The sequence below is a fragment of the Pseudoalteromonas sp. S558 genome (genome assembly GCF_005886635.1).
In the GTDB taxonomy this organism is placed as follows: Bacteria; Pseudomonadota; Gammaproteobacteria; order Enterobacterales; family Alteromonadaceae; genus Pseudoalteromonas; species Pseudoalteromonas aliena.
In genome coordinates this window covers 1-55,919 of the sequence record NZ_PNDU01000012.1, presented here as the reverse complement: position 1 = coordinate 55,919, position 55,919 = coordinate 1, and the positions used below count along the sequence as shown (strand labels likewise).

Annotated in this window: 46 protein-coding genes; 30 read left to right on the top strand and 16 right to left on the bottom strand. The window is 37.6% G+C overall.

Annotated elements, in window-relative coordinates:
• Positions 1 to 457 precede the first annotated feature (457 nt).
• From CWB66_RS01055 to CWB66_RS01020, 8 genes are all read left to right on the top strand, one after another.
• On the top strand, positions 458 to 1,210 hold the full coding sequence (locus tag CWB66_RS01055) for a DUF3450 domain-containing protein (RefSeq protein ID WP_138584005.1): 753 nt from the start codon (positions 458 to 460) through the stop codon (positions 1,208 to 1,210).
• A 10-nt stretch (positions 1,211 to 1,220) separates the two neighbouring features.
• Positions 1,221 to 2,588 (top strand): MotA/TolQ/ExbB proton channel family protein, encoded by a 1,368-nt coding sequence (locus tag CWB66_RS01050; RefSeq protein WP_138584004.1) that lies wholly within the window; start codon positions 1,221 to 1,223, stop codon positions 2,586 to 2,588.
• A 3-nt stretch (positions 2,589 to 2,591) separates the two neighbouring features.
• On the top strand, positions 2,592 to 3,119 hold the full coding sequence (locus tag CWB66_RS01045; protein ID WP_077535308.1) for a MotA/TolQ/ExbB proton channel family protein: 528 nt from the start codon (positions 2,592 to 2,594) through the stop codon (positions 3,117 to 3,119).
• 50 nt (positions 3,120 to 3,169) lie between these two features.
• Positions 3,170 to 3,580, top strand: coding sequence for an ExbD/TolR family protein (locus CWB66_RS01040; RefSeq protein WP_077535309.1), 411 nt, complete (start codon positions 3,170 to 3,172; stop codon positions 3,578 to 3,580).
• Between the two features lie 9 nt (positions 3,581 to 3,589).
• Positions 3,590 to 4,195: an energy transducer TonB gene (locus tag CWB66_RS01035; protein WP_138584003.1), complete on the top strand. Its 606-nt coding sequence runs from the start codon at positions 3,590 to 3,592 to the stop codon at positions 4,193 to 4,195.
• A 51-nt stretch (positions 4,196 to 4,246) separates the two neighbouring features.
• Complete coding sequence (locus CWB66_RS01030) at positions 4,247 to 5,587, top strand: tetratricopeptide repeat protein (RefSeq protein ID WP_138584002.1); 1,341 nt, start codon at positions 4,247 to 4,249, stop codon at positions 5,585 to 5,587.
• Between the two features lie 296 nt (positions 5,588 to 5,883).
• A complete protein-coding gene (locus CWB66_RS01025; RefSeq protein ID WP_077535312.1) occupies positions 5,884 to 7,497 on the top strand; it encodes a beta-helix domain-containing protein in 1,614 nt (537 codons plus the stop codon).
• A gap of 72 nt (positions 7,498 to 7,569) precedes the next feature.
• Positions 7,570 to 10,293 (top strand): TonB-dependent receptor plug domain-containing protein, encoded by a 2,724-nt coding sequence (locus tag CWB66_RS01020; RefSeq protein WP_077535313.1) that lies wholly within the window; start codon positions 7,570 to 7,572, stop codon positions 10,291 to 10,293.
• 615 nt (positions 10,294 to 10,908) lie between these two features.
• Here CWB66_RS01020 and CWB66_RS01015 read toward each other — a convergent pair.
• The 4 genes from CWB66_RS01015 to CWB66_RS01000 all read right to left on the bottom strand — a co-directional run bounded on the left by CWB66_RS01015 (position 10,909) and on the right by CWB66_RS01000 (position 15,774).
• Positions 10,909 to 12,621, bottom strand: a complete 1,713-nt coding sequence (locus CWB66_RS01015; protein ID WP_252371697.1) for a GGDEF domain-containing response regulator — start codon at positions 12,619 to 12,621, stop codon at positions 10,909 to 10,911.
• Positions 12,622 to 12,666: 45 nt separating this feature from the next.
• Positions 12,667 to 13,089 carry a response regulator gene (locus CWB66_RS01010; protein WP_138584001.1) on the bottom strand — a complete coding sequence of 141 codons (423 nt, stop codon included), beginning with the start codon at positions 13,087 to 13,089 and terminating at the stop codon, positions 12,667 to 12,669.
• Positions 13,082 to 14,569 carry a PAS domain-containing sensor histidine kinase gene (locus CWB66_RS01005; protein ID WP_138584000.1) on the bottom strand — a complete coding sequence of 496 codons (1,488 nt, stop codon included), beginning with the start codon at positions 14,567 to 14,569 and terminating at the stop codon, positions 13,082 to 13,084. Before CWB66_RS01005 ends, CWB66_RS01010 begins: the two co-directional genes overlap by 8 nt.
• 785 nt (positions 14,570 to 15,354) lie before the next feature.
• Positions 15,355 to 15,774 carry a hypothetical protein gene (locus CWB66_RS01000; RefSeq protein ID WP_138583999.1) on the bottom strand — a complete coding sequence of 140 codons (420 nt, stop codon included), beginning with the start codon at positions 15,772 to 15,774 and terminating at the stop codon, positions 15,355 to 15,357.
• 268 nt (positions 15,775 to 16,042) lie between these two features.
• Between CWB66_RS01000 and asd the strand changes: the two genes are divergently transcribed.
• On the top strand, positions 16,043 to 17,176 hold the full coding sequence (asd, locus tag CWB66_RS00995) for an aspartate-semialdehyde dehydrogenase (protein WP_138583998.1): 1,134 nt from the start codon (positions 16,043 to 16,045) through the stop codon (positions 17,174 to 17,176).
• A 93-nt stretch (positions 17,177 to 17,269) separates the two neighbouring features.
• Here asd and CWB66_RS00990 read toward each other — a convergent pair whose 3' ends face one another.
• Positions 17,270 to 18,358 (bottom strand): GGDEF domain-containing protein, encoded by a 1,089-nt coding sequence (locus CWB66_RS00990; RefSeq protein ID WP_252371696.1) that lies wholly within the window; start codon positions 18,356 to 18,358, stop codon positions 17,270 to 17,272.
• Positions 18,359 to 18,711: 353 nt separating this feature from the next.
• Between CWB66_RS00990 and CWB66_RS00985 the strand changes: the two genes are divergently transcribed.
• Positions 18,712 to 19,830 carry an AsmA family protein gene (locus CWB66_RS00985; RefSeq protein WP_138583996.1) on the top strand — a complete coding sequence of 373 codons (1,119 nt, stop codon included), beginning with the start codon at positions 18,712 to 18,714 and terminating at the stop codon, positions 19,828 to 19,830.
• A gap of 76 nt (positions 19,831 to 19,906) precedes the next feature.
• Here CWB66_RS00985 and CWB66_RS00980 read toward each other — a convergent pair whose 3' ends face one another.
• Positions 19,907 to 20,713 (bottom strand): ion transporter, encoded by an 807-nt coding sequence (locus CWB66_RS00980; protein ID WP_077535319.1) that lies wholly within the window; start codon positions 20,711 to 20,713, stop codon positions 19,907 to 19,909.
• 100 nt (positions 20,714 to 20,813) lie between these two features.
• Here CWB66_RS00980 and CWB66_RS00975 point away from each other — a divergent pair, with 100 nt between their 5' ends.
• From CWB66_RS00975 to CWB66_RS00955, 5 genes are all read left to right on the top strand, one after another.
• On the top strand, positions 20,814 to 21,026 hold the full coding sequence (locus CWB66_RS00975; RefSeq protein WP_077535320.1) for a hypothetical protein: 213 nt from the start codon (positions 20,814 to 20,816) through the stop codon (positions 21,024 to 21,026).
• Between the two features lie 15 nt (positions 21,027 to 21,041).
• Complete coding sequence (locus CWB66_RS00970; RefSeq protein ID WP_138583995.1) at positions 21,042 to 21,323, top strand: hypothetical protein; 282 nt, start codon at positions 21,042 to 21,044, stop codon at positions 21,321 to 21,323.
• A 69-nt stretch (positions 21,324 to 21,392) separates the two neighbouring features.
• Positions 21,393 to 21,584, top strand: coding sequence for a YwbE family protein (locus CWB66_RS00965; protein ID WP_138583994.1), 192 nt, complete (start codon positions 21,393 to 21,395; stop codon positions 21,582 to 21,584).
• Complete coding sequence (locus CWB66_RS00960) at positions 21,584 to 22,102, top strand: DUF4240 domain-containing protein (RefSeq protein ID WP_077535322.1); 519 nt, start codon at positions 21,584 to 21,586, stop codon at positions 22,100 to 22,102. Before CWB66_RS00965 ends, CWB66_RS00960 begins: the two co-directional genes overlap by 1 nt.
• A gap of 209 nt (positions 22,103 to 22,311) precedes the next feature.
• Complete coding sequence (locus tag CWB66_RS00955) at positions 22,312 to 22,773, top strand: hypothetical protein (protein WP_138583993.1); 462 nt, start codon at positions 22,312 to 22,314, stop codon at positions 22,771 to 22,773.
• A 20-nt stretch (positions 22,774 to 22,793) separates the two neighbouring features.
• Here CWB66_RS00955 and CWB66_RS00950 read toward each other — a convergent pair whose 3' ends face one another.
• The 3 genes from CWB66_RS00950 to CWB66_RS00940 all read right to left on the bottom strand — a co-directional run bounded on the left by CWB66_RS00950 (position 22,794) and on the right by CWB66_RS00940 (position 24,955).
• Positions 22,794 to 24,053: a Y-family DNA polymerase gene (locus CWB66_RS00950; RefSeq protein WP_138583992.1), complete on the bottom strand. Its 1,260-nt coding sequence runs from the start codon at positions 24,051 to 24,053 to the stop codon at positions 22,794 to 22,796.
• Entirely contained in the window at positions 24,041 to 24,454 is a 414-nt protein-coding gene (locus tag CWB66_RS00945; protein ID WP_138583991.1) for a S24 family peptidase, read from the bottom strand. Before CWB66_RS00945 ends, CWB66_RS00950 begins: the two co-directional genes overlap by 13 nt.
• 81 nt (positions 24,455 to 24,535) lie before the next feature.
• Positions 24,536 to 24,955, bottom strand: coding sequence for a MarR family winged helix-turn-helix transcriptional regulator (locus tag CWB66_RS00940; RefSeq protein ID WP_024591031.1), 420 nt, complete (start codon positions 24,953 to 24,955; stop codon positions 24,536 to 24,538).
• A 135-nt stretch (positions 24,956 to 25,090) separates the two neighbouring features.
• On the opposite strand from CWB66_RS00940, the gene CWB66_RS00935 reads away from it, so the two are divergent.
• From CWB66_RS00935 to CWB66_RS00925, 3 genes are all read left to right on the top strand, one after another.
• The gene (locus tag CWB66_RS00935) at positions 25,091 to 25,834 is read left to right on the top strand and encodes a siderophore-interacting protein (protein ID WP_138583990.1); all 744 of its coding nucleotides are present in this window, start codon (positions 25,091 to 25,093) and stop codon (positions 25,832 to 25,834) included.
• Positions 25,835 to 25,975: 141 nt separating this feature from the next.
• Positions 25,976 to 26,965, top strand: a complete 990-nt coding sequence (locus CWB66_RS00930) for an LLM class flavin-dependent oxidoreductase (protein WP_138583989.1) — start codon at positions 25,976 to 25,978, stop codon at positions 26,963 to 26,965.
• 283 nt (positions 26,966 to 27,248) lie between these two features.
• The gene (locus CWB66_RS00925) at positions 27,249 to 28,262 is read left to right on the top strand and encodes a patatin-like phospholipase family protein (RefSeq protein ID WP_138583988.1); all 1,014 of its coding nucleotides are present in this window, start codon (positions 27,249 to 27,251) and stop codon (positions 28,260 to 28,262) included.
• Between the two features lie 93 nt (positions 28,263 to 28,355).
• On the opposite strand, the gene CWB66_RS00920 is transcribed toward CWB66_RS00925, so the two are convergent.
• Positions 28,356 to 28,787 carry an Lrp/AsnC family transcriptional regulator gene (locus tag CWB66_RS00920; protein ID WP_007377579.1) on the bottom strand — a complete coding sequence of 144 codons (432 nt, stop codon included), beginning with the start codon at positions 28,785 to 28,787 and terminating at the stop codon, positions 28,356 to 28,358.
• Between the two features lie 171 nt (positions 28,788 to 28,958).
• On the opposite strand from CWB66_RS00920, the gene ocd reads away from it, so the two are divergent.
• From ocd to CWB66_RS00900, 4 genes are all read left to right on the top strand, one after another.
• Entirely contained in the window at positions 28,959 to 30,029 is a 1,071-nt protein-coding gene (gene ocd, locus CWB66_RS00915; RefSeq protein WP_138583987.1) for an ornithine cyclodeaminase, read from the top strand.
• Positions 30,026 to 30,937, top strand: coding sequence for a citrulline utilization hydrolase CtlX (gene ctlX, locus CWB66_RS00910; protein WP_138583986.1), 912 nt, complete (start codon positions 30,026 to 30,028; stop codon positions 30,935 to 30,937). Before ocd ends, ctlX begins: the two co-directional genes overlap by 4 nt.
• A 127-nt stretch (positions 30,938 to 31,064) precedes the next feature.
• A complete protein-coding gene (locus CWB66_RS00905; RefSeq protein WP_138583985.1) occupies positions 31,065 to 32,471 on the top strand; it encodes an alanine/glycine:cation symporter family protein in 1,407 nt (468 codons plus the stop codon).
• Positions 32,472 to 32,600: 129 nt separating this feature from the next.
• A complete protein-coding gene (locus CWB66_RS00900; RefSeq protein ID WP_138583984.1) occupies positions 32,601 to 33,623 on the top strand; it encodes a patatin-like phospholipase family protein in 1,023 nt (340 codons plus the stop codon).
• A gap of 68 nt (positions 33,624 to 33,691) precedes the next feature.
• Here the strand turns inward: CWB66_RS00900 and CWB66_RS00895 are convergent, their stop codons facing one another.
• Positions 33,692 to 34,171, bottom strand: a complete 480-nt coding sequence (locus tag CWB66_RS00895) for a hypothetical protein (protein ID WP_138583983.1) — start codon at positions 34,169 to 34,171, stop codon at positions 33,692 to 33,694.
• 184 nt (positions 34,172 to 34,355) lie between these two features.
• A complete protein-coding gene (locus CWB66_RS00890; RefSeq protein WP_024597891.1) occupies positions 34,356 to 34,919 on the bottom strand; it encodes a lipid-binding SYLF domain-containing protein in 564 nt (187 codons plus the stop codon).
• 149 nt (positions 34,920 to 35,068) lie between these two features.
• Between CWB66_RS00890 and CWB66_RS00885 the strand changes: the two genes are divergently transcribed.
• Positions 35,069 to 36,280: a tyrosine-type recombinase/integrase gene (locus tag CWB66_RS00885; protein WP_138583982.1), complete on the top strand. Its 1,212-nt coding sequence runs from the start codon at positions 35,069 to 35,071 to the stop codon at positions 36,278 to 36,280.
• On the top strand, positions 36,280 to 37,473 hold the full coding sequence (locus tag CWB66_RS00880) for a cation:proton antiporter (RefSeq protein ID WP_138583981.1): 1,194 nt from the start codon (positions 36,280 to 36,282) through the stop codon (positions 37,471 to 37,473). The genes CWB66_RS00885 and CWB66_RS00880 overlap by 1 nt, the downstream gene beginning before the upstream one ends.
• A gap of 196 nt (positions 37,474 to 37,669) precedes the next feature.
• Here the strand turns inward: CWB66_RS00880 and ydiJ are convergent, their stop codons facing one another.
• The gene (gene ydiJ / locus CWB66_RS00875) at positions 37,670 to 40,717 is read right to left on the bottom strand and encodes a D-2-hydroxyglutarate dehydrogenase YdiJ (protein WP_138583980.1); all 3,048 of its coding nucleotides are present in this window, start codon (positions 40,715 to 40,717) and stop codon (positions 37,670 to 37,672) included.
• 145 nt (positions 40,718 to 40,862) lie between these two features.
• Between ydiJ and CWB66_RS00870 the strand changes: the two genes are divergently transcribed.
• Positions 40,863 to 41,072 carry a PGPGW domain-containing protein gene (locus tag CWB66_RS00870; protein ID WP_138583979.1) on the top strand — a complete coding sequence of 70 codons (210 nt, stop codon included), beginning with the start codon at positions 40,863 to 40,865 and terminating at the stop codon, positions 41,070 to 41,072.
• 70 nt (positions 41,073 to 41,142) lie between these two features.
• On the opposite strand, the gene ppsA is transcribed toward CWB66_RS00870, so the two are convergent.
• Positions 41,143 to 43,518: a phosphoenolpyruvate synthase gene (ppsA, locus tag CWB66_RS00865; RefSeq protein ID WP_138583978.1), complete on the bottom strand. Its 2,376-nt coding sequence runs from the start codon at positions 43,516 to 43,518 to the stop codon at positions 41,143 to 41,145.
• Between the two features lie 155 nt (positions 43,519 to 43,673).
• On the opposite strand from ppsA, the gene ppsR reads away from it, so the two are divergent.
• Entirely contained in the window at positions 43,674 to 44,483 is an 810-nt protein-coding gene (ppsR, locus tag CWB66_RS00860; RefSeq protein WP_077535338.1) for a posphoenolpyruvate synthetase regulatory kinase/phosphorylase PpsR, read from the top strand.
• Positions 44,484 to 44,546: 63 nt separating this feature from the next.
• On the opposite strand, the gene CWB66_RS00855 is transcribed toward ppsR, so the two are convergent.
• The gene (locus tag CWB66_RS00855) at positions 44,547 to 45,896 is read right to left on the bottom strand and encodes a class II 3-deoxy-7-phosphoheptulonate synthase (RefSeq protein WP_138583977.1); all 1,350 of its coding nucleotides are present in this window, start codon (positions 45,894 to 45,896) and stop codon (positions 44,547 to 44,549) included.
• A gap of 994 nt (positions 45,897 to 46,890) precedes the next feature.
• Between CWB66_RS00855 and CWB66_RS00850 the strand changes: the two genes are divergently transcribed.
• Positions 46,891 to 47,766: a DNA replication terminus site-binding protein gene (locus tag CWB66_RS00850; RefSeq protein WP_138583976.1), complete on the top strand. Its 876-nt coding sequence runs from the start codon at positions 46,891 to 46,893 to the stop codon at positions 47,764 to 47,766.
• Positions 47,767 to 47,835: 69 nt separating this feature from the next.
• Here CWB66_RS00850 and CWB66_RS00845 read toward each other — a convergent pair whose 3' ends face one another.
• On the bottom strand, positions 47,836 to 49,050 hold the full coding sequence (locus CWB66_RS00845; RefSeq protein WP_138583975.1) for a replication protein A: 1,215 nt from the start codon (positions 49,048 to 49,050) through the stop codon (positions 47,836 to 47,838).
• 775 nt (positions 49,051 to 49,825) lie between these two features.
• Between CWB66_RS00845 and CWB66_RS00840 the strand changes: the two genes are divergently transcribed.
• The 3 genes from CWB66_RS00840 (at position 49,826) to CWB66_RS00830 (ending at position 55,617) form a co-directional block, all read left to right on the top strand.
• On the top strand, positions 49,826 to 51,064 hold the full coding sequence (locus CWB66_RS00840; protein ID WP_138583974.1) for an AAA family ATPase: 1,239 nt from the start codon (positions 49,826 to 49,828) through the stop codon (positions 51,062 to 51,064).
• A 15-nt stretch (positions 51,065 to 51,079) separates the two neighbouring features.
• Complete coding sequence (locus CWB66_RS00835; protein ID WP_138583973.1) at positions 51,080 to 52,042, top strand: transcriptional regulator; 963 nt, start codon at positions 51,080 to 51,082, stop codon at positions 52,040 to 52,042.
• A gap of 428 nt (positions 52,043 to 52,470) precedes the next feature.
• Positions 52,471 to 55,617, top strand: coding sequence for a DEAD/DEAH box helicase (locus CWB66_RS00830; protein WP_138583972.1), 3,147 nt, complete (start codon positions 52,471 to 52,473; stop codon positions 55,615 to 55,617).
• Positions 55,618 to 55,919: the final 302 nt, after the last annotated feature.

Below are 55,919 nucleotides of genomic sequence, written 5' to 3'. Positions count from 1 at the left end.
GCAGGCGGTTTGGTATTTAGGCAAGGCAGCGCCTATGTAGTGTGGTTATTCCCCATAAATAGGCGATAACGCAGCATAAATGCCAAACATGCGCTGCCCTTTGGGTTCTACCTAGGGACGATTTACTCTTTGTTGCTCGGTTTTTACTTAGTTCACTCGATTACAAACCTCACGCCGCGATTAAATCGCCCCTAGATTGAACAAATTTAAATTAAAACACATAAATTGAAGGGTGTTTGATTAATTAATATCCCTTCTTTTTGTCAAATCCCCTTTGTAAGTCTTTATTGTTACCACTGTCATAAAATCGACTTTTTTACGCAACATCCTTGTCATGTTTTATCTATAAACTCCTGCTCATTGAAATTCTAAAGTCATAAATTATTTATATTACAAAGTTTATGACCTTAAAAAACAAACTAGCAAATCCGCTAATTAACGAGTAAAGGTGTATGCGATGAAAGGCGTTAAACCATTAATCTTAGCTAGTATTGTGGCCGCAAGTGCAGCAGTACACGCAAACGATTTAGATAAGGTTATTGATAAAAGCAGTGAAATTAATAAATCAGCTGCGCAATCACAAACAAAAATAGACAAGATTGCAGATTCAATGCAAGGTCGTTTACAGCAATTTAAAACCCTCAATAAAGAGATTGATGGCTTAGCTGTTTACAACGCCCAGCTAACTAAGCAGTTAAATAATCAAATAGAAGAAATGGAATCCTTAAATCTGTCAATGGATCAGGTTTCTATTATTGAACGTCAAATTACACCATTAATGATGCGTATGATCACAGGCCTTGAGCAATTTGTATCGCTTGATGTGCCATTTTTACAAGATGAGCGTGCAAAACGGTTAGCCTCTTTAAAAACCATGATGGATCGCGCTGATATTACGTCAAGCGAAAAATTTCGTCGCGTACTTGAAGCTTACCAGGTCGAAGTTGATTACGGCCGTACAATTGAAGCGTATACCGCGTTGTTAGAGGTAAGTGGAAAAGAGCGTGAAGTGGACTTTTTACGTATCGGCCGTTTAGAGCTTATTTATTTAACACGTGATGGTAAAAAAGCCGGTAGCTGGGATGCACAAACAAAATCGTTTACAGCATTAGCTGATTCAACAATAAGCCAAATCAACAAAGGTTTACGCATAGCGCGCAAGCAACTTGCCCCAGATATGTTAACTCTGCCAGTACATGCAGCAAAATAAGAGGTTAAAAATGAAATTGTTTACACAAATGACAAAAATGGCTTTATTTGCTGCAAGTATTAGCTTTGCCGGTGCCAGTGTAGCTGCTGAGGCAATGAACCTTGATTCACTCCTTAAAACGCTAGAAGAAGGAAAATCTGTTCAAACTGCAGAAAATAAACAGCGTGAACAAATGTTTGCCACACGTCAAAACGAACAAGTACAAATGTTAAAAGACACACAAGCAAAGCGTAATCAAATGCTTGTTGAATCTGAGCGATTAGAAACACAGTTTGAAGAAAATGAAGTTAAGCTTGCAAATTTAACTGACACTTTATCTAAGCGCATGGGCTCACTCAAAGAGCTATTTGGTGTATTGCAGCAAGTTGCAGGTGATTCGAGCAATAAGTTCGCAACGTCTGTGGTATCTGCACAATTACCAGGTCGTAGTGCATTTATGGACGACCTTGCTCAAAAGATGGGATCGACTTCAAAGCTTGCATCAATCGAAGATATAGAAAAAGTATGGTACGAATTACAACGCGAAATGACAGAGCAGGGCAAAGTAAGTCGCTTTACTACCACGGTTATAGTTGAAGGCGGTAATAAAGCAGAGCAAGAAGTAATGCGAGTAGGTGCTTTTAACTTAATCTCGAACGGTAAATACGTAGAGTATAACCCAGTTACAAATACGCTAAGTGAGCTTACTCGCCAACCTGTATCTCGTTATACAGCGACAGCGGGTGATTTACAAAATGCCAAAAGTGGTGTTGTGCAGTTTGCGCTAGACCCAACGGGTGGTTCAATCTTAGGTTTATTAGTGCAAGCCCCAGACACCGTTGAGCAAGTACATCAAGGTGGAGCCGTTGGTTACGTTATTTTAGGTGTGGGTCTATTGGCACTTTTAATTGCGATTGAGCGCTTTGTATCTTTACTACTGGTAGGTGGCAAAATCCGTCGTCAGTTAAAGGATAATATAGCGCGAGATGACAATCCATTGGGTCGAGTTATGAAAGTAAAAGACGATTACCCAAATGTAGCCTACGACACGCTTGAGCTTAAATTAAGTGAAGCTATTTTACGTGAAATGCCAAAAATCACTCGTAATTTAACACTTATCAAAATTATTTCAGTGGTTGCTCCGCTATTGGGCTTACTCGGCACAGTAACCGGTATGATCAACACATTCCAAGCAATCACATTATTTGGTACTGGGGATCCTAAGTTAATGGCGGGTGGTATTTCTCAAGCACTAGTCACTACGGTACTGGGTTTGGTTGTGGCGATCCCTACTGTATTTATATACACACTACTTAATACTCGCTCAAAAGGTTTATTGCTTATTTTACAAGAGCAGAGCGCGGGAATTATAGCCCAACGAAGTGAGAAAGGAGAATAAACCATGGTGCTATTGATTGACTCAATCAATGCTATCCGTGATTTTCTCGACACTGGTGGCCAAGTTCTCTTGGTCATCGGGGTGTTAATCTTCGCGATGTGGTTATTGATACTTGAGCGATTTATTTATTTTTTTAATGGCTTTCGTGGTTATAAAAAAGATGTCAAAAACACATGGACTACTCGCCAAGAACGTAACAGTTGGAATGCTGAGCAAATACGCCAAGCAATGATCTCGCGAGCGAGCATGCGACTTAACACTAATTTACCCTTAATTAATGTAATGGTTGCGTTATGCCCGCTACTTGGGTTGTTAGGAACCGTAACCGGAATGATCGAAGTATTTGATGTTATGGCAATTACAGGTACGGGCAGTGCCCGTTCAATGGCATCGGGTGTATCTAAAGCAACTATTCCAACAATGGCGGGCATGGTGGGTGCGTTATCAGGTGTATTTGCCTCAACGTATTTACAACGTAAAGCAAAACGCGAAGTAGAACTTCTTGAAGACAGCATGGTATTAGACCATTAAGTATATTTTGATAAGCGGCTATATACAGTCGCTTATTCTAGGAGAATAAAATGAGAGCACCTTTAGGTAATTTAATGCAAGAAGATGAGGCTGAAGAAATAAACATGACACCTATGCTAGATGTTGTTTTTATTATGCTTATTTTCTTTATTGTAACAGCGTCGTTCGTAAAAGAGGCCGGTATAGATGTGAACCGCCCTGAAGCTGCAACAGCAGTAAAAAAAGAACGTGCAAACATATTAGTGGCTATTTCAGATCAAGGTGAAATTTGGATCAACAAGCGTCAAATTGATATACGTGCAGTTCAAGCAAATATTGAACGCTTAAAAGCTGAAAACCCACAAGGTAGTGTTGTCATTCAGGCAGACAAAAAGTCTACAACCGATACTTTAATTAAAGTAATGGATGCAGCACGCGCCGCTGGTGTGTTTGATGTGTCGATTGCAGCTCAAGAAGCATAAGGGTTAGTAATGCGTTATTTAGTAGCATTAATTGTAGCCGGTGTAGTGACTTTTATGCTGTTTTTAGGCATGCAAGCACTGATCACCGGTGGCGAAGGGGCAATGAGTGAGCCTGCTAAGGGCAATGTACTTGATTTTGTAAGGCTTAAAAAAGAAGAGAGCCTACAAAAGAAAGAACGAAAACCACAAAAACCACCGACACCAAAGGAGCCACCGCCGCCGATGGAATCACCACAGATGCAAAGTAGCGATGCGACTGCAAATGCTAATAACTTTGACTTTGGAGCAAATGTGGATGCGGATGTAAACCTATCGGGTGGCTTATCACTGGACTCAAGTGACGGTGAATATTTACCCATTGTAAAAGTAGCCCCTGTATACCCACGCCGTGCTTTATCACGGGGTATAGAAGGTTACGTTATTGTTGAATTTACAGTAACTAAGCAAGGCACTGTGCGTGAACCTCATGTTTTAAAAGCAGAGCCTGAGTCACTGTTTGACAGAGCGGCTATGGATGCAGCGCTTAAATTTAAATATAAACCACGCGTAGTGAATGGCGAAGCCGTTGAAGTTGCGGGTGTTCAGAACAAAATTTCTTTCCAGATCAGTGGTTAATTTAGCGATTAATTAAACCTACGAATAAATGGTTCGAAAAGTGAGATGATTATGAAATCAATGACAACATTACGACCTGTAGCAAAACTTTTGAAATTAACACTTTTTTGCACCGCAGCAATAAGTACAAGTATTATTGCTCCTAGTGCGTTGAGCATTTTACCCAGCGTAGATGTCGCCACAGCCAATGCAGCGCAAGAGCAAAAAACTAAACGAGTGCCTGCATTGCGTGAAAAGGTGTACAGCCAATTGGCGCGAGCGCAAAAACTAGCTGACGATGGCGACGTTAAAGCAGGGCTTGAGGCACTAGATACCATCAATGAGCGCTCATCAAGTATGAATTCATACGAAATTGCGATGATGCATAACTTTTATGGGTTTATTTATTACAACGAAAACGACTTACCAAAAGCAATAGCTTCGTTTGAAAAAGTAGTTGCAGAGGAAGGAATTCCCGAGTCATTGCGTGTAAGCACTACATTTAGCTTAGCGCAATTGGCAATGGCTAACAGTGATTACAAAAAAGTGATTTCATTTTTAGATAAATGGGATGACATTAATACTAAACCCATCACCGAAAGTTATTACTTATTACGAGCACAAACCTACTATCAGCTAAAAGATTACAATAAAGGGCTGGAGTATATTTCTAAAGTAATAAAATTAAGTGATGATGAAGGTAAAACACCTAAAGAAAACTGGTTGGTATTACAACGTGCAATGCATTACTCGCTTAATCAAACTGATAAAGTAGTCGCAGTATTGGAGCGTATGGTAAAGCTGTATAACAAGCCAGAATATTGGATTCAGTTATCGGGTATGTATGGTGAAACAGGGCAAGAGAAACAGCAACTTGCTGTTATTGAGGCTGCTTATCAACAAGGGTTTTTAACCTCAAAATCTGATTTACGTCAACTTGCTCAAGTGTACTTATACAATGGTTTAGCTTACAAAGCAGGCGTAGTTATGAGTAAAGCAATTGAGGCGGGTATTGCTGAGAGAACGGCAAAAAATTACGCGTTTGTAGCCGAAGCCATGATCCAAGCTAAAGAAGACGATAAGTCAATTGCATACTTTGTTAAGGCAGCCGATTTATCGGTTAATGGCAAGTACGATCAACGCTTAGCGGAAGTGTATGTCAATACTGAGCAATATGAAGAGGCGGCCGACGCTGCGCGTAAAGCACTAGATAAAGGCTCACTTGATTTTGAATCAAATGCCTTTGTTGCTCTTGGTATGGCGCAGTATAATTTACAAAATTTCGATGCCTCAATTTTAGCGTTTGAACAAGCTGAGAAACACAAAAAATCTCAGCGTTTAGCGCAGCAATGGATCAAGTATGTAAAGCGTGAAAAAGTACATGCCGAAACACTTAGAACGGCATTACTTTGATCCCTATTTAACACGTTATTTGTATAGCAAAAAACCAATTTCATAATCGCACTATGCAAACCGCCTTAAATTTATTTTAGGCGGTTTTTTCGTTTTATTTTAAGTAACCATTTGAATTTAATAAATTAACGTTGTCATCTTATGTTTATTAAAGTGTAACGGCGCTGTCATACAGCTCCCGTAAGGTAGTCGCAGCTAAGAACTCAAGTGACCTAAATACATCAACTTATGTACTTAGGTGACTTGAGTTTAATAAAACGCTAACAAAATAATTAAATACTTTAACGGAGTGAACAATGAAATTATCTGGTTTATTTAAAGTCAGCCTAGTAGCTGCTGCAATCTCACTTACTGGTTGTGGTGGTGATATTAACGTTACACCTACAACTGCTGATAACAGTGTAGACAATAGTGTAGACAATTCGGTGACTAACCCAGGTGGTAACAGTGGTGAAACTGTTACGTGTGCTACATACACATTAGATGGCGCGACATTTACAGGTGAGGCCAAAGGCGTTAACTGTCTTTATAGCCAAGCATTTGCAAGCAATGCTAAAGAAATCACCAGCTCTTTTGTCATTTCTGCATTAGATAACGATGGTGCGCATGTGTTTGAAGGTGCGTTATTTATTGGTGATGATGTAGACACATCAACAGGCGCTACAATTGACGGCAATGGCCCTACATTATCTATTGAAGCCGGTGCGACAATTGCTTTTACTAAGCCTGAGAGTTTTATTCGTGTTGCACGTGGCGCAAATATTGAAGCAATTGGTGAAGTAGATAAGCCAATTATTTTCACAAGTATCAAAGAAGTTGATGGCGATGATTCAACAACAGCACAAATTGGTGACTGGGGTGGCGTACAGGTAAATGGTCGTGGCCATTCTATTCGTTGTACAACAGCAGCTGCTGCACAAGACATGTGTAATCACTCTGCTGAAGGTATTGTATCTTACTACGGTGGTAATGATCCGCAAGATAACAGCGGTATCCTTAAGCATATCGTTATTAAATATGCGGGCTTTGGTGTTGAAGGTGATGAACTCAATGGTTTAACTCTAAATGCTGTCGGTTCAGGTACAACCATTGATTACGTGCATGTACATAATGGTTTCGATGATGGTATTGAGCTATTTGGTGGCAGCGTTAACCTTAAGCATATTGTTGTTACTGATACAGGCGATGACGGCATTGACTGGGATGAAGGCTGGAAAGGTTTTGGACAATTTATTCTTGTTCGTTCAAATGAATATGGTAACCATGGCTTTGAAACAGATGGCGCAAAGGTAGATCCATTATCAGCAGACGCTCAAGATTTAGTAACAACCGTTTCTAACCCAACGATTGCTAATGCAACGGTTGTAACTACGGGTGACCAAGGCGCAGATGGACGCCGTACTGGTGCCGGTATGGAAATGAAAGAATGGGGTAAGGCGCAATTAGCTAACATGCTGTTTGTAAACTCGTCATCTGTAGATGGTGCCGGTTGTTTTGATTTATACAATGAAAAAGACAAATCAGGCGATGCAGGTGTGCATGCCAATGCAAATAAAGGCGATATTGCATTTATGAGCTCAATTTTTGCCTGTGGTAAAAACTTTGAAAACGTAAATACAGCTTTAACGGGTTCATTAGCTAGTTTTGATGTAAGCACTTGGTTTACAGGTGGCGATAATAACCAGTTAATTGGTTTTGCTGATTTTGCAAATGTGCTTGGTGCCGATGGTGTTTCAACTGCTGCAACTATTACTGATTCACAAGGTACTGCTGTTGCAACAACGGCTAAAGACATGAGCGAAGTTAACGCTTTCTTTACTAACGCAGGCTACATTGGTGCGCTTAAAGAAGGTGAGTCAAGCGAGTGGGCTAGTTTTGTAGCTGCATCTTTACAACGCGCTAGTAATTAATCTAGACCGGCTCTAATTATAAGGCGCTACGGCGCCTTTTTTAAGGGAACTTTAGGTTTAGAGGATATAAATATGAAACATCAAAAGCAGTTTAAAACTAATCTAATAACTTTATCGCTGCTCTCCCTTTTTTCTTCATTTCATTCTTTCGCTGAACAGGCACAAGAAATAATAAATGATGAGGCTATAGAAGAAGTTGTTGCAACAGGCACGCGTCTTAAAGGGAGTGCGAGCGCAGTTATTGATGAGCGTAAAAATCAGGCATTCGTCGCTGATATAATGGGCGCTGAGCAAATCTCTCGAACGGGTGACAGTGACGCCGCTTCGGCACTTCGTCGTGTTACAGGCTTGTCGTTAGTTAATGATAAGTTTATTTATGTACGTGGATTAGGTGAGCGTTATTCAAGTGTGCGTTTAAATGGCGCTGTAGTGCCAAGCCCTGATTTAACAAGAAACGTTATTCCACTTGATATTTTTCCATCAAGTATTATTGAATCTTTGGCTGTTCAAAAAGCCTACTCACCTAATATGCCGGCAGCATTTGGTGGTGGTGACGTTAACATTAGAACAAAAAGCATTCCAAGTGATACGTTATTTAAAGTCGAAATTGGCGCAAGCTATAAAGATACAAATGACGAAGGCTATACATATAATGGCGGCAGTGATGATTGGCTTGGCCAAGATGATGGCACGCGAGCATTACCTAATAGCGTTAAAACAGCGTTAAATACGTATATTAATGGCTTATCTGATATTTCATACCGAAATATCAGAGACGTAGAATCAAAGCGCACGGGAGCTGATATAGGTCAAGCTGCAGCGATTGATTTAAATAAAAGTTTAGCTAAAGCGTTGCCAAGAGACTTTGGCTTGGAAAAAGAAAGCTTGAACCCTGATGCCGGTATTAAAGCGGTCTACGGCGATCGTTTTGATAACTTATTTGGCTTAGATGGATCTTTTGGTTTTTTAGCGTCAGTTGCTTATGAAAATGAATGGTCAAATGCTGAAAAGTTTAGCGCAGTCCTTTCTTCAGTTGACGCATCGGAGTCTGCTTGTTCACAAGATGACTTTACCTGCTACTCTGCAACAGAAAAAGAAGTGTCGACAAAGCATAATATAAAGTTAAATAGCTCTTTAAATTTAGGGTATAAAATACAGGGCCATGATTTAACTGCAACCTACATGATGTTGCGAGACACTGAAGATGAAGCCTCTGTTGCATTGTACCAAGAGCCATCAAAGTCATTAAGCATCGATGCTGGTCAATTACAGCGCAGCCACTTAACCTCTTTTGAAGAGCGCGAATTAGAAATACTTCAGCTTCGTGGTACGCATAATTTAGAGTGGGGATTTTTGCAAGGTGTAGGTGTTGATTGGCAATACACTGATTCTACAGCAACAACAAGTATCCCAGGCGAGCTTAAAGTAACGGTTCGTGATGAATACCTTGATGGTAAATATAAACGCACATTTTACAACGGTAGCTTAGGGGGCAATCCCTATTTGTATCGATTTGTTGAGTTAGAAGACGATGTAGAAAACTGGGGCGTTAATGTAAATAAAGTTTTTTACTTTGACAATGCCGAAGTTGAAATTGCGGGTGGCGGTTATTTTGTAGAAAAAACACGTGACTACCGTACCGACTTTTTTAACTATCGCTTTAGCCAAACTCAAGCTTTAGAGCTCGCGCAAAGTGAAGATGAAGCACTGTCAATCGGCAGTTTTTTTGCTAATGACTCTGTTATTGATTCAACTGATGTCGAGTTGTTATTCCAAGAACCAACAGCCGATGATTATCTTGCAGCGCAAATGATTGATGCTTATTACGGCTCTTTTGACATAACGTTTGCTCAAGATTGGCGCTTAAGTGGTGGCGTACGCTATGAAGATTTTCGCCAAGTTGCTTTAGCTTTTTCTCGCTCAGCATTTAATCCTGCTTTGCTAGCTGACAAGCTAAGTGCAGATGCGATAGAACAAGCAAGTGTCATGGAAGATGATTATTTTACTTCACTATCTATGACGTATAGCCAAGAGGCATATCAAATTCGTTTTGGATATGGCAGTACGGTTGTTCGCCCTGATTTACGTGAGCTAAGTCCTGTTCAATTCCAAGATCCGCTTACAGGATACCGTACTCTAGGTAATCCATTCTTAGAGTCTAGCGCTTTAGATAACTTTGATGCGCGTATCGAATTTTATATGGACAATGGCGATAACTACTCTGTTGGCGCTTTTTATAAAGATATCGATAAACCAATTGAAGCACTGTTAACTGAAAGTGATGGCCGTTTCACCCTGCAGTTTGATAACGCTGATACAGCCTATGTTTATGGTATTGAAGCCGAATGGTTAACTGAGTTGCACAGTGATTTTCTTGGCGGTGCTTTCTTTACTTCTGGTAACTTAACACTCAGTGATTCAGAAGTTGAAATTGCACAGGAGCAGCGCGGCGATCTGACAAACCTAAAACGACGCATGACAGGTCATTCAAAATACGTTGCTAATTTACAATTGAATTACGATTCGCATGATGGCATGCATCAAGCCTCTGTTATCTATAATGTATTTGGTGATCGTATTTTAGCTGCGGGTGTTAATAACTTTGATGATGCTTACGAGCAACCTTTAAACTCGTTAGACATGGTCTATAGTTATTACCCTACCTTTAACACCACGCTGACATTTAAGGTGAAGAATATGTTAGGACAAAATTTTGAAGTTAATCAAAATGATGTGTTAATACGTTCTCAAGAAACACCGAGAGAGTTGAGCTTAAGCTTTAGTTATGAATTTTAACACTCTCTAATAAATAGCAGTTACAGTAAGTATTACTTAGCCCTACCAAATGTAGGGCTTTTTATTGCTTGTTATTTATGAAATCAATAATAGTGTCGTAAGGGGGATGGTAATACCAACCTGCATAAATCTTTGCCTAGTTCTAGCGTAATTTTCTTAACGTTAAATAGACCCCATATATAAGTAGATTGGTATAAATAGTGTTTTGGTTATGTGCCTAAGTGAATGAGCATTAATTTAACCGATTACGGCTCATACTTTAGAGAATCCGCTAATTATTTTTGAACCTAGTTTGGGTATTGCAAGATTTAGGCTTTGCGTGTAATCAACACGATGCCAAATTGAACTGATAATCAGTGGCTAGTTTCTTTCAAACAATATGCTTTACTCGCAACTTTTAAGTTACATTATAAAATATTTTTGTTTTATGGATAGCGTAATTGAGGCTACGATGAACTTAGGGTTATTCGAATGCACATTTACAACGTTCCTTCTACATTTTTTGGGTAAACTCCGATACCCAGTTCTTCATATGATCTTATACACTTAGTTTATGCTTTTTCAGTTATTCAAAAAATTAGTGTTATTAAGCAAAATATAGGGTAGATATTTAATTTAATGGATAGGCTTTTTTACCATATTTTGGATCCATGCGGTCATACTATCAGCAGACATGGGTTTGGCAATATAATACCCTTGCCCGAGACGGCACCCCATATCAATTAAGACCTGTTCATGCTCTAAAGATTCTACTCCTTCTGCAATCAGGTTATAGCCAAACGCTTGACTGAGCGCCACAATACAGGTGACGATGGATCTATCTTCACCGTCTGATAGGAGTTTTTTGATAAAACTTTTATCTATTTTTAAAGTGTCTAATGGTAATTTTTTTAAATAGCTTAAAGAGGCATAGCCTGTACCAAAATCATCTAAGGCAATACTAACCCCTAAATTACGACAACCTTCAAGCACATCTACAGCTTGGTCAATGTTTCCAATTGTTGTGCTTTCTAGAATTTCTAATTCTAGTGTCTTAGATCCCATGCTATGTGTACTTAATAATAGGTCGTTTAAATTTTCGACAAAACCCTCACTGAGTAAATGTGCTGGAGAGATATTAGCACTCATGGCTAGCTGTGTATTTTGCCAAATTTCATGTTGTTTTAAGGCTTCGCATAGCACCCACTCACCCATTAAAATCCCAATACAGGGATGCTCTAGTGCATCAGAAAAGTCAGCTGGATATAGCAAACCTAAAGTTGGATGATTCCAGCGTATTAATGCTTCAACGCCTATTAAACGCTGGTCTGTCATGTCTACCTTTGGTTGATAATGTAAAATAAATTCGTTACGGGCAATCCCTTTTTCGGCGGCCATTAGTAGAGTATGTTTAGCATGTCTTCGGCTTTCTTCTTCAGGATCATAAAATAGAACTTTATTCGTACCTAAGGTCTTAGCTTGATACATAGTTTGGTCTGCTCTGCGTAGAATATCATCACAGCTTAAACCAGCATCATTGGTAAGAGCCACTCCAATACTTGCTGACGCTTGTACTGAGCAAGCGTATTCCTTTAATAGAATAGGGTCATTGATCTCAATAAGAACATTTTGCAGAAGATCTTCATATTCTTGATTTGTGTGTAAGGATCCTTTTAATAGCAGGACAAATTCATCACCTCCAATACGTGCAAGGGTGTCTTCTTTACGAGCAATAAGCTTTAGTCGATTGGCGATGGTTGTTAAAACAAAATCTCCTATTTCATGCCCGTATTTATCGTTAATGGGTTTGAAATTATCTAAATCTAGATAGGCAACAGCGAGTGTCTGCCCAGAAGCGATCGCATTGCTAAGCTGTTCGAGTAAGGTTGGCCGACTGGCTAACCCCGTTAAACTGTCATAATGTGCCATATTATGGAGGTTTTTCTCTAACGTGGCTCGTTGAATTGAGCTAGATATAGAATGCAGAAGTTGAGTACTCTTTAATTTATCTTTTAATAAATAGTCACTTGCACCAAGTCGCATAGCTTCAGCTGCAATATTTTCATCGCCTAGGCCCGTGACCATTATAACGGCACAATGATGATTCACAGACTTTCTAATGTTACTGAGTAAGGTAAGCCCTGAACTGATCCCCAACCGATAATCAACAATAATACAATCAAACTCTTTTTTTTCTAGACAAGACATAGAATCTTCTAACGAAGAGGCTTCAAAAATGTTAGCTTGCATACTAGAACGAGAGACCATACGACGTATTAGCTCCCTATCAATACTATCGTCATCAACAATGAGAAGGTTAACGCTATCGGACAGATCAAATTTTTCCATTGTATTTACCCTGTTCATCATAATCATAGCTCTTCTCAAAACGATCTATGTGAGCTCAATCGCATTCATATATGCATCCATAAGCTTTGCTAACTTAGCAAACTGAGGGCCTATAGAACTTTTTACCATGTAGCCTGCCACATTGTTGTGGTACGCTCGGGTTCGGTCACTGTCTTCGTTTGACGTACTAAGAATAAATACCACAGTATCGTGCAGCTTTATATCAAGGCGAATCTGTTCTAAAAATTCGAACCCGTTCATCACTGGCATATTTAAATCTAGTAATACCAAATATGGTTCAGCTATCCTTCCTGATTGATCCTGTTCTCGTAATGCATCAAGGGCCAACTGCCCATTTTGTTTCCAGTTGACTTTAATTGCAGGCTCCACTTTTCTTAAGCTGCGCATAACTGATTCTGCAGCCACATCATCGTCTTCTACGAGTAATATTGTCAGATTCTTAATCATTGATTTCTTTCCTTGCAAAACGAGGCCACCAAACATGGAATGTTACTCCTCTTTGTGGTTGATTCGACGTAACATTAAGCTTTCCTCCGTGCGCTTCTGTAAGCCGTCGGCTTATGGATAAGCCAATACCAGCCCCTTGTCTTTCGCCTGAAGTTGTCGTTTGAAATAAGCTAAAAATACGTTCATAAGCTGCTTCTGGTATTCCCGGTCCATCATCAGAAACGGTTAAATGGCAGAGAGTATTCTCTGCAACAGATCGAATTAAAATAATTCCTTCTTCACGGTCATGGTGTCCGATGGCATTACTCACCAAATTGCGAATAACAGTTTCAAGTGGTGTCCATGCAGACACAATACTGTCGAGTTGAATGTCTTTTTTAAGCTTTATACCCACAGGAAATTCTAATAACTCCTCTACATTATTGACCAACTTATTGATATTGATTTTTTGTGTATCCAGTGTGGCCTTACCTGCTTTTGCATAGTCTAATAAGTTATCGATTAACGTTTCCATTTTTAAAATACGTTCATCAATACGCGTTAAATTGTGCTGTACCTCATCTGTCGTTGTCCCCAGATCTTCTTTAATCCATTCAACTAAATTAGAAATGCCTCTCAATGGAGAACGTAAGTCATGGGAAGCCACATAAGTAAATTCCTTTAGGCTAGTATTGTTTTCCTTTAGCTCTACTTCCATTCTCTTTCGATCGCTAATGTCCAATAGCGAGACAAATACCATGTCTTCACTATTCGTGTTTTCAAAAGGGCTTAAACCTATTTCTACAGGAAACTCTTTGCCGTCTTTATGTAGCGCGGTTAAGTCTCTTCCAACTCCCATACTTCTTATGCTGGGCGCTTGATGAAATGAATAACGCAGCCCTGCATGATGTCCTTGATAGCGTTTTGGTAATAGCATTTCCATTTTTTTATCTAATAACTCTTCTTCACTGTAACCAAAAGAGGAGCAAATCGATTTATTCACTGATTGAATAATGCCATTTTTATCTATTATTAAAACCCCATGTGGTACAGCCTGAATAGAGCGTTGAAACATATTATTAGCACGAAGCCTTTGTGAAATATCTACCAGCGTTGCTAATACTAATTCTTGTTTTCCGCGTATTGGGTTTAAGCCTATTTCAATCGGAATTTGAGCGCCATTTTTTTGACTGGCAAACAATTCACGACCTGCACCCATTAAACGTTTTCTAGGCTTTGCAAAAAACTGGCTCATTAAATGTGTATGATTGGATTTAAATTGTGAAGGAAGTAAACTGTCTATGTTCATTCCTATAAGCTCTGAGTCAGTGTAGCCAAGTATTTCAGACAGTTGATCATTTGCAAAAAGAATTTGAGCCTTAGCATTCACTATCATTGCACCCATAGGCAAGCAATCAACCAATTGCGCCAAAAACGCATTGTCTATTGTAAAATCAGTATTTAAGGGATCAACACCCGTGTTAACTTTAGTTTCGTTCATTTACTTACCTATTTAAAAACTACTCATATATGAATAGACGAGGAAATGATGAACATCAAATTATGGGCGATTATTTTCGCTAAAAACTGTTACCTTTAATAAGTTTTCATTATATGTGTCAGGTAATTATATTTAAGGAAGAAAATTCCTGTTTGTTGCTTTGTCCAAGCGTTCTATTTTTACATCGTAAAATAGCAAATCTTATTAAACAAAATAAAGGTAGATTCAACTTCGAAGTAACGTCAATAAACTAGAGTTATATGAACGCTACCTTGAGAAAAATAGCGATTATATTACTGACGTTATTGCTGATGTTATTACCTTCTGTGAGCTATACAGAGATAGTTAACAAAATACCGAGCATTTCGAATGTGTGGTTACAGAGTACTACTCTTGATATGTTTGCGTTTATCGCTTCACTACGCTTTAATCTAGCTCTCTTATTTTCTGTACTTACATTGATTTCGCACTTTTACCATGGCTATACTTCAGCACTTATGGTGTTATTTGGCCATTGTAAGGCGTTTCTTTGAAAGCTTAAGTAAGAAATTTAATTAGCGGCTGTTTAACTGTATTTTAACTATGTCATTAAATTGGAATGGGTCGTTAGAATCAAATTTAGACTTTATACATCGCAATTATTGACTGGCTGTAATTCGCTCATAACTGTACGTTAGATTGAAACCTCACTTCTACACTGTCAAGATTGATGTGAGCCATTACAGCTAAAGTAGTCAATAGTTACGTGCCCTGCATTTAATACAGGGCTTTGTTAGTTTGATATTTTATTGGCACTTTATAGTTGCATAGAGCTGATAACATTGGTTTTTACTGCCCGTGCTTTTCATGCCCCATGATTGGTTATACCAATCGAAGTCTCCATAGGCGCTTTCATCCTCTCCGCAAGTAATTGTGCTTCCAGATATTTCTTGGTTGTGGCCACGCTCCTCACAAAATTGATTCCCATTTGTAGAGCCCACAAAAAACTGCTCTAAGCGCCCATTTATCCATACCTTTGGACTGTAATAGGTTGTTGCAGTATTGACTAGTACGCCTTGTCGCTCTTCCATATTTATTTCTGCGCGTTCAAAAGATACTTTTTCATTTTCTTTTAATGCCATTGTGCTTGCTGAAAGCGTTGTATCTGCAAATACATTAAGTGATGCTGAACTTAAAGCGAGTAGAGCGAAAGTAAGTGTCTTCATTATCTTTTCCTTTAGTTGAATGTAGAATTACACAAAACGTCTTTTTCAATGTGCCTTCTTAGCTTGGTAAATACAGGTTTCAACAAGGTTAAGCTTTTATTAAAGTTTAAAATAATCGTTGTATGCCTTTGCATTTTTTACACTATGAAAAAAATTTGAGTTCTACTTTATTCACTAGTTTTAGGGTGCTGGTGGTGTTATTTTGACGCTAATGAAAATTAAATCTCACGCAATGAATTTTAATTTTTAATGTATTAAGGCATCTTTTATGACTCAAACTTTGGAACAAACAATGAAAAAAGTAGGCTTGGTTGGTTGGCGCGGCATGGTTGGCTCTGTTTTATTAGAGCGAATGCAACAAGAAAATGACTTTGCACTAATCGACACCACTTTTTTTACCACCTCTCAAACCGGCCAATTAGGCCCCAATTTAGCGGGTGATGCAAAACCATTGCTTAATGCAAGCGATGTTGGCGAGCTTGCTAAAATGGATATTATTATTACCTGTCAAGGTGGTGACTACACAAATGCGGTATACCCTGCACTTCGCGAGTCGGGTTGGGATGGTTACTGGATTGATGCGGCGTCAGCATTGCGTATGAGCGACGACAGTATTATTGTACTCGACCCCGTAAACAAAGATGTGATTGAAGAAGGTTTAGCGCAAGGTGTTAAAACGTTTGTTGGGGGCAACTGCACGGTATCACTTATGCTACTTGCTTTAGGTGGTTTATTTGAACAAGACCTGATTGAATGGGTAAGTCCAATGACTTACCAAGCTGCCTCTGGCGCCGGTGCACGTAATATGAAAGAGCTTATTGCACAAATGGGCGCTATTCATGCAAGTGTTTCACAGCAGCTCGATAACCCAAGCTCCGCTATTTTAGAAATTGATAAAATAGTGAGTGAAAAAATGGCAGCAAACGATTTACCGCACGATCAGTTTGGCGTTCCTTTAGCTGGGAGCTTAATTCCTTGGATTGATGTACCTATGCCAAGCGGCCAATCTAAAGAAGAATGGAAGGCGCAGGTTGAAGCCAATAAAATTTTAGGCTCATCTAAACAGCCGGTGCCAATTGATGGTTTGTGTGTACGTATTGGTGCTATGCGTTGCCACAGTCAAGCGATGACCATTAAACTACGTGAAGACATTAGCGTTGAAAAAATTGAAGAAATATTAGCGTCTCATAATGAATGGGTAAAAGTTATCCCTAATCAACGTGAAATTAGCACCACAGATTTAACCCCAGTGAAAGTAACAGGCACTTTGAGCATTCCTGTTGGCCGTATTCGTAAATTAGCAATTGGAGAAAAATACATTAGCGCATTTACAGTCGGCGATCAGCTTTTATGGGGAGCAGCAGAGCCACTTCGTCGCATGCTGCGCATTATTGTTGGTTAGTGGTAATGTATTTTAGGCATTAAGCATCGATAAAAAGGGTTGGCAAAGCGCTAACCCTTTTTAATGTAAAAGGTTAATAACTAATTCATAGGTTCAATTTTGTACTATTGCATAAACGACGGTGTTTTTGCCTTTATGTTTAGCGTTATATAAGGCTTTATCAGCTTGATTTATAACACTTTCTATTGTTATTTTATTACTTTGAATATTTATAACCCCAAAGCTTGCTGTGACATCAATAGATTGCTCGTTAAGACGAAAAGGGTTATTTGCTAACGCGAGTCTTAGCTGTTCTGGCATTGCTCTAGCTTCTTCTTCACTGCTACTGGTTGCGATTATAACAAATTCCTCACCACCAATTCGGCCAAATAAGTCATTCGTATTTATTCCGTTGTATACTCTTTTTACCGCTTCAATGAGCACTAAATCGCCATTAGCGTGTCCGTAATCATCATTTATTTTTTTAAAGTTATCTATATCCCAATAAATTAAACTCATATATTGCTCAGTGCACTTTTTAGCTAATTTGGCTTGGCCTTTTTGATAAAACCCTCGACGGTTTAAACAACCTGTTAGTACATCTGTCATTGCCAAATTTTCCATTTCATCGGCCAGATCAGAAGCCATAATAAAGATGATAAATACAGCCATACCAACATGTGCTGAGGGGACGGTAAGAAAATTAATAAGGTTGTATAACTCAATGTATTCGCGATTAACTTGACTGCCTTGCATAAGCGCTACCGTGGCGGCAAAAAATAAAAATATTCCGCATAAAATATAAGTAATAGAGGCACCTATTTCTGCGGGCAGTGATTTTTGCTTATGTTTTAAAATGATCGCAGCGTTGAGCACCAATAAAATAACATCGTAATAAATATACAGGGACATAAACAAGCCCACATGCACATTTACAGCTTTAAAGTAATAAACGACTGCAAGTGTGATTATGGCAAAAAAAATTAAATATCGGATACGTATGCTTGAATTTACTCTTATGCAATGTCCCCACGTGCCAAGTAGCACTGAGCCAACTGAGAAACTACTTGCCAGCATCCATACCGTTATATCTGAGGAGAACAGTGATCTGCCTAAAATTGTTGCCCATTGACATGCTGATAGGGTGAAAGCACCAGCCCAAAGTAATGCATATTGTTTTTTACCTAAGGTAAACCACGACATTAAAAAAATGATAGCCCAGATAACGCTGGTCAAAAAAAGAGTAACTAATATGTAAGAAAGTGGGTTCATATATGTTCTATTTTAAGACGCGTTAGCTTAACTTTAGTTGAGTATGTTTATTTATTCGAGTTACTTTCGTACAATTATTTCAGCTGAACACAGCTAGCTGTTTAATAAATAGGGCTATTTATAACACTGGTATAGCACTTGCTGTAAAACCTAGGTAGAGCCGTTTTGTCGATAAATAACCTGCTATTAGGTTTTTTAAATGATATATACGTGGTGTTTTTACAATTGTATGTTGTTTTTACATATTTTAATTACTTACAGAGCTACATATAAAGGGTATTAAAATGGGTTTCACCTCTAAACTTTTATTTAGTAAATGGTTTAATTTTTTAGCTATTGTTTTATCAATCCTCCTTATTGTCAGGATCGCTGCACCTCACGCGATTCAGTATTATGTAAATTATCAATTAAAACACACACAAGGTATTACTGGGCATGTAGATGATGTTAATCTGTTTTTATACAAAGGGGCTTATGCCATTGATGATATAAAAATTTATGCTGTCGATTCCGTTTCTGCTCCTAAGCCATTGCTTGGTGTAGAAACACTTAATTTTTCACTTGCATGGTCAGCACTTCTTAAAGGCAATGTAGTGACTAACATGGTGTTTACCCGCCCAGAAATTGTTATTTATGATAAAGATCCCAATACAGTAGAGCAAAATCAACAAGTAAAAGATGAAACAACATGGGTTGGACTCGCAAACAATTTAGTTTTGTTTTCTATTGATAGTTTGATGATTAAACAAGGAAAAGCAACGTTAGTTAATATGACTAACAATACTGAGCAACCTACTTTCATATCAAATATTAATGCTCACATTAAAAACATCACAAATGCGCAAAATCTAGAAAACTCTCTTGTAACATCGTTAAACATTGAGGGAAAACTTATGGGCGAGGCGATGTTAAAGCTCACTGGCAAGCTTAATCCTTTTAGTAAACAGGCTAATTTTGATTTAAATGCTGAGGTGCAACGCTTTTCAGTTAAAAACCTCGACACTGTATTTAAAGTATATACACCGTTTGATATTGAAGCTGGTGGAATAGATGGCGCTATGGAACTCGTAGCGAAAGATAATAATTTAACGGGTTATGTAAAAGCAGGCGTTCAAAACTTGCGTGTTTTCTCTTGGCGTGAAGACATTGAAAAAGATGATGATGGGGTATTTACAGCCATATTTGAGGGAAGTGTTGATTTACTCAGCAGCATACTTGAAAACGACGAATCAAAGCTCGTTGCAGCACGTATTCCAATTGAAGGGCAATTAAATAATGCTGATGTTTCGACTTTTCAAGCTATTGTATCGGTTTTAAAAAATGCCTTTTTTGATGCGTTTAATATGCAAATAGATGACGTTATATCATTTGAAAATACAAAAAAGAAGCAAGCTGAAAAATAGCAAACATAAATAAGGCGGTTTATTCTAATTGATCTCAAGTGGCACCTTATTAATACAGGTACCACTTGTAGGAGATCTAAGTATTTTTACCTAATAACACTTTTAACTCCGCAATTTGCGCTTTTAATTCGTTTACTTGCCCTTGTGTTGCGGGCAGAGAGTTATTATCAGCGAGTTCTTCTCGTGCATTACGATGTTCTTCACCCATAACTTCTAAAATTGCACCTACCATCATGTTTAAAAACACAAAAGCGGTTAAAAATATAAACGTAAGGTAATAAATCCAACTTAGCTCGTATACCGCCATTGTTTCGTACATTATGTCGGTCCAGTCTTCAAACGTGGCTATTCTAAACAAAGTTAACATTGAAATGGATACGTCTTGCCAAAGAACAGGGTTAATATCAGCAAACATCATGCTGCCCATTGCGGCGTAAATATAAAAAATAACAAACATGAGCAGGGCTATATAACCCATTTGTGGAATTGCTTTGAGTAGTGAGTTTACTAATAAGCGTAACTCTGGGATCATAGAGACTAATCGTAACACTCTAAATATTCGTAATAATCGCGCAATTAACATAGTAGAGCCTGCAGCAGGGTATAAACTGCCAAGTACTATAATGGTATCGAATATATTCCATCCTTTAGAAAAAAAGTCTTTTATACCTTTACTTGCAATAAAGCGAATTACTAACTCAATTAAAAAAAAGGCGGTAATGCCAATGTCCATCCAATTTAGGGCAAGCTCTACGGTTGGATGGAGTGAATAAGTATGTGCACCTACAGTAAGGGCAGAAACAATAATGACAGCTATAACAAATGATTGAAATATCTTGCTTTTGTCTATACGCTGAAACGACGTTTGTAACTGCGACATCATAATAAGGGGTCCTGTGAAAAGTAAGGTTTTATCGCGCTAATATACAATAATATTGCCATAATTTAACGCTTTTTTGATATCGAAAGTGTAAGGAAATTTAATGTTTATCAATAAACTAAAAAATAGTGCATTACCGATTATTGGATTATGCCTGTTAGCTGGTTGCAGTTCAGACGCACGCTTTCATGAGGTTCAATCGGCACGGCTTAATGAATGTAATTATAAAGCAGATAAAGAATATTATGAATGCTTAAATAAACAAGACTCTAATTACGAAGAGTTTAAAAAAAAGCAAAAAGCAGAGACGAAATAAGTTGCGTGATTATTTATGACTAAAACTCAAAAGCAGCGAGATAAACAAATTCGTTTAGCATTAACTGTTGCGTGTGAAACAATAAAAGAAATGGTAGTTGGCTTTAATTATTTAACACACACAGTCGATTTAAGTAATGAGGCGAGCACGTTAAAGGTGCAGTGCTATTTTAATGACGATATTGCGCTTGACGCTGCTAAACCGCAGCTTGATGAATTAGCGGATATCATATTTACGCAGTTGGCGAGTATTAAACTGAATATTAAACCCGCACACATCTTATTTTTTGCCAATTAATAGTGGTTTAGTTGGTTTGACAGCACAGTGATGTTTATAATTACATAAATTACTTTAAAGGTTTCAATTATGGCCGTTCCTACGCGTTCGCAAATTTCACCAGGCATAACAGTAAATATTGTATTAAAAGAAGATCAACGCAGCGGTATATTAACCGAAGGTGTTGTTGAGCGCCTTTTAACAAAATCACCAAATCACCCACACGGCATTAAAGTACGTTTAGAAGATGGTCAAGTTGGCCGAGTGAAAGAGATTTTATAATGGCAGCGTTAACAGAGCAGGCTTTTTGGGAATTAGTAACAGCACCCGATTTAGGACTCGACCCACAAAGTGTGAGCGAGAACCTAAAAACTAAACTTAATGATTTAAGCGATCAACACCTTATTGATTTTGATAAGCATTTTGGCATACATATGCGAAAATGTTTTACCTGGGATTTGTTTGGTGCCGCTTTTGTAATGGCTGGGTGTAACGACGATTACGGTTTTAGTGAGTTTAGATGTTGGTTAATTTCTCGAGGTAAAACTGTTTTTGAAAATGCGCTAGTGGATCCCGACTCGATTGCACAGTGTACTCCTGTTTACTATTTAAACGAGCAACCTTATCCATACATCGATGAATATGACTTAATTGCTGGCTTATTATTTGAAGAGCGCAATGAAGATGAATTACCGTTTATTCCATCAGGAAGCGACGAGCCTAAAGGTAAACGTTTTAAAGACAAACCTAAATTTTTAAAACAAAGCTACCCATTATTATTCGCAAAGTACTGGCAGTAGCAATAGCACGTTAATCATTTTGTTGTTCGAGTCCGTGTATAAACAGTACCAACAACAAAATGATTGTTAATGCAGTATCTACTTCCTGTAGTGCGACTTCTCTCCTTTTATAGTAAATCTCTGTTATAGTTGTTAAAAGTTATAAAAGCTAAGTGATTAGGCATTTTGCTATTATCTAACACGCTGACTCACGAGGATACACCCACGAAATGAAATATTTAACACTCGCTTTATTAACAGTTGCTTTTACAAGCGCAAATGCTTTTTCTGAGCCTAGCAACAAAACACGATTTATACCGCTTTTAAAGTCAAAATTGGGTGCCTACGAAGTTGTGTCGGCCAATTCTGGATTATGTGTTAATAGTAATTTGAGTTTGACAGATGAAGGAGATGTAAGTGCGGGTTTTAAACTAGGTAAGCAAATTATATTTGGATCGCTCCACAATGGTACCCGAACCATTAAAAAACCAAACTTTTGTTTTATAACCAGCACGCTTAAATATAAAAGTGATGGTCTTGAAAATGGCTTAAGAATGAGCCGTTGTGAAGATGCAATAAACGAAAAAACAATTAGCCAAAGTATCCGATTTTTAGCTGATAACACACTAAAGTACACATTGAGCGAACCCAGTGTAGAGTGTACATTTAAAAAAGCAGATGAAAGTAAATAAAGCATCTAGTAAGTAGCAAATCATTCGCAGTATATTTTAGGGATATCGCGCCAACGCGTGGTGTACTGCGGCGACAAAAAATCACGGTTCATGTGCCACCGGTCATTTAATTTACTACTAGCTAAACTAAGCATTCCTTTCCCATACCGTGTATTTATAGCATCTAGGCAACTCATTAATTGTGGGTTGTCAGTACGTTGGTTAAACAAGTCACTTTGTTGAAATTGCTGTGACGTAAGTTCTAAAGCGCCTACACCACACTTGTAAAACCTAACTGCAGGTTGGTATATTTGATCAAATACCTCAGATACAGCATTAGCCATCACGCAGGTGTCGTTAGTGGGTGAGGGGAACTTATACACAAACGACTTTTTATAATATCTATTTTCGTGCGCGCCACTGGCTGAAAAAATATAAAGCTGGTGAGTGAGCGAACGTTGCACTCTTAGTTTATTAGCCACTGTGGTTACATGGTTAATTAGCGCCGTTTTAAGGGCTGTTGGCTCACATATGCGCTTTCCAAAACTACGGGTCGAATAAATCTCCCGCTTGTCTTGTCGTACATCATCCCAGTTTAAACATGTTATCCCGTTAAGCTCGCTTACTGTACGTTCAACAACCACACTAAATGCACGGCGCATTGCTTTAGGGTTTTGCTGAGCAAGATCCCAAGCGGTGTGTATATTCATTATTTTAAGCTTTTTAGCTAGTCGCCGGCCTATTCCCCACACATCTTCGCAGCTCATTCTTTGTAAAATAGCTTGGCGAGTTTGCTCGCTATTTATTACTGCTACACCATTAAAACCACTGAGCTTTTTAGCGGCGTGGTTAGCGGCTTTTGCTAAAGTAGGGGTCGGGCCAAAACCAACACCCACAGGAAGCTTTGTTTCGCGCCATACTGTGCGCCTTATTGTATGGCCGTATTCATGCCAGTCTTTAATTAATGATGTGTAGCCATTAAAGTGCAAAAACGATTCATCAATACTGTATATGTGCTGTGTATCGCAAAAGCGGCCAATAATATTCATCATTTTGTCGCTTAAATCAGCATAAAGCTCGTAATTGCTAGAACGAATAACAACGTTGTTTTGCTCAAGCAAATGCTTAACTTTAAAGTACGGGCCAAATTTAGGAATATTTAAATGCCGTGCAATAGGGCACATTGCACACACGCAACCATCGTTATTAGTAAGCACAACCACTGGTTTTGAACGAATTGCAGGATCGAATACTTTTTCAGCACTGGCATAAAACGACACGGCATCAACTAAAGCATACATGACAGTAGTTCAGAGTTTTGGCGGTGCATTCTTATTGATAAACTAACCACTCCTTCTAATTGAAACTCGTCAGTGGGTGTTATTTGTACTGGTTGATACAAAGGTGATGCCGATAAAAGCCGTGCATTTGTCTTATCAAGCAGCTTACACACAAATAAACCGTTTAAATTAGCAACAATTACATCGCCATCTTTAGCTTGCTCTGCGCGGTCGACTACCAGTAAATCGCCTTCAAAAATACCCACTTCTTGCATAGAACATCCCGATGCTATACCTATAAAGGTTGCATCGGGATGTTTTATTAACAGTTGATCAAGCGATACACCATGCACAGAATACTGTGCAGCAGGGGATTCAAAACCGCACACGCCTGCTTCTATATAAATGGGAATGACAAACATAACTCAACCTAAAACGCATATACTGTATAAGTGTACAGTGTATGCGTTTTGTGTAAGTTATGCCAAGAAATGTATGGCTGATCAATCCATGTTTTTGATCATTTGTTGTGCGGTATCTAAAAAGTCTTTGATTTGTTGAGGGTTTAAGTTTTTACACATTTGATTATTTATTTTCTGCTCTGAGGCTAACAACTTATCAAAAAGAACTTTACCTTGCTCTGTGAGCGATAAAATAAAGCAGCGCTTATCGTGCTCACTTGCCTGTTTACTTATTAAATTTAAGCCAATAAGATCTTTAATTAAACGTGCGATTTGCGCTTTGTCGCGCTGTGTTTTAGTAACTATATCGTTAGCCGTACAGTTATTTACGTTCGCGATAATATGTATGCAGCGTACGTGCATAGCATTAATACCAAGTTCGCCTGCGTTAATTGCTTCGCGAATTGTTACACGGTAATTTTGCATTAATTCAAACAGCGTATTTGATAAAGGCGTATTCATAGAACTCTCAATATAGTTGACAAAGTCAATTAGTTTGCTATAGTTGATTTTATCAACCAATGGGGCGTTGTGCAATACCTGCTTTTTTATAGCAGCCAACTATTAAAGTCTAAGTTTTGTAAAATGAGGTAATACATGAGTAAACAAGTTCGCAAAGCCAACGTATTAAGTACACAGCAAATCACACCCCACCTACAGCGTATTGTTGTAGGCTCTGATGATTTTAAAGACTTAACCTCACAGTACATTGGTAACTATGTAAAAGTACTGTTCCCAAAAAATGGTGAAGTGGATTTTAACTTAAAAACAGCCTGTGTACGGTCATATACAATAAGGCATGTAGATGCACAAACAGGTGCGCTAACACTTGATTTTGTTATAAATATGCACCAAGGCCCTGCAACTGACTGGGCTAAAATTGCAAAAGTAGGCGACGAGCTAGGTATTGCAGGGCCAGGCCCTAAAAAGCTAGATAATTATGAGCATTCGCATTATGTATTACTAGGCGATTTAACATCGGTAAATGCAATAAAAGGGTATGTGCAGCAATTACCTTTAACTTCAAAAATTGATGCTTTTGTACATGCGCCTACTGAGCAAGATATTATTGATTTAGAAACAAATCGCGACATAAACTGGGTAATCACCGATAGTGCTGATACAGCAATGCTAAGCGCACTTAAAAGTTTGTACATTACAGTAGAGCCTCCCATTGTATTTATGGCATTAGAGGCTGGGCTTGTTCGCAAAGCAAAAGCATTGTTAATAGAGCAATTTAATATACCGCGCAGTAATATTGTTTCCTCAGGTTATTGGAAAAAAGGCGTGGATTCAGAAGGCTATAAAAAGCAGCGCCAACGTGATGCACAGCTTGCCTGAATACCTTAGAGCAAAATAACATATACCTATTTTGCTTTAATACCTCTGCGTAACTTGAATTGAGCTAATTGCAAACCCATTTAAGTGTTTTATGTTAATGATGTAATCCATTATTAGCATGCATTTTTAGGAGCTGCTATTTTGTTAAATTCCATTCCTTTTTCGTTATTAGAACTTGCCCCCATGATCAAAGGGGACAGCGTTACTAACACTCTTCATAAAAGTACTAAATACGCCCAACGTGCTGATGAGCTTGGCTTTAACCGTTTTTGGCTTGCTGAGCATCATAATATGCCAGGTATAATTTGTGCTGCCACTTCAATTTTGGTTGGTCACATAGCGGGTAATACTAAAAAGATACGCGTTGGATCGGGCGGTATTATGTTGCCAAACCACTCACCTTTAGTTGTTGCGGAACAATTTGGTACGTTAGAGAGCTTATATCCCGGGCGAATAGATTTAGGACTAGGGCGAGCACCAGGCAGCGACCAAGTAACGAGTCGTGCGCTAAATAACGATATGAGCCGCGCAGAAAACTTCCCAGGTGAAGTAACTGAGCTGCAAACATTGTTAGGTCCTTACAACGGTACGCATCCTATACGTGCTATACCAGGTGAGGACACAAATGTTCCTATTTGGTTATTAGGCTCGAGTTTATTTAGCGCGGAGTTAGCGGCGCAAAAAGGATTACCGTATGTATTTGCTGGGCATTTTGCACCGCGCTTTGTACACGATGCAATAGCGTTGTATAAGCGCGAATTTAAAGCATCAAGCGTACTTAATAAGCCTTACGTAATGCTTGCACTGCCTTTAGTGGCAGCAGACACCGACGATGAAGCGCAATACTTGTCGACTACTTCTAAGCAACGTGTGCTCGAACTTATACGGGGTAACGAGCTGTGGCTAAAACCACCTGTTGAAAGCATGGACGGGTTGTGGAGTGAACAAGAACGCGCTCATGTAGAGAACTTTTTAAGTCTAAGCGTAGTAGGTGGGCATGTAAGTATTAAACACAAGTTAGAGATGATAGCGAAGCAGCTAGAAGTTGATGAGTTTATATTTACCAATGATGTATTCGATAGTGAAAAACGCCACCGTGCACTCGAAATTTTAATGGAAATAAAGCACTAAAATATAGTTAGTTAAGCAAGTGTACACTCTGGGCTTGTTAACATACAGACATCATCAAAAGTTAAATTTTTTTAACTCATTTTATTAACTTTAAGTGATGTCTGTATTTGCTATTTAAATATTCAAAGTAAATTTAATTACTATTTTTAGTATATATTTTGCTTTGCATAGCGTTCTGTTTTTTCAATCGAACTGATTTAAATAATCCATTTTAAGATATTACTTTTATTTTTTATAATGTAGGTATTAAACCAAACGTCATTAAATTAAAGGTAGGTACACCGTGAGCTCTCTAAACACCGCAACAGCTAATTCAGTTAATCAAACAGCGCAGCCAAAAGTTGCACTGATTGCTGAAGGTGGCGGACAGCGAGGGATATTTACAGCCGGTGTACTGGATGCGTGGTTAGAGCAAAGCTACGACCCATTCGATTTATTTATTGGCACTTCTGCAGGTTCGCAAAACCTAACTAGCTACTTAGCTCGTCAAAAAGGCTATGCTAAACGCCTAATTAGAGGGCTTTCGCGTAACAAGCGTTTTTTTCAGCTTGGTCGTGGGTTAATGGGTAAGCACATAGTTGATCTAGATTGGTACTTTGACAAAACGACTGAAGTAAAAAGAGCCATAGATTTTAAAACGGCAAAAACTAGTTTAGGTGAGCGTGAACTGCTTATTACAGCAACAAATGCACGAGACAGAAAGCCGTATTATTTATCACCAACAGGTGAGAGTGGTCAATGGCGTGATTTGTTAAAGGCTTCTAGCGCACTGCCGTTTTTATACAAACAAGGTGTAAAGTTAACACCTTGGTTAAACGCAAAAGCAGCGAATGAAACACATCTTGCTGAAGAGCAAGTACAGAGCGATTTTTATCTAGACGGCGGTTTAGCAGCACCACTACCCGTGCGTGAAGCTTACAACCGAGGCGCTCGTAAAATTGTTGTAATAAGAACAGTTGACGCTAATTTTCAAGCGCAATCTGCATGGGTTCAAAAGCTAAGATTGCTTGCCTCTGCATCAGGCTATTGTCCAAAAACATTGGACTACTTAATACAGCACGAGAAAGCGTATTTAGACGAGCTTGAGTTTATTGCAAACCCACCAAGTGATGTGGAAATAATACAAATTTTTGCAGACGAAAAACTGCATAGCAAATTATTAGGTAGTTCAAATAACGATTTACGTTTTGATCATAAATTAGGCTTAGCTGCAGGTCGATCTTATTTAGCACAGCAAAGCCAATTTGAGATCAGCAACACGCATAACTACTCACAAAGCGAGTATCGTTACAATTAAGCCAACCGGATACCCAAATCATGAATAATACTGGAACTTGAAGTTGCAGTATTATTCATTCAAAAATTTTTAAATTGAAATATTGAAAATAACTTAAGTTGATGAAAGCAATATGCTTGTTTCACTATTTAAAATACCGTCAATTTCGCGTACTTGCCTTAGTACCCCATCAAACTCACTTAAATTCGCAGCTTGTAGTTCTGCAACTAAATCCCATGCACCATTAGTGGTGTGTAATTTTATAAGCTCGGGTATTCCGCGCATTGTTTTAATTACTTGTGAGGTAGATTTACCAACGACTTCTATCATCATAATTGCGCGCACGGCTTCTGTTTCTATGTGTTCGTGAACGCGTACAGTAAACCCTAATATTGCGCCTGAGCTAACTAATCTGTCTAACCTATTTTGCACTGTCCCACGTGATACATTTAAAGAACCGGCTAAAGCTGAAATAGAAGCGCGGCCGTCTTTTCGTAATTCTGCTATTAAAGCATTATCAAGAGAGTCATAAATATAAGGAGTCATAAATCAAACCTTTAAAGAAGTTACTGACCAAAATACATAAATTGTACATAATTACATAGCAAAATGATAAAAATTAGTACTATTTGTGTAATTAATTGCCATATTAAATGGCACATAGCCTCGCTAAACTTGTTTTAAATTAACTAATACGTTTATTCAAGAGGTTTCAGTATGAGTCATTTTATAGCACAGCCAAAACAAGGCGTTTCATTTGTTAGCGTTCAGGCAATGGTTAAGCTTATAAATAGCTTAGGGGTCGAAAACGTTTTGCTAGATCTAACACATAAATTAGAAACCGACTTTGCCCGTTGGACTGAGTTTGATAAGTCACCTCGCTATGCAGCACACTCACCAGAGGGTGTAATAGAGCTAATGCCAGTGAGTGATGGCCAAATGTTCAGCTGTAAATATGTAAATGGTCACCCAAAAAACACCTTTAGAGAACTTCAAACAGTCGCTGCATTTGGTATTTTAGCCGATGTAGATAGTGGCTATCCGGTTATGATAAGCGAAATGTGTTTACTAACAGCACTACGTACAGCCGCAACTTCTGCAATGGTAGCTAAATATTTAGCACCTAAAAACTCAACAACCCTTACTTTAATAGGCAATGGCGCTCAATCAGAGTTTCAGGCACTCGCTTTTAAAGCGGTACTAGGTATTACGCATATTCATTTATACGATATAGATAAAAGCGCCTCTAAAAAAGCATTTGCTAATTTAAGTGCATGCGGGTTAAACGTGACTATTTGTAATAGTGTACAAGAGGCAGTAAAAGGGGCAGATATTATCACTACCTGTACTGCTGATAAAACTAACGCTACTATTTTAACAAATGAGATGATCCCACAAGGTGTGCACATTAATGCCATAGGTGGTGATTGCCCAGGTAAAACAGAGTTAGATGCTAGATTGCTTGAGCGTGCTAATGTATTTGTTGAGTACGAGCCACAAACTCGAATAGAGGGCGAAATTCAACAAATGAGTCCAAGCTTTACAGTAACTGAGTTTCATAAAGTTATTAATAAGCAGTCGCTTGGGCGTACTAGCCAAGATGAATTAACCATTTTTGACGGCGTTGGCTTTGCGAGCGAAGACTTTACCGCACTGGTATTTATACGTGATGAGTTAATTAAAACGGGCGAGTTTGCTTTGCTTGATTTAATTACACAACAAGCGGATCCTCGTAATTTATTTTCAGTGCTTAGTGATCAACCATTAGTAAAAGAGCACGTGGCATGAGCGAAGTAAACCAAGCCCCCAGAGCTGTAGTGATGGTAAGGCCACATCACTTTACATCTAACCCACACACAATGCTCGATAACGCATTTCAAAGTGAATGCTTAGCACAAAACCAAAGTGAACAAGCATTTAAAGAAGTGACTAATGCCGTACAAATATTAAAAAATGAAGGGGTAACAGTTCACCTTTTTGAAGATGAGCAAACACACACTCCCGATTCAGTTTTTCCTAACAATTGGTTTTCAACTCATCAAAGTGGCCAATTAATAATCTACCCAATGTTTGTAGAAAACAGAAGGTTAGAATATCGAAAAGATATTATTGATTTTTTAACGGATCACTATAAAGTGACGGTTGTGACTGATTATGCGCATTTGGTGAAAGAAAATTCATTCCTAGAAGGCACGGGCTCACTGGTTCTCGATCATCAACATAAACTGGCTTATGCAGCAAAATCTAAAAGAACAACTCAATCGGTTGTTAATACAGTTTGTAATTTTCTCGCATTAAAACCCGTTATATTTAATGCATATGACGAACAAGGCACTGCGGTTTATCACACTAATGTATTAATGTGCGTTGCAACTGAGTTTGTAATGGTTGGCTTAAACATGGTGCCAAGTGAGGAGCGTAAAGCGCTAGTTACTCATTTTTTACAAAGCCATCACGAAGTAATTGATTTATCACTCGATCAAATTAATCAATTTTGTGGTAACGCCATAGAGTTACAAGGTAACAATGGCCGTATTTTAGCGTTATCGCAAACAGCATTTAATGCGCTCACAACAGCACAAATAGCAGCCATACAAAAAACGGCTAAGCTTGTACCGTTACCGATTCCTACCATTGAGTCGGCTGGTGGATCAGTTAGATGCATGATTGCAGGAGTTCATTTGCAAAACAAATAATGTATAGTTTTAAGGCAGCAAAAAGTATGGCTGCCTTATTAGTATAAAATTTAAGTCGATGTCGTAAGCAAAAGCCGTTATATCCGCAACAGGATACTAATATAAAAAATATAAGAAGGAATTAGCAATGTTCGATACCGTCGTCAAAAGCGTAAACAACCTTTTGTGGGGAGAAGGTCAGGTACTTATTTATATACTCTTGTTTACAGGGATATGGTTTTCAGTACGACTAAAAGCAATTCAAATACTTAAATTTAAACATATGTTTAGCCTTTTAAAAGGCAGTAGCAAATGTAAAAAAGACGACATTTCATCATTTCAAGCATTGTGTACAGGGCTTTGCGCACGTGTAGGCACAGGTAATTTAGCCGGTGTGGCAGTGGCAATTTCACTTGGTGGCAGCGGAGCTATATTTTGGATGTGGGTAATAGCCATATTGGGTATGGCTACAGGCTTTGCTGAAAGCGTACTTGGTCAAGTATATAAAGTGCGCGATAGTAGCGGCGAGTTTAGAGGCGGCCCTGCATATTATATTCAACAAGGTTTGGGTAGCCGAGCGTTTGCAATTGTGTTTGCCGCATGTTTATTTTTAGGTTACGGCTTTACGTTTAGCGCAATGCAAACTAACACAATTACCGACGCACTTAATTACGCGTTTGAAGTTCCTACATTTTATTCAGGCCTGGTTATTACCGTACTCGCTGGCTCAATTATACTCGGTGGCTTTAAAGCAATTGCCCGATTTGCAGAGCGTGTTGTGCCAATAATGGGCATTGTGTTTGTACTTGCCGCCGTTATTATTACTATTATAAATTTCACGCAAGTACCCGCCATGCTTAAGGATATATTTTTATCAGCGTTTGGTTTGCAAGAAGCAGGCGCCGGTGCAATGGGCGCAGCCATTAAAAACGGTATTCAACGTGGTTTATATTCTAATGAGGCCGGTGCAGGTAGTGTTCCGCATGCTTCAGCAAGTGCCAGCCCAATTCCTAATCACCCAGTAACGCAAGGTTACATACAAATGCTAGGCGTATTTTTCGATACAATCGTACTGTGTAGCTGTACCGCTGTGATCATTTTATTAGCCGATATAGACATTAGCGGTGAAATGGAAGGCATTCGTTTAACACAAAGCGCGATGACTGCTCACTTAGCACAAGGTGGTGTTTACTTTGTAGCAGCCGCTATTACCTTGTTTGCTTTTACATCGGTAGTGGCAAACTACGCCTATGCAGAGAGTAACTTGCACTTATTTAAGCTCGACAACAAAGTAGGGCGCGGTATTTACACTTTGCTTTATTTATCAATGATGTTGTGGGGCGCATCGGCCACGTTAAAAGAAGTCTGGGATTTAGCCGATATTGCCTTAGGGTTAATGACAGTGGTTAACGTTATCGCTATTATACTGTTAACGCCGACTATTTTGTCTGTTACAAGCGATTACAACGCACAAAGAGACAAAGGTTTAGAGCCCGAATTTAAAGTAAAAGATGTAAAAGTACAGGGCAAATGCGAAGACGGCATTTGGGACTAACTCAAGCACACTTAACTATAAAAAGCGGTTTTATGGCAACATAAAGTCGCTTTTTATTTTGCATAAATATTCACTTTCAGTGTTGTAAATATAACTGAAGAAACTAAAATTTAAGGCACAATTTTTTAAATGATCGAGATCCATGCAGGTAAAACCGCAGCAAAAATAATAAACGAACAAGGTTTTAAACCAGAACTTTTCACCTCTTTTTTAGGTGCAAGTGGCGGCCCTAAATGGTTTACATTATTTGGCTTAGATAAATATATTTTTGGTGAATTTTTTAAAAATCGTACCCAACCACTTAATTTAATTGGCTCATCTGCCGGCGCTTTTCGCTCTGCATGTTTTGCACAAAACGATCCCGTTGCCGCGATTGAGCGCTTAGCAAAATCGTATTCGCAAACTAGGTACTCAAGTAATAAACCAACACCAAATGAAATAACAATAAAAGCGCGCGCATTACTTGAAGATGTTTTTGGCGACAACGGCGTCACCGAAATTATAAATAACCCAATATTTAAAGCGCACTTTATAGTAGCTAAATCGAATGGCTTTATAGCCAGCGAAAATAAATTAATACAGTTAATGGGTTTATCAAAAAGTTATATGTTAAACCGCGTTAACCGAAAATTATTAGGCTCGCAATATGAGCGTTTTATATTTGCCCCAGCAACAAGTGACTTATCAATTACCGATACCTACAATTTTAAAACACAAAACATAGCGCTTACTCAAAATAATTTAAAAGACGCGTTACTTGCATCGGGTTCAATACCACTTGTTATGCAAGGCATAAAAAATATTGCAGGCTCGCCGCAAGGTATGTATCGCGATGGCGGAATAATTGACTACCACTTTGATTTAAAAATTAATAACCCAGGACTTATTTTATATCCTCATTTTAATAGCGAGCCAAAAGCAGGGTGGTTCGATAAAAATTTAAAACGTAAAGTATCACCTCTTAATTACGATAACGTGGTAATGATTACTCCATCAAAAGAATTTATAGCCGGCTTGCCTTACGGGAAAATTCCAGACAGAAACGACTTTACCGAGCTCGATGCAGACACGCGTATAAAATATTGGAATACCGTGTTTAGTGAAACTGAAAAGTTAGCTGAGGCGTTTGATAAAAAGTTAAACGACAAATAAATATAAAATAGACTATACAGATAAACTATTATTTTAGAAATCAATGAAAAGTTGGATGCCTTAATATATTAAGGCACAGATATATGTATAGATAAAAGTTCTTTTAAAACCGGAATATTATCTCTAATCCAATTTAAGTTTTCGGAAATATTCTTGCTAGTATCCACATCCATGATTAAAGAACCATTTTTATAAGGAGCTCCTCTATATCCACGAATTGCGACAAATCGTTTATGAAAATCATCTAATAAGTCATAAACACCAGAAGACTTTGGGAAAAGGAAAAATGAAGAGTTATAGCTTGTATTGAAATCATTAAATGTTTCTTGTTTGACTGTATTTTCCAGAGTTTCTTTGTAGAGCTTCATCGTAGTATCAAATACATCAAATCTTTTGTTGAAAAGATCTAGCTTAAGTTTGTGATGCTCGACATCATATTTTAATTTATTAATATTGTATTGTTTAAAAGAAATATAGCCTACTAGTGTGGGGACTATTATGAGAGAAACGTTTCGAAGTATTTCAAGGTAATAGTTAAAATCACACAATATAGATCAGCCTTAAAGGATTAATAATATTCTGAGTATAAGTGACACTAGAGGACATAGTAAATAGTTTATTTTTAATGGTACAGCTTTAGCCCATAAATTACGTTATGTTAAATAGTGTGACTTTTAATAAAGCGAGCATGATTATACAAACCAGCTCGCTTTTAGGAGAGTAACTTGGTGGTTAATTAAGCTCTGAATCTACCCAAAACTTAGTTCCTTTTAATACAGCTTGTAGTGCAAGGCCATTTTCGGTTACAGAATATACAGTAACTTGATCTGCAATTGCTTCAGCAACCAGTGCACCGCCTTTATCTTCATATTTTGCTGCTGCATCTGCATTTCCGCCAAATGCCCAACCATGTTCAATAAATCTATTTAATGCAGCTTGATTATGAAAAACCATTACAACATTAAAATCTTTTACACCTAAGCCAAGCCCTAAACCGGCTTCACCCATATTCATGTAAGTCGATTTACCCGTAAGATTATTTTTAACTACGCCGTAACCGCCACCAAAACTAGCTAAAACAACATTTACGTTAGCGTTATCAAAAACGGCGAAACCAGCAGAATTAGCAATTTGTTTTTTAACATCAGGTTTTTCAGCGTATAATTTATCTAACGTGTTTGCTTTCATACTTTGTACAAGTGAACGTTTTTCGCTTGGTGATGCACTACCCGTAGTCGCACAACCAGTTAACGCAACAGTTAAAGCAAGTACGCTTAGTATAATTAGTTTTTTCATAATGTTTTCCTTAATAAGATATAGCAACCAACAACCATAGAATAATCACGGTATTAAAATAATTAGAACTTTACTATGTCCAATACTAGACAGTATCGGACTTTAACGTTATTCTGTAAGCCTATTATTTAATTGAATATTTATACATTATGCTTGTTGCTTTGGTTGATACGTTAAAACAATTAAGATATCAAATTGCCCATCTAGATGACGGTACTCTCAATTCAGAATACCCAGAACTTGCATCCTTTATACAGGAAATTGGCTTGACTGTAACTGAATCAAAAGCCGATCTGACATTCTTGTATCAGTTTTTATATGTTTATGGCCGAAAATCAGAAGCCACATATAGTCGTTTTCGAAATGAGCTTGAACGCTTTTATTTATGGTCGTGGTTAATCGCAGAAAAATCAGTATTTAATTTAAAACGTGAAGATATTGAAGCTTACGTTGATTTTATGGTCGAACCCGATAAAGCATGGGCTGCAACTTCAGTGCAATGGCGTTATAAAGATGAACAAGGAATTCGTAGATTAAACCAAAACTGGCGCCCTTTTATGTTAAAAGAATCCATTGCTAGTCAGCAAACTTTATCGTCTATGTTTACTGCTCTAAATGTGTTTTATAAGTTTGCCTTACTAGAAGAAAGAACATTTGCTAACTTTGTCCCTGTTGTTAAAAAAAATAGTCCGTACTTAGTTGTTCAATCACAAATTCAAATTCCAGACACATTAAGTGATATTCAATGGGAATACGTTTTTGGTGTAACGCGTGATTTATGCGAACATAACCCTGATTTAGAGCGAAACTTATTTACGCTTGCCTGCTTAAAAGGTCTTTATTTACGAATTTCAGAATTATCTGAGCGCCCGCAATGGTCACCGGTGATGTCTCATTTTTGGCAAGATAATGATGGTTTTTGGTTTTTACGTATAATGGGAAAAGGTAATAAATTACGAGATGTAACTTTAAGCGATGATTTTGTTGAATATTTGAAACGTTATAGACTATACAGAGGTTTACCTGCCCTTCCCCGTGTTGATGAATCGGATCCTTTGGTTCATAAAATTCGCGGGCAAGGTGGTATGACCGTAAGGCAAATTAGGCGTTTGGTTCAGCAAAGTTTTGATTATGCACAGCAATCATTACTTGATGATGGTTTTAAAGATGATGCTGAACAACTTGGCGCTGCAACTGCACATTGGCTTCGTCATACTGGTGCCACACACGATGCGCAAACCAGACCGCTTAAACATCTATCGGAAGACTTAGGTCATTCTAAAATTGCGACTACCGATCAAATTTATATTCAAACAAATATTAAAGAGCGAGCAAAGTCAGGGCTTAAAAGGAAAATTTAATGGAGTATTTAGTAATAGCATTTATAGGCGGATTATTTTTAATTTATTCTTTAACACTTCGCCAGTTAGAAAAAACAGAAGTAACAGGTCCAATGTTTTTTGTTGTTGGCGGAATATGTTTAGCTTCAATGCTACCCAACGAAGGGCATAAAATAAAAGAAGGCGTTGATCTTTTATTACCATTTATAGAGCTTACGCTAAGTATTTTTTTATTTTCTGATGCAGCTAAATCAAAGTTGAGTGTATTAAGGCATAGTTTTCAGTATCCTAGTTTACTGTTGTTTGTTGCCCTACCCTTAACTTTATTACTCGGTATTGCTGTTGCTTTATTTTTCTTTGCTGAGCTTTCACTTATTCAAGCAGCATTGCTCGCTATTATTTTAACACCTACTGATGCGGCATTAAGTAAAGGGTTACTAGCAAGTACACAAGTGCCTGAAAAAATACGTGAAGGGATAAATACTGAAAGTGGCTTGAACGATGGATTATGCGTGCCCATATTTTTAATATTTATATTACTCGCTAAAAACCCAGATTCAGCTATTACCGCAACACAAATATTAAGTGTGTTTGGCCGAGAGCTAAGCTTGGCTTTATTAATAGCTATTACAAGTATTGCTGTTTTTATACCGAGTTTAAACTTTGCAATGAAACGTCATTACTTTGCACAAAATACCAGTCCATTTTTATTACTCGGTTTTGCTATGGCGGTGTTTTCTGTAACGCAGTATTTTCATGGCAGTGGATTTATTGCAGTGTTTATTGCAGGCTTATTATTTGATAAATTTTCGACTGAAGAAGTTAGAACAGAATTAATTGAAGACTCAGAGCATATCGCAGATTTCACATCGTTAATGATTTGGTGCTTGTTCGGGTTTGTTTGTGCTTACTTAGTTATTCCTAAATTAAATACTGAAATTATAATTTACGCTTTGTTAAGTACAACATTGATTAGAATAATTCCAGTTATGCTGTCTCTGCAGTTTACGGCATTGAGTATTAAAGAGCGTTTTACATTTGCGTGGTTTGGGCCAAGAGGATTAGCATCAATTGTTTTTACATTGATGGTGATAGATACGCAAATAGAAAACAAATATCAAATAGCGACAATAGCAATGACGACTATTTTGTTTAGTGTATTTATACATGGCATTAGCACTAAACCTATTGCTGATAGTTTTGCTAAAAAATAGTTTTTAAAACAGTTATTTAAATTAGATAATTAAAATAATAGATTTGAAAAAGGCGTAACGGTTATTTCATCATTGATGAAGTTAATCGTTGCGCCTTTTTTTATTTAATAAATATTTTACTAAATTGGTATTTAAATAAAACTATTTAAGTACTCTTATATAAGTGTTCTTATTTAAGTACTCTTATTTTATAAAGTTATTTAAGAACCTGTGCTAGTAATTCAATTGGGTGTTTTGGTTTAAATTGTTCAAAACGTTTAACTTGGCTACGACAAGAAAAGCCCGTAGATAAAAGTTGCTCTGGTTTATTTTTATCTACAATTGGTTTCCAGCTCATTTCGTAAAGCGCACGTGAGTTATCTTGATTTTGTGCTTCGTGGCCATAAGTTCCCGCCATTCCACAACAACCTGTATTTGTTGTTTTTAATGTTAAACCAATATCATTGAAAATTGTTTGCCATACATTTGCTGCTTTTGGCAGTGCAGTTGTTTCAGTACAATGACTCAATAATGTAAATTCGGTATCTGTATTTTTTTTTGCGCTTAGTGATTTAAACGATTGGGTCTCTAGCCATTCATGGGCAAGTTGCACATTAAATTCACCACGGTTATTTTCTAAAATTGTATTATATTCATCGCGGTAACACATAACGAGTGACGCATCTAAACCGACTAACGGTGCATTAATATCATTTAATTTATTTAAAAACTCGGCTGCATTTTTTGCTGTTACTTTAAATTCATGCAAAAAACCTTTTACGTGTTGCGGTTTACCATTTGGTTTAAAAGGTAATAGCATTGGTTTTTTGCCAAGTTGGGTTATTAAAGTAATAAAACTTTCTACTAATTCCGCTTCGTAAAAGCTCGTAAATGGGTCTTGTACTATTAATACATATTCACTTTGTTGCTCTGCGTTTAATTTATTTAATAAATCAAAATCGAATTTTTGTGTTTTAGTAACACGCTTTGAAAGTGCAGGAATACTTAATTGTGGTGTATCAACATAACCAACTGTTTTTTTAATAACATTACTAACTAATGATGTTTTAACAATTGGATTTATAACTTTTGCGAACTTTGCCATTAATGGCGCGCTGTTTTCTATATTGCCAACAAGGTAATCTTTTAGCGGGCGCGCATAATAACTATGATAATAATTTAAAAAGCGCGAACGAAAAGTGGGTACATCTACTTTTATTGGGCAGGCAGTTGTACATGCTTTGCACGCTAAACATTCATCCATTGACGCTTTAACTTCGTGAGAAAAGTCGTAAATACCTTTTCGTTTTTCGCGGCTGTGAACAAAACGTTCCCACCAGGTAATGACTTCACCCTTGTTAAGCTGTTTTTCTACTTCGAGCAAATCTACATCTTTTGACTCTTGAAGGCGTAACCATTCGCGCATTAAACTTGCACGTCCTTTTGGTGAATTACGACGATCGCCAGTCACTTTATACGATGGACACATAGGTGAATTTTCATCGTAATTAAAGCATATGCCATTACCATTACAGGTCATTGCATTGTTAAAACTAGTTTTAACTTCTATTGATATTTGCTTATCGAAGTGCGATCTCTTTTGTCCATCCACACTAACTAGTGAGTCTTCACTATCGATAGGGGTGCATATTTTACCAGGGTTAATGCGATTGTTAGGGTCGAAAGCTGTTTTTATTTTACGAAGTTGTGTATATAAATGCTCACCAAAAAATTCAGGACTATATTCGCTTCGGTAACCTTTACCGTGTTCGCCCCACATTAAACCGCCGTACTTAGCGGTTAGTTTTACGACCTGATCGGAAATAGTTCTAAGTAGTTTTTCTTGCTCTGGGTCACACATATCAAGTGCCGGACGTACGTGTAAAACGCCAGCATCAACATGACCAAACATACCATATTGTAAATTGTGGCTGTCGAGTAATGCTCTAAATTCGACAATGTAATCTGCTAAGTTTTCAGGTGGTACAGCGGTATCTTCTGCAAAAGCGAGTGGTTTTTGACTGCCTTTTACATTACCTAACAAACCCACTGATTTTTTACGCATTGCGTAAATTTTTAGTATATCGCTTTTATCACTAGTTAACTGATAACCAATAACGCCATTAGTTTGATTTGCTACGCATTCGTCTAGAAGCTTACAAAGCGTGTCCACTTTGTCTTTTATATCATCGTTCGATACTGCATTAAACTCGACCATGTTCAGGCCTTGCATATCTTTATTTGGTACATCGGTTATTAAGTCCGATACTAAATTCCAGATGATATCTTCACGCGCTAAGTTTAAAACTTTGCTATCAACGGTTTCTACCGATGTTGCGCGTGCATCGACTAAAAATGGTGAATGGCGTAATGCTGAGTCGAAACTATCATACTTGATATTTATAAGGGTTTTAAATTCAGCAATAGGTGTGAGGTTTAATTTAGCTTCTGTTACTATACCTAATGAGCCTTCTGAACCCGTTATTAAGCGGCTCATGTCAAACGTTAGTAAGTCATCACTTAGTACATGCTCTAAGTCGTAGCCGGTTAAAAAACGATTTAACCGTGGAAACTTAGCTAAAATAGCAGCGCGTTCATTAATTGAAATATCTAAAACTGTTTTATATAGACTACCAATTAGAGAGTCTTGCTCGGCTATAATTTGTGCTTTGTCGATGTCTATTGGGGAGGTGCACATAGGTGTGCCATCAACTAAATAAGTTGTAAGCCCTAAAACATGGTCGCTTGTCTTGCCGTAAACTAACGAACCTTGCCCCGAAGCATCAGTACTTATCATGCCACCAATAGTTGCCCTGTTACTGGTAGATAAATCAGGTGAGAAGAAAAAGCCATAAGGCTTTAAAAAGTCATTAAGTTGATCTTTTATGACGCCGGTTTGAACGCGTACCCAACCTTCATCAACATTTATTTCAAGGATTTCGCGCATATAGCGTGACAAATCTACAACAATACCAGGTGTTAACGATTGACCGTTAGTGCCTGTTCCACCGCCACGAGGACCAAAAGTTAATGATAAAAACGGGTCGCGAGATGCTGTTTGCAATGCGAGCTGAATATCTTTTTCATTTTTTGGAAAAATAACACCTTGCGGTATTTGCTGGTACACACTGTTATCGGTTGATGCGGTAATACGCGTTGCATAACTTGCGTCGGTATCTCCAGTAAAACCTTGATTTGCAATGGTACTTAGGTAGTTTTCAACAAGTTCTGTCGCGGCATCTTGCTGTGTAATTGTTGCTATCATGACGGCTATATTTTAGGGCATTTGACTAATTATATCATGATGATGGCGAATAGAAATTGAAGATTTTACAGTTTGTAACACTCTTTTAGTCGATTTTAATGCAGCTTAAATTATACTCAAGATAACGAGTAATGAGGTATTTTATATGAAAAAATTATTATTACAGATCAGTGGCGTGTTATTTATTTTGCTAGGACTATTTTTTGCGGTTGTACCAGGACCTTCACTTATATTTTTTATGGCGGGTTTATTGTGTTTTTCGTTTTACTATTCTAAAGCGCGACATTACTTATCACTTTGCCAAAAGGCGTTAACTAAATCATGTGCTTATTTAGATAAAAAATTAGCCCGCTAATTTACTTTAATTGAGTATAAAAAAATGCCAGCAAAACATTGCTGGCATTTTTTATAGCTTACATATTTAATTACTTTGCTAATTTTTTAGCTAGGTATAACCATGTTTCTATTACTGTATCTGGATTTAGTGAAACAGAGTCAATGCCCTGCTCTACTAACCATGCTGCAAAGTCTTCGTGATCTGAAGGACCTTGGCCACAAATACCTACGTACTTTCCTTTTGCTTTAGCTGTTTTAATTGCCATAGAAAGTAGCTTTTTAATTGCAGGGTCACGCTCATCAAATAAATGTGCGATTAACCCAGAATCACGATCAAGACCAAGTGTTAACTGTGTTAAATCATTAGAGCCGATAGAAAAACCATCAAACATTTCTAAAAATTCATCAGCAAGTAATGCATTTGAAGGAAGCTCACACATCATAATTACTTTAAGACCATTTTCGCCACGTTTAAGGCCATGCTCTTCTAGTAGTTCAATTACGCGTTTGCCTTCTTCAAGGGTGCGTACGAATGGGATCATGATTTCTATGTTTTGCATATCCATTGTATTTCTAACGCGTTTAATAGCTTCACATTCTAGTGCAAAACAATCGCGGAAGTCTTCAGAGATATAACGTGCGGCACCACGAAAACCAATCATTGGGTTTTCTTCTTCCGGCTCGTATTGCTGGCCACCAACTAGGTTTGCGTACTCGTTTGATTTAAAATCAGACATACGCACAATTACACGCTCTGGTGCAAAAGCACACCCTAGAGTAGAAATACCTTCAACCAGTTTTGTTATGTAAAACTCCACTGGTGATTCGTAACCGGCAATCATATCTGTGATTTCTGCTTTTAATGCATCTGTTTGAGCATCAAAATTTAATAACGCTTTTGGATGAACGCCAATCATACGGTTGATAATAAATTCAACTCGCGCAAGGCCAACACCCGCATGCGGTAAGCGTGCAAAGTCAAAAGCACGATCGGGGTTACCCACGTTCATCATAACTTTCATTGGCAGTTCTGGCATTTTATCAACGCGCGACGTTAGTATTTCAAAATCTAAAATACCTTCGTAAATAAAGCCGGTATCGCCTTCGGCGCATGATACAGTGACTTCTTGACCCGCTTTAATTAAATCTGTTGCGTTACCACAACCAACAACGGCTGGAATACCAAGTTCACGAGCAATGATTGCCGCGTGGCACGTACGACCACCACGATTTGTTACAATCGCTGCAGCACGTTTCATGATTGGTTCCCAATCAGGGTCGGTCATATCGGTTACTAAAATGTCGCCTACTTGTACTTGATCCATTTCTTTGATTGAATCAAGAACACGCACAACACCGCTACCAATTTTATGACCAATTGCACGGCCTTCAACAACAACGTTGCTTGTGCCATTTAATTGAAAACGTTCCATTACGTTAGAATCTTCGTTTGAACGTACAGTCTCTGGACGTGCTTGAACTATATATAGTTTGCCGTCGTTACCGTCTTTTGCCCATTCGATGTCCATAGGACGACCGTAATGTTTTTCGATGATTACAGCTTGCTTGGCAAGTTCTTGCACTTCTTCATCTGTAATCGAAAATTTATTACAAAGCTCAGGGGCAACATCAACGATGTCTACTTGCTTACCGTGTGCTTTATCTTCTGAGTAAATCATTTGAATGGCTTTAGAGCCAATGTTACGACGCACTACTGAAGGTTTATTTTTAAGGAGTGTTGGTTTATGAACATAAAACTCATCAGGGTTAACAGCGCCCTGTACAACCATTTCGCCTAAGCCATAGCTTGATGTAATGAATACAACATCTTCAAAACCAGATTCAGTATCGATACTAAACATGACGCCAGATGCTGACTTATCAGAACGTACCATGCGTTGAACACCAGCAGACAATGCTACACCACGGTGATCGTAACCTTGGTGAACACGGTATGAGATTGCGCGGTCGTTAAATAATGAAGCAAATACGTGTTTAATAGCGACCATAACTGAATCGATACCGACAACGTTAAGGAAAGTTTCTTGCTGGCCTGCGAATGATGCATCTGGCATATCTTCAGCAGTAGCTGATGAACGTACTGCAAACGAAACATCTGCTGCTGTATCGCCGTGGAGTTGGCTATATGCGTCGCGAATGGCTTGATCTAGATTTGGTTGAAATGGTGTGTCGATTATCCATTGGCGGATATCGGCACCGACTTTAGCGAGTGTATTTACATCATCAACATCGAGAGTATCTAAAATGTCGTGAATTTTAGCGGTGAGTCCTGATTGATCTAAAAACTCATTAAAAGCATCGGCGGTAGTTGCAAAACCACCCGGTACTTGTACACCAGCGTTTGCTAGGTTTGAAATCATTTCACCAAGTGACGCGTTTTTACCGCCAACTCGAGGAACATCTTGCATACCAAGCTCTTGATACCAGAGAACGTATTCTTGCACGGATCTTTCTCCAAAAAAACAAATTGTAGGTCTAACTGTGAGAGTTAAGAAAGAAAACCTTTTATAAAGGCCACGCACATTCTACACTGGCAATAGTCCTCACGTAAACCGTGAGAAACCCATTTTAGGGATTAAACGTAATAAAAAGGTTAATTATGAGAACTGCTTTTTATATATCAGATGGAACAGCGATTACTTCTGAGGTTTTTGGGCATGCAACTTTATCGTTGTTTCCTATCGATTTTAATCATAAAACCATTCCTTTTGTAGAAACAGAAGAAAAAGCGCACGAGATTAAAGCGTTAATTAACGCCACCGCTGCAAAAACAGGCGAGAAACCGTTTGTTTTTTTCACTTTTGTTAATCATAGTTTGAGTGAAATTATTAAATCAGCTAATGCGGTTACCTATGATTTTTTAACTACATACAGTGAAAAAATAGAAAAAGAGCTCAATGTAGCCCCAGTGCCAAAAATGCATCGAACACACTCTATCCACGAAAAAAGTTATGACTTTAGAATTGATGCTGTTAACTATGCTCTTATGAATGATGATGGCGGAAATATTAAAAACTTTTCTGAAGCCGACATCATTTTAATTGGCGTTAGTCGCAGTGGTAAAACACCAACAAGCTTATATTTAGCACTGCAGTACGGCATTAAAGCGGCTAATTACCCTATTACAGAAGAAGATTTAGATAACGAAGGTTTGCCAAAGTGTTTAGTCCCTTATAAACATAAGTTATTCGGACTTACGATTGACCCTGAGAGACTTGCGGCAATTAGACACAGACGTATGGCTAATTCTAAATATGCGTCTATTAAACAGTGCCGTATTGAGGTGCGCGAAGTTGAGATGCTTTATAAGCGTCATAAAATTGCTTATTTTAATTCTACACATCATTCTGTTGAAGAAATTTCTGCAAAAATATTGATAGAAACAGACTTAGAGCGACGTAAGTACTAACTTAGTCATTTAAATTAAGCATAAAAAAACCGCAACTAAGCGGTTTTTTTAATATAAAAAATATTATTTACGTGCGTCTTTTAGTAAATCAGCCACTAAAAAGCCTAACTCTAATACTTGGTCGGCGTTAAGACGTGGATCACACTGCGTTTTATAACGCTGTGCTAAGTCATCATCAGATAAGCCGTAAGCACCGCCTGTACACTCTGTAACGTGCTGGCCTGTCATCTCAAGGTGAACACCACCTGCGTATGAACCTTCAGCTTTATGTACAGCGAAGAACTGACTGATCTCGCGCATAATATTGTCGAAGTTACGTGTTTTGTAACCTGATGTCGCTTTTTCAGTGTTACCGTGCATTGGATCTGAGCTCCAAATTACTTTACGGCCTTCTTGTTGAACTCTTCTTACTAGCGCTGGAAGTTTTTCAGGAAGTATATCTGCACCCATACGCGTAATTAGCGTTAAACGACCAGGAATGTTATCTGGGTTTAATGCATCAATTAAACGAATTAGGTCATCTGGGTCCATACCTGGGCCAACTTTAACACCAATTGGGTTTTTAATGCCTTTGAAAAACTCAATATGTGCATGGTCTAGTTGACGAGTACGTTCACCAATCCAAACAAAGTGAGCAGAGCAATCGTACCAATCACCCGATAAGTGGTCGCGACGAGTAAGCGCCTCTTCGTAACCAAGTAATAACGCTTCGTGAGAAGTGTATAAATCGGTTTCTTTTAAGCTTGGCGCAATTGTAGAGTTAATTCCGCACACTTCCATAAACTCTAGTGCGTCTTGAATTTTATCTGCAAGTTGTTGGTATTTTTCTTTAAGCGGATTTGCAGCAACAAAGCCCATGTTCCAACGGTTTACCTGGTGAAGATCGGCAAGGCCACCTTGAGCAAAAGCACGTAATAAGTTTAACGTAGCGGCACTATGATGGTATGCAGTCATTAAGCGTTGTGGATCGGGTATACGTGCTTCTTCTGTAAACTCGATATTATTAATAATGTCGCCACGGTAAGATGGTAAAGACACGCCATTAATTGTTTCTAAGTCTGCTGAACGAGGTTTAGCGTATTGACCAGCCATGCGCGCTATTTTAACTACAGGGCATTTACCGCCGTAAGTTAATACAACAGCCATCTGTAAGATTGTTTTGAATGTATCGCGAATGTTAGCGGCATTAAAATCGCTAAATGATTCTGCACAGTCACCACCTTGAAGTAAAAAAGCACGACCTTCGCACACATCTTCAAGTTGTTTGAATAGGCTTCTTGTTTCTTCAGCAAAAACTAAAGGCGGAGCCGTTTTTAATTGGCTTTCTACTGATTCTAGTATTTCTTGATCTGGGTACTGAGGTTGCTGCAGTATTGGCAGCTCTCTCCAGCTATTTGGGTTCCACGGTTGCATGTTCTTTTCCTCATTCCTACATTACCTGATACAAAGAAATTAACGTATGCACTACCCTTTGTTCAAGGACTAAATTCACTATTTACCAATTATTTAGTTATGAGATAAGTATAATAGTAATCTTACTTAACCTAGCTGGTTATATAACATACACTTTAGTTTTATTTAGAAGAAACTAAAGTGTTAAAATACATGTATTTAGAGCTAACTATTTACAATTTTAATGCATTGAGAATAAATAGCGCATAAGGGGATGTTATACGTAATTTAGATGGGAACACATCATACTTAAATGGTGTGTTCTGTAATCTTAACTTTACACGGATAATTAGTTAATAGCGATCAAGTGCTATGTGCAGACCTTAATGTATGGTATGAGCGTTTGTGGTAATCATTTATCTGCGCTTTAAATCCTAGACGCATAACCTTGTATAGCACTCGTATGCAGGACTATATTCAAAAGTGCCACAACTTAAAGGTGTGGTAGACCGTTAAGTTTTCTCTTCAAAGTGATAGTGCTAATTAACAATTCACCATGATTAAAGCTCCTACTGCTAGAAGTATCTTTAAAGAGGAACTGATATCAAAAAGCATTTGTAGTCATTGTAACCTTTTGCCTGATCACTGTACTACCAACACGATGTAATATGAGTCAGTAATTATAAATGCTAAGACGGTTGGATAAGTATATGAAAATTATATAACTCCGCTTAACTCATTTTTCTAAACTTAGTTTTATCATCTACTACGTAGATAATCTAGTACTTGGCGTATTAGCCTTTTTATATACGACAAAGTAAATACTCCAATGTAATATGAATTAGTAAGAAGTTTCAATCTTTCTTCGTTTATATATCCTCACCGTAAAGAACACATCATACTTAAATGGTTATTAAATAAATATAAGCCCCGAGTACTATTAATTATTTATTTAGACAAAGCAAAGTGCATGTAGTAACATTAGAATAGTAAGATGTGTTCTTTGAGGTGTGTAATGGTAACTAAGGTACAAATTAGAAGTCAGTTTGATTTAATGAACGAATTAACTTTGAGGTTGATTGAAGAACTAAAAGAGTGTGAATTCTCCAAAGCGGAATATTATCAATTACCAGATGTAAGTAGTTTCGATGAGAGTAAAGTTCCAGAATCTATACTTGTTTCTAAAATCACTGGAGTACCTGCTCAAAAAGCAATCCTAAACTCTTTTTCAGACATGTATAAAAAATCAGGATTAAGCAGTCGTGTTTTAAAAAGGCACCCTGGTTTGCTCGTTATTAAAAATGCAGATAAACAAGCTTTAAATAATCGTATAGCTCAAGTAAATAAAGCTAAAGCTACGTTTAAAGAATCTATTTTAGCTATTGATAGCAACGATGCTCGATTTGAAGCAGTTCACAATGCTATACCAAATTTGATAACGCTTGCTGCATATCGTAAAATTCATAGTGAAAGCGAATCGCCATTTTCGGTTAGGTTTACTTGGATGCACAAACACGCAACTAAAACGCTGACTAAAAAAATGGCACTGGAAATGCTCGACAAATCGGCCAGTTATCGAAATCCAAGAATGATAGATCAACAAAAATGGCAATCACTTGTAGCTCAAGAACAATTACGGGTTGCTAGTTTAGGCGAAAAGGAAAAACTTAGAATTCGCCGCCCTACTCGAGTGAGTCCACAGGTAAATGTGAGATATACGGCGCAAAATCGCTATCATGTGAGTGCTGCATTACCCTTTATTCTGATTAATCCAGAACCAGACGTAAAATTAGGTATATTACCTGATTATCAAAAACCCGAAACTCACCCTCGTAAGCGCGAGTATGATTTTTTGGTTGATAGGTTATATTTAGAACAGGTTGAGCGGTAGTCATTATGTTAAAAAGGCCACATAGTGTGGCCTTTTTAGTTATCCGTACAGTATTTAAAATAACGGTTATTATTTTTCTACTATTTCTTCAATTTTATCTTCATCAATCAGCACGGCATTTTCAACAATGCGTTTACCGCCTTGGATTTCAATGCGTTTATTGTGTTTGTTCAATGTAAGTATTTCATCGCAAAACTGATCAGACGGGTGCATTTCGTATGTGTAATCGATAATGTTACCGGTTTTGTCATCTTTAACGTTTGTAATGCTGTATTCTGATATTGCACCTTTTTCAATCAAATCTTTCATTGTGGTGGTCATATCACGACGAAGTGCTTTTAATTTATTTTCGGTAATATCATCAGTTGAATAAATAGATCCGTATTTTTCCATAATTGAAAGTAATCTAAAATGGTACGTTTTACCTGGTGCTGCATAACGCCAAAGGTGATACAAACGAAGCATCATCCAACGCGATAATCCACGTTTAAGTTCTTGTGCGCTGTTAAAGTAATATCCTTTGTATTCAAGGTTATCAATCATGTTGTGAACAAACGCATTTAAACAGGCTACACACTTAACATTGCCGCCTTGACCTTTTTTACCACTAAAATGTAGTGACGATAAAAAGTTCATATTTGATTCGTAAAAGGAATCATCAATGTCAGAGTTTTTTGTGTCCGTTGCAGAATATTTAAACGAAAGTTTAGAACCTTGAAGCGCCTCGAGAGATTCTTTAATTGCTGGGTACGGCATTGACTGCCCAACGGCTTTAAGTTCTTGCGCTAACTCGTTCATAGAAAAAACCACAGCATATTGAATACCGGACTTAAAATTAATTTTTACTATTTTACCTTTTGACGCTAAACGGATTAGTGCGCGTTCTACTTTTTCTTCTCTGTCTGATGGCCAAACTAGATATTCAACGTCTTCACCATCTTTGCGCGTACTTACTACGGCAGGTGTAATTTTAATTTCACCATCGTATAAAATACCATCTACCTTTTCTGATATTTTACGGGTAATGATTGTTTTTTTCGGTGCTTCTTCAAGCGGCAATTTTTTATGGCCAGATCGAACAAAGCGTCCCCATAAATCATAGTGATTAAACGTATTTGAATAAGCACGTAATCCATGAGCAGCATTTTCAATAGAAACGCGAACATCTTTATTATCAGTAAATAGTGCTAAACTTTCGTTATCTATTGCACTTTCCACCCCGTGAATTTGGCCTCTTAATGTATCAGGCAAGTTATCTACCGAGATGTTGACCTTTCGGCTCATTGTTCTTATTTCCATTTTTTATTGCGACAGCTAATAACAACACATAAACAAAGAAAAGTTAAATGTTTAAGTTAGTATAAAAGTGATCCAACTTCAAATAATCTATTCAGATCACTTTTATACTAAGTAGTGTTGATTTTTGATATTTTAAGATCAATATTATACTAACAACCGAACTATAAACCGACTTTTTACTAACTCAGCTGTTATTTTGTCCATTGTAATAGTTATTTTATCAAATTAAGCACGACAAATACCGTTTAAAAATTGTTGCCCTGTGGATAAAGGCATATTGAGTTAGCATAGATCTGATCTGTACTTACTATAGATCAGATCTATACTAATTAAAGCTACCGTTTACAGCACTGGCACGTGCATAACTTTATAATTTACTTAGTAAAAAACTGATCTAATGGTATGTTTTTGTTTATAAGTTAAGGGGTAAGCTGTGCATAACTCACTTTCAAAATTACTGCTTAGTAAAAAGGTGATCTGAGTGTTAATAAAGATCTGATCTTAACCAAGTATAAAGGTGATCTGCTTTTAAAGTTATTATTTATATTTATCATTAACTTACATAGTAATTTAAGGTGCTTAACCTTTATTACCTTATATATTTAACCACCTTTAAACTTCTTTATTTATACTAAGCAATATTAATGGTGTAAAAATATTATTAGATGTCTTCTTTTTAAAATGCATGTCGTCATAAATAGTTGTTTACAGCTAATTGAATGGACATTATACTAACTGCCTAACTTTGAGGAAGGAAAGTATGTCTATCAACAATAACGCGCTAAATACCTATCGGCTTTTAAAAGCAACTGCTGAGGTTGCAGAAAAGTCACTAGAAGGACGTATTCAACATTACCGCGCTCATCTTAAATCAGAAGAGAAAGAATTAAGAACATACACCCAAAAAGCAGCTGCAGACTTACTAGGTTGTAATAATCGTACATTAAAAAGACGTCATGATAATGGTGATTTTGACGATTTAAACATAAAACGCGGTGCAAATGGTCATTACGCTTACACACTTGTAAATATTTTTTCCATGGCTGATATTATGGATATCAAGCCAGATCACCGTACAGAAAACGATAAACTCCAAGTTATTGTTATAAATTCACTCAAAGGCGGTTGTGGTAAAACAACCAGTATGGTTAATATTGCTGCTGCGCTTGCTACAACAAATATTAAGCGTTATCGCATTGGTATTATTGATTTAGATCCACAAGGATCGTCATCAAGTTTCTTCCCATCAAGTGAACACGACCCAATTACTGTTGGCGATTTAATGCGTGATTGCATTGAGTTAGAGGAAGGTGAAACATGGCCAGAATTTGTATCAAATTCATTTTTACCTACTCATATTCCTAATATTCGTGTTTTACCTTCTGGTATGGATGACTTTTATTTTGAACACGAAACTGCCACTATACTCAAAGATTCCTCAAATTATGAACAAACTCGCCATTATCATAAGTTACTCGAAAAAGTAATTGAACCGGTAAAAGACGAGTTTGATATTTTACTTATTGATACTGCTCCAACGCTTAACTTTATGTTTTATAACGCATTAATGGCATCAACCGCAATGCTTATTCCGGTTCACCCAGAAGCTGTGGATTTTGATGCTAATAACAAATATTTAAAACGCTTAGGTGAGATTTATCATACCGTTGCCGCGCTTGGTCATGAAGGCTGGGACTTTATGCAGTTTTTAGTAACCAACTACGTTAAAGGTAATCATTCACAGCGTGATATTGTTAAAGATGTGCGTAGTGCATTTGGTCGCCAAGTAATGAGTTATCCCATCAACCATAGTTCAGCAATTACAGCAAGCTCTTCATCTTTTAACACTATTTTTGATCAAAAAGCATCTGATAGCTTAGCGAGTCGTGAGTCACTTATGCGTGCGCAAGAGAACATAAAAGATGTTGTTGATGAGCTTGAAATGCTGATTCGCTCTAATTGGCAATCTACACAATCAAAATTAAATACCCCTAAGTAAGGATGTTAAATAAAAATGGCTAAAAAACGTAAAAATGACACCCGCTTAGATCCTTTTGCAACAGCTGTAGGTACTAGCAGCCTCGATGCACTCCTTGAACAAGCCAGTGCTGGCGATGTGATAAGAATGCCCGCTCCTAGCGATCCTACTCGGCAGATAACACTTATTTGTAAAGTGATCCCGCATGCAGATATTGAATCTACAACAGGTGTATATGGTAAAAATCGTCGTGTACAAGCGCTTCTAAATGAAAAGTCAGTGTCGGATATTCTTCCTGCAATCTCTGACGATGGCCGTAATCAGCATCCTGCTCTACTTTGGGATCAAGGTGATACAAGCTTAGTTTTAGCAGGCTCTCGACGTCGCATGGCTTGTATTTTAGGGAATGCTGATTACTTAGTACTGAGCTCAAGTGATTTTACAGAGCAAGATGCTAAAATTTTAGCTGTGTCATCAGATCAATATATTGCGCCAAGTTTATGGGAACTAGGACAAGCTTATCAACAAACCAAAAATGAATTGATTGAGCAAGGTAAAAAAGGATCTTATCGTGAAATTGCAGCGATAGAAGGTGTGTCTCATACTGCTATAGCTGATGCGATTAAAGCCTATGAGCAAATTCCAGCAAATGTTATAGCACTTTACCCAACAGCTAATCACGTAGGTAGAGAAGTTGCTAAAAAGCTTGTCAATGCAAAGGAGCGCGATTGTGAGGGCTTTAATCAATTAGTGGTTGATCTAGCAAGCAATAACGAAATTAATGCGATTACAAGCGATGACAAGCGCGCTATGGAAATAACTAAATGCTTAACTGCTGAGCCGCATATGGTTGTTAAACGTGAAGCTGTACTTGAAAATGACTTTGTTTCATTGCAACGAAACCTTAAAAGTGGCGACGTTTCTATAAAAATAAATAACAAAGTGATGACTGACAAACGATTAGATCAACTTACTAAGTTATTAAGTGCTTTTAATTAATTACTTAGTAAAATAGCGATCTGTTGGGTTTATATAGTTAGTAAAATATTGATCTGCTATATCATTAAGTTAGTAAAAATTTGATCTATATACGTTATTAATGCGCTTATTTAGCCTATTTTATAGCGTAGATCATTTTTTTACTAACTGGCTTTCTCTTTTTTAGCTATTCGCCACATGTTTTAAAAAATGTTAGTAAAATTCTGATCTATAAAGCCCTCTAACTATTATATAAGTTGTTTTTATTTTTTGAATGGGCTGCATTTTACAATTTATTCAACAAAATCCATTCTAAATTTAGTCATAAACCGATTTTTTACCAACCTATCAACACCTACTAGTTTATATAGCGTTAATATTGCTTTAGCTCAAAGCACATAAGGCATATACTGGCAGAATTATTTTTAAAAACTAATCCTTAGAGTGACATGTCTGCTAACTTATCAAAAAATGATTTACTGGCTATTTTTGAAGAAATTAAAAATGAGCAGGCTACCCAGTTTCCTCTTTCCGAACGCTTTATAAATAAACTGTTTAGGCCTAACGTGCTTGCTAAAGGGAAAGAGTACTACAAAAACGGCAAAATCACTTGGTTAGAGCATACTTCTAACTTTTCTGTTGTTGATTCAACGGTTCAAGGCGATAACGGTACGCCGTTTAATCAACGTATTGAGATCAGTAAATTACCAACTGGTTACTCCGTTGACACACATTGCACGTGTAATATAAAAACGAAATGCCGACACCTTGCAGCAATTTTATTAAAACTTAAGATAGAACACTCTGGTGAATACGGTGAGGATTATTTTATTAACGATTGGTTTAGCGAGTTAAGTGCACTTAAAAGTGCAGAGCAAGCAATGCCATCTCAGGTTTTACTATTTGTCTTAGATATCGAAAATAATAAAGTATTTCTATCGCCTAAAATAGCCAATTACGATAAAGACCAAAATTACACATTAGGCCGTAACCTTACGGATCAACAACTCAATAGTTTTATAACCCCGAATGATTTACTCGAAAGTGACTTTAGGCTTTACAGTTGGATACGTTCGCAAAATGCTGTCGGAAGTATTGAGCTTAAAGGCCAATGGGGTTTTAACGCGCTGCAGCAGTTAATTGCAACGGAGCGCCTATTTTTACAACGCTCTCGTGTTGCTATTAAACCACAAAGCGGTCAAGCACTTAGTTTTAAGTGGCAACAAGAAAAAGACTTAACTCAGCTGGGTATTAATTTAGAGCAAAGTAAAAGCTGGGCACTGCTCAAAACAACCCCACCTACTTATATCGATTTAGATCATTTAAAAATTGGTCGTATACGTACACCTTTAAGTGCTGACGAAATTTCGCATTTACAAACAATGCCAGCGTTACACAGTGCAAACTTTGATCGAATATATAAACAGTTAGCTGATAACTTTGGTGCAGGCGTTATACCACATCCAACAAATTCGCAAACAGCGCTCCCTAAAGCTGCAAGTAATGCAGTGTTAAAAGTGACTATGGGAGAGCGAGGTTTAGCGCTTTCATTGTTATTTAAGTATAAAAACAAAAACTATTTAGCTGGTGAAGCGCCCGCGAGCATAATAAATAATGCATTTGAGAATACTGTTACAAATGAACTTGTAAATTTAGGTTTTGAGTTTTGTAAAGGGGGTTTACAAAGTGAATTTGTTTTCACTAAACAATCCCCTATTCACTTGCATTGGCTTACTTATGAAGTACTTCCTAGCTTTAAAGAGCGGGGTTGGAAAGTAACAATTAGCAAAATGACAGTGGCTAATCCACAAAGCGAAGTAACACTTTATGCTAATCGAGCCGTAGGCCATCAAATGCATTGTAAAGTGATACTTGGTGATGCTAAAGCCGCGTTACTTTTCACTAACGAAGATCTCGTTTATCAATCACTGAATCGTCAAAGTGAATTATTTCATTACTATCCTGTAGGTCGTCAGTTTGGCGTTATAAATAAATCAGCGATAAATTTACTGTGTGAATTTAAGCAGCGTTTCGAGTTTGTAAAAACACGAGACGAATTTAATATACCGCTTTCGTACCTCCCTGAGCTTGTAAAACACACAGCCATAAATGTTGAGCTACATGACGATTCTTTAGAGCTTTATTTACAAGAGTTAAATAATACCGATCATACTATGGCGAAGGTGTCGCTTCATGGCTTAAATGATTCAGTAGAACTTAGAGAGTACCAACAACAAGGTGTCGATTGGTTAAGTTTTTTAAAACGTCACAAATTAGGTGGCATTTTAGCCGACGACATGGGGCTTGGTAAAACACTGCAAGTTATCGCATTTTTAACAAGCACCTATAACCGTCCGCAAGCCGGGCCTACTTTAATAGTATGCCCTACAAGCCTTGTTAGTAACTGGCAAAACGAAATAACAAAGTTTGCGAAAGGATTAAAGGTAACAACTATTTTTGGCTCTCACCGAAACGAGCCATTACAGCACCTTGCCCAGTCTCAATGCATATTAACAACATATCCACTGTTGAAGCGTGACATAGCTTATTATTCGCCGCTGTATTTCGAAAATATAATTCTCGATGAAGCGCAATATATTAAAAATGACACAGCGCAAGTCTCACGCTTGGTTAAACGTTTAAATGCCGAGTTTAAATTATGTTTAAGTGGTACGCCAATCGAAAACAACTTGCTTGAGCTTAAATCGTTACTCGACTTTGCTATGCCATCATTACTTGGTTCCCAAGCTCATTTTAAACAGCATTTTCAAACGCCTATTGAACGCGAAGCAGACATACAAAGAGCTGAGCAATTAAAAGCGCTTATCATGCCCTTTATAATGCGCCGAACTAAAGCACAAGTGGCGCAAGAACTTCCTGAAAAAACAGAGTTAACTAAAGAGTTTGAGTTTGAACCTAAGCAAAAAGAAATGTATCAGGGAATTACGCAGGCTCTTGAAGAAAGGTTAATCGACTTATTTGCAGAGCAAGGCGTACAAAAAAGCAAACTCGCTTTTTTAGAAGCATTATTGAAACTCAGACAAATTTGTTGTCACCCTAAATTAATAGAGCCCGATACGCAGGCTGGCTCAGCCAAATTAGAATGGCTAGCGACCCATTTACCATTAATGCTAAGCCTTGGCCGTAAAGTTATTATATTTAGTCAATTTACCTCGGCACTCGACTTAATAGCTAAACGCCTAGAAGAAATAAACATAGACTTTAGCTTACTTACAGGCCAAACACGCCATCGCGATAAAGTAATTGATGAGTTTACCAGTGGTAAAACATCGGTGTTTTTAATTAGTTTAAAAGCCGGCGGCACCGGTCTTAATTTAACGCAGGCCGATACAGTTATACATTTTGATCCATGGTGGAACCCTGCGGTAGAGAAACAAGCAACTGATCGTGCTTATCGAATTGGGCAAACTAACCCTGTTTTTGTATATAAGCTCATAATGAGTAACTCAATTGAACAGAAAGTATTTAAAATGCAAGAAGATAAGCAAGCGCTTGTTGACGCATTATTTACTGATAAATCAATGAGTTTCACTCAGTTTGACGAACAACAGATGTTGTCTCTGATTAAAAATTAAATTAATTTCAGAATATTCGAATTTTTTTGAACTTAATTAAAAATAGGGCGTCTACTATTATGCTTGTTGATTAATTGCAGTTAATACAAGTATTCATGTTGATTTCCCTATTTAGTTACTAATTTTAGTAATGATTAAGCCAGTTCGTTTTGAACTGGCTTTTTTTATGCCTAAAACTCACCATTGAAATATTATTTTAAAATTTTTCATTTTTTATGAACTTAATTAAAAATATTAATTCTAATTATATTCTTGTTTAATAATTGTAGTTAATAATGATTGTCTTGTTGATTCCAGTTTTT

Coding starts and splice junctions, on each gene's coding strand:
- CWB66_RS00920 (WP_007377579.1), bottom strand. CDS start 28,787: ATGACTCCTTATATTTATGACTCTCTTGATAATGCTTTAATAGCAGAA.
- CWB66_RS00985 (WP_138583996.1), top strand. CDS start 18,712: ATGGGTTTCACCTCTAAACTTTTATTTAGTAAATGGTTTAATTTTTTA.
- CWB66_RS00940 (WP_024591031.1), bottom strand. CDS start 24,955: ATGAATACGCCTTTATCAAATACGCTGTTTGAATTAATGCAAAATTAC.
- CWB66_RS01005 (WP_138584000.1), bottom strand. CDS start 14,569: ATGAACGAAACTAAAGTTAACACGGGTGTTGATCCCTTAAATACTGAT.
- CWB66_RS00830 (WP_138583972.1), top strand. CDS start 52,471: ATGTCTGCTAACTTATCAAAAAATGATTTACTGGCTATTTTTGAAGAA.
- CWB66_RS01020 (WP_077535313.1), top strand. CDS start 7,570: ATGAAACATCAAAAGCAGTTTAAAACTAATCTAATAACTTTATCGCTG.
- CWB66_RS00835 (WP_138583973.1), top strand. CDS start 51,080: ATGGCTAAAAAACGTAAAAATGACACCCGCTTAGATCCTTTTGCAACA.
- CWB66_RS00855 (WP_138583977.1), bottom strand. CDS start 45,896: ATGCAACCGTGGAACCCAAATAGCTGGAGAGAGCTGCCAATACTGCAG.
- CWB66_RS01030 (WP_138584002.1), top strand. CDS start 4,247: ATGAAATCAATGACAACATTACGACCTGTAGCAAAACTTTTGAAATTA.
- CWB66_RS00965 (WP_138583994.1), top strand. CDS start 21,393: ATGGCCGTTCCTACGCGTTCGCAAATTTCACCAGGCATAACAGTAAAT.
- CWB66_RS01035 (WP_138584003.1), top strand. CDS start 3,590: ATGCGTTATTTAGTAGCATTAATTGTAGCCGGTGTAGTGACTTTTATG.
- CWB66_RS00885 (WP_138583982.1), top strand. CDS start 35,069: ATGCTTGTTGCTTTGGTTGATACGTTAAAACAATTAAGATATCAAATT.
- CWB66_RS00975 (WP_077535320.1), top strand. CDS start 20,814: ATGTTTATCAATAAACTAAAAAATAGTGCATTACCGATTATTGGATTA.
- CWB66_RS01045 (WP_077535308.1), top strand. CDS start 2,592: ATGGTGCTATTGATTGACTCAATCAATGCTATCCGTGATTTTCTCGAC.
- CWB66_RS00880 (WP_138583981.1), top strand. CDS start 36,280: ATGGAGTATTTAGTAATAGCATTTATAGGCGGATTATTTTTAATTTAT.
- CWB66_RS01050 (WP_138584004.1), top strand. CDS start 1,221: ATGAAATTGTTTACACAAATGACAAAAATGGCTTTATTTGCTGCAAGT.
- CWB66_RS00850 (WP_138583976.1), top strand. CDS start 46,891: ATGGTAACTAAGGTACAAATTAGAAGTCAGTTTGATTTAATGAACGAA.
- CWB66_RS00870 (WP_138583979.1), top strand. CDS start 40,863: ATGAAAAAATTATTATTACAGATCAGTGGCGTGTTATTTATTTTGCTA.
- CWB66_RS00840 (WP_138583974.1), top strand. CDS start 49,826: ATGTCTATCAACAATAACGCGCTAAATACCTATCGGCTTTTAAAAGCA.
- CWB66_RS00935 (WP_138583990.1), top strand. CDS start 25,091: ATGAGTAAACAAGTTCGCAAAGCCAACGTATTAAGTACACAGCAAATC.
- CWB66_RS01000 (WP_138583999.1), bottom strand. CDS start 15,774: ATGAAGACACTTACTTTCGCTCTACTCGCTTTAAGTTCAGCATCACTT.
- CWB66_RS01015 (WP_252371697.1), bottom strand. CDS start 12,621: ATGGAAAAATTTGATCTGTCCGATAGCGTTAACCTTCTCATTGTTGAT.
- CWB66_RS01010 (WP_138584001.1), bottom strand. CDS start 13,089: ATGATTAAGAATCTGACAATATTACTCGTAGAAGACGATGATGTGGCT.
- asd (WP_138583998.1), top strand. CDS start 16,043: ATGACTCAAACTTTGGAACAAACAATGAAAAAAGTAGGCTTGGTTGGT.
- CWB66_RS00970 (WP_138583995.1), top strand. CDS start 21,042: ATGACTAAAACTCAAAAGCAGCGAGATAAACAAATTCGTTTAGCATTA.
- ydiJ (WP_138583980.1), bottom strand. CDS start 40,717: ATGATAGCAACAATTACACAGCAAGATGCCGCGACAGAACTTGTTGAA.
- CWB66_RS00980 (WP_077535319.1), bottom strand. CDS start 20,713: ATGATGTCGCAGTTACAAACGTCGTTTCAGCGTATAGACAAAAGCAAG.
- ppsR (WP_077535338.1), top strand. CDS start 43,674: ATGAGAACTGCTTTTTATATATCAGATGGAACAGCGATTACTTCTGAG.
- CWB66_RS01040 (WP_077535309.1), top strand. CDS start 3,170: ATGAGAGCACCTTTAGGTAATTTAATGCAAGAAGATGAGGCTGAAGAA.
- CWB66_RS00900 (WP_138583984.1), top strand. CDS start 32,601: ATGATCGAGATCCATGCAGGTAAAACCGCAGCAAAAATAATAAACGAA.
- CWB66_RS00890 (WP_024597891.1), bottom strand. CDS start 34,919: ATGAAAAAACTAATTATACTAAGCGTACTTGCTTTAACTGTTGCGTTA.
- CWB66_RS00955 (WP_138583993.1), top strand. CDS start 22,312: ATGAAATATTTAACACTCGCTTTATTAACAGTTGCTTTTACAAGCGCA.
- ctlX (WP_138583986.1), top strand. CDS start 30,026: ATGAGCGAAGTAAACCAAGCCCCCAGAGCTGTAGTGATGGTAAGGCCA.
- ocd (WP_138583987.1), top strand. CDS start 28,959: ATGAGTCATTTTATAGCACAGCCAAAACAAGGCGTTTCATTTGTTAGC.
- CWB66_RS00990 (WP_252371696.1), bottom strand. CDS start 18,358: ATGTCGTGGTTTACCTTAGGTAAAAAACAATATGCATTACTTTGGGCT.
- CWB66_RS00905 (WP_138583985.1), top strand. CDS start 31,065: ATGTTCGATACCGTCGTCAAAAGCGTAAACAACCTTTTGTGGGGAGAA.
- CWB66_RS00960 (WP_077535322.1), top strand. CDS start 21,584: ATGGCAGCGTTAACAGAGCAGGCTTTTTGGGAATTAGTAACAGCACCC.
- CWB66_RS01055 (WP_138584005.1), top strand. CDS start 458: ATGAAAGGCGTTAAACCATTAATCTTAGCTAGTATTGTGGCCGCAAGT.
- CWB66_RS00845 (WP_138583975.1), bottom strand. CDS start 49,050: ATGAGCCGAAAGGTCAACATCTCGGTAGATAACTTGCCTGATACATTA.
- CWB66_RS00950 (WP_138583992.1), bottom strand. CDS start 24,053: ATGTATGCTTTAGTTGATGCCGTGTCGTTTTATGCCAGTGCTGAAAAA.
- CWB66_RS01025 (WP_077535312.1), top strand. CDS start 5,884: ATGAAATTATCTGGTTTATTTAAAGTCAGCCTAGTAGCTGCTGCAATC.
- CWB66_RS00945 (WP_138583991.1), bottom strand. CDS start 24,454: ATGTTTGTCATTCCCATTTATATAGAAGCAGGCGTGTGCGGTTTTGAA.